Origin of the sequence: Moorena sp. SIO3A2 (genome assembly GCF_010672265.1) — a bacterium.
Taxonomy (GTDB): domain Bacteria; phylum Cyanobacteriota; class Cyanobacteriia; order Cyanobacteriales; family Coleofasciculaceae; genus Moorena; species Moorena producens.
This window is the reverse complement of record NZ_JAAHHC010000011.1, coordinates 429,316-486,986: the sequence shown is the minus strand read 5'-3', so window position 1 is coordinate 486,986 and position 57,671 is coordinate 429,316. Positions and strand designations below refer to the sequence as shown.

Here is a 57,671-nt window from a genome sequence, read left to right as displayed (position 1 = left end):
TAACGGGGGTTCATGGAATATTCTCCTTGTTCCTTTTCGGATAAGAATTCCATAACCACTGCTGGTACCTCTCCTTCGGTGTGAGGGGTATAGCTACGGCGAATCACCCCTGGTAACACAGGAAACACAGAAGGTACATAAAACCAGTCCGGTGCTTTGACTACTGTTTTACCGTCCACATTGGCACAGAGTCCAAAGTTGGACGCAATCAGCATTGAGTTAGTGATAAATCCGGCTAATTCCAGAATCTCTCGCAGGATAGCCGCTAATAAGGGATGATAGAGATTTTCCACTGGGTCATCGGGTAATTGAAATTCGTCGGGGAGTTTTTCCCATCGGATAATGGGTTCGGCTTTCGTTTGAGTCATAGCCATATCGGGTGTCTTTATATCTTTAAGGTAACGAAAAACTTAACTTTGTTTGTTTGAATAGAGTTTTGAAGAGACTGCCGAGTTTTGAGGGTTTAGTTTTGAGTAATAACGACAGATTTTAAAATTTTATTATATTTATAGATTACAATTAATGTTAACTACTAAATTATTAAACACTAACTACTAATGACAAAGAAAACACTTGAAACCGCTACCTATGTCGAAGCAATGGCGCAACTCCTTGATTTAGACCTTAAGCCCCAACACCGTCCTGGTGTTATCAAAAACTTCGCTAAAATTTATGCGATCGCATCTTTAGTGACAGAATTTACCTTACCTGATGATATCGAAGCTGCTCCGGTATTTGAACCTTAGGATGCTGATTTTTTTTCTAGTAAATTAGAAAGCTTATTGGTTTATAACCGTTACTAAATCATCATAATAATAGTTTAAATTGGGATGCTAACCGTGAAACAAATTGATGATGCTATTGGAATTGCCACTGGGATTCGAGAAGGTCAAGTCACCGCAAAAACAGTTATTACTAACTGTCTCGAAAAAATCACTGTCCGTAACCAATCCCTTAACTGTTTCACAACGGTTACCACTGACCAAGCCTTATCCGATGCTGAAGAGATTGATCATGCTATTGCTAAAGGGAACAATCCCGGTCCATTGGCAGGAGTTCCTTTTGCAGTTAAAAACTTATATGATATTGCTGGCTTAATAACATTAGCTGGGTCAAAAATTAATGCTGAAAATCCTCCTGTTTCCCGTGATGCTACTGCTGTAACTAAACTAAAACAAGCGGGTGCTATCCTAGTCGGAGCATTAAATATGGATGAGTATGCCTATGGCTTTGTAACGGAAAATAGCCATTACGGTGCAACTCATAACCCCCATGATCTCACTCGCATTGCTGGTGGTTCCTCTGGCGGCTCGGCAGCAGCAGTGGCAGCGGGATTAGTACCAATTACTCTTGGTTCTGATACCAATGGTTCAATCCGGGTACCAGCTGCGTTGTGTGGTACTTTTGGCTTAAAACCTACCTACGGACGATTGTCTCGCGCAGGGGTTTTCTTGTTTTCTGCTAGTTTGGATCATATCGGTCCGTTTGCTCGTTCTGTACGGGATATTGCTACTACTTTTGATATCCTTCAGGGAGCAGATCCCGCTGATCCAGTTTGTAGCAATCGTCTCCCAGAACTCTGTGTCCCCCACCTTAACGAAGGGATTGAAGGGTTACGGATTGGGGTTGCTGATGGGTATTTTGCTCAAGGGGCAGAACCAGAAGTCTTGGATGCTGTGGCTAAAGTGGCTAGTAGCTTGGATGTAACTGCCTCGGTTACTATCCCAGAAGCCAAGCGAGCCAGAGCAGCAGCTTATATTATTACAGCTAATGAAGGGTCAAACCTCCATTTGGACAATTTGCGTAAACGTCCCGATGATTTTGATCCAGCTACACGCGTACGCTTTTTAGCAGGTGCCCTAATTCCAGGCACTTGGTATATTCAAGCGCAACGGTTTCGACAATGGTTTCGCGATCGCATTCGGGAAGTCTTCCAAAATGTCGATATTATCCTCGCTCCCACTACCCCTTGTGTTGCTCCCCTACTGGGTCAAGAAAAAATGGTCATTGCTGGGGAAGAAGTGTTGGTTCGTCCAAACTTAGGATTATTTACTCAACCCTTATCCTTCATTGGCTTACCGGTCTTATCGGTACCAATTCACCGTCCTGGTCAAATGCCCTTAGGGGTACAAATTATTGCTGCACCCTACCATGAAGCCATGATTCTTAGAGTTGCTGCAGTGCTTGAGGAGCAAGGCATCGTTTCAGCAGCGGTTGTGTCTTAACAAATCGATGATTGAGACAATATTCTTTTACCGCAAATAGTTGTATAATAAAATATTAATTATTGCCACAATTCAAAAAGAAGTATAAAGAGTTAAGTATGAAACAATTTTATCTAGCATTTATCTAGCAGCATGCTCTCCCAGATTAAAGAGTTAGCCCAAGAACTTGCCCCGCGTCTGATCGAAATCCGCCGTCATCTCCACTCTCACCCAGAATTGAGTGGTCAAGAACACCAAACAGCCGCTTACGTAGCTGGGGTCCTATCCTCCTGTGGTCTTCATGTACAAGAAAGGATTGGCAAAACTGGTCTTATCGGTGAACTGATTGGTGGTACCGATGACCGATTAGTCGCACTGCGCACTGATATGGATGCTCTACCCATCACCGAACAAACTTGCCTCGATTTTGCCTCACATCAACCGGGAGTCATGCATGCCTGTGGTCATGATGTCCACACCACCGTAGGCTTAGGCACAGCTATGATTCTATCCCAACTCGGAGAAACTTTTCCTGGTAATACTCGCTTTCTGTTCCAACCAGCTGAGGAAATTGCTCAAGGTGCAAACTGGATTGTTAAAGATGGGGGCATGAAGGATGTCAGTGCTATCTTTGGTCTTCACGTTTTCCCATCAATTCCAGCAGGGTCTATTGGTATCCGCTATGGGGCATTAACAGCAGCAGCGGATGATTTAGAAATCGTAATTATGGGAGAATCCGGTCATGGAGCTCGCCCTCACCAAGCTATTGACGCGATTTGGATTGCTGCCCAGGTGATTACCACCCTCCAACAAGCTATTAGTCGCACCCAGAACCCATTACACCCGATGGTCTTGACAATTGGACAAATTAGTGGTGGGCGAGCTCCGAATATTATTGCTGACCAAGTCCGCCTAGTAGGAACAGTGCGATCGCTTCATCCCCAAACCTATGCTGGCCTACCCGATTGGATTGAAAAGATTGTGGCCAATGTCTGTAATGCTTATGGCGCTCGCTATCACATCAACTATCAGCGGGGAGTACCATCAGTACAAAATGACCTAGCCTTAACTCAGTTGTTGGAAGCAGCAGCTAAGGAAGCTTGGGGAAGCGATCGCGTTTCAATCATACCGGAAGCCTCTATGGGTGCAGAAGATTTCTCGGTTTATCTACAACACGCTCCTGGCAGCATGTTCCGCCTCGGGGTTGGATTCCAAAATAAACTAAACTACCCACTACACCATCCTCTATTTGCCGTGGATGAATCGGCCATTGTTACCGGTGTAGTTACTCTGGCTTATGCGATTTATAAGTACTGGCACCAGGACTGTTAATTATAAAGTTAATTTTACAGTTAATTTTAGCGATTTGCAACAATTTTAAGTACAGATTATGATTTTTTGTTCCCTGTTGCTTCTTTTATGTTCCTTTTTCCTTAATTCATACTCCCTACTCCCTACTCCCTACTCCCTACTCCCTATTCCCTATTCCCTATTCCCTACAATCCAAAATTTACCTCACCCAATTGATAACTGCTATGATATAGTATTTTATGCTAAAGCCCTAAGACTGATTTAGCAATATTGAAATAAATCAGCACACCCAAGACATCAACAACTGTTGTAATAAATGGTGCGGACATCAGAGCTGGGTCTAAGCCTAGGTGACGGAACAGAAACGGTAGGGCTGAACCGGCAACTGATGCTAAAAGTGCGATCGCAATCAGACTCACTCCCACCGAGAGGGCTACTGACAAATCTCCTTGTAACCAGTAAGCCCATCCCGTAGCCATCGTACCCAGAATTACTCCTAGTAATAACCCCGCCAGTGCCTCTCGCCCAATCACTTGACCGGGGCCTAAGTCACGAATTTCATCAGTATTCAAGCCGCGAATCACCACCGTAGAAGACTGAGCTCCCACATTCCCACCAGTGCCAGTGAGTAAAGGGATAAAAGCTGCTAGGGCAACAACCTGCTGCAAAATAGACTCTTGAGACTTTATGATCGTACCCGTAACCGTATTAGTGAGTAACAAGACAAATAACCAAACTACCCGTCGGCGGGCAACTGTGAATAAATTGGTTTGAAAATAATTATCCCCCTCCGATTGGACACCACCACCGACCGCGTACATATCTTCTGTTGCTTCCTGCTCCAAGATATCAATCACATCATCCACAGTGACAATACCCACTAGACGCTGCTCCCGGTCAACCACTGGTACAGCCAGGAAATCATAGCGTTGGATCATCCGTGCTACCTCTTCCTGGTCTGCATAGGTATAGACATATACCACATCACGAGTCATAATTTCACCCATGGTGGTCTCGGTGGCAGAAATCACCAAATCCCGCAGGGAAACAATCCCAGTCAAATGTCGAGAGTTATCAGTTATATAGAGGTAATATACGACTTCCGAGGCTTTGGCTAAGCTACGAATCTGCTCTAAGGTCTCGGTAACTGTCAAGTTTTCCTTAAGGGAAATATATTCAGGGGTCATGATTCGCCCTGCTGTTCCCTCCTCATACCCCAAGAGCAGGGCTGTGGCTCGGCGTTCTTTGGGACTTAACTGTGACTGCAAGCGTCGGACGACCTTAGCTGGTAACTCATCAAACAACCTGGCTCGATCATCTGGCGACATCTTGTCTACGATATCCAGTACCTCCTGATGTTTAAACTTCTCAATTAGAGACTGTTGGACACTGGAGTCAAGATTTTCATACACCTCAATGGCCTCAGATTTAGACAATAAGCGGAAGGCAATCACTTGCATTGCTTCCGGTAATCCTTCAATCGCTTCCGCAATGTCTACTGGTTGTACTGGTACCAGCACTTGCTTAGCACCCTGAAGATTACCTTGCTCCAGCAGTATCTGCAGCTGAGAACGCACCAGCTGTCGCAGTTCACTACGCGAGATTGTCTGGAGGGAAATTTGGTTTTCAGTCAATGCAAACCCTCCTGTTGAGTAGGTTCTACTTGTTTGTCACTGCTGACTCAAGTCTAGATGGTTTTGGACTTGCTCCAAGACTAATTGGTAATTGGTAATTGGTAATTGGTAATTAGTACTTGGTAATTAGTAATTGGTAATTGGTAATTGGTAATTGGTAATTGGTAATTAGTACTTGGTAATTAGTCGAAAATCAATAAATAAATGAAATTATATTAAGAAATGTAAAATACGAACCATCTTTACTGCTGATCAGGTTTGAGTTAACTTAACCAAAGTTAACACAGTTACTCAAAGGTTTGTTTCTTAATTGGTAGCTCACCCAACTATCCTTGATTGAATTCCGATATTCAGCCATGACACTACTTGAGCGATCTTTGTTAAAGAGTATTTTTAACGCAATAGTTATTTGAGAGTGATCCCATCACCCTAGATTTCCCTGTAGGTGATCCAGCCCGGGGGTAATTAATTTGTGAACAAAAATCGTGAAATTCTTTCCCTTCTTACCCCTCTCTCCCTCTTCTGGTGTTTCACCACTCAAATCGGATTGCTATCGATCAGCAGCTTAGTAGTATAATTGTACTATTGAATTAGTTTAGGTTATCAGGAATCAACGATGCTGAAAACCCCGCGTCCTTAGACCGGGGATGAAAGCGAGATAGCTCGCTTTTAGCCGTGAAAAAAATATTTGGAAAGTTCCTAAATTTTATGCTATGTATTGTATACTAAATTAGTAGCAATAGGTCGATACTAATGATAGTTTTAGAGTTCAAAGCATACGGCAAGCAGAGACAATATTCAGCCATAGATGAGGCGATTAGAACGGCTAAGTTTATTCGCAATAGCTGCATTCGCTATTGGATGGACAATAAAGGGGTCAATAAATACGATCTCAACAAATATTGCACTGTCCTAGCAAAACAGTTGACCTTTGCCAATGAGCTGAACTCTATGGCTCGTCAGGCAAGTGCTGAACGAGCCTGGTCATCAATCGTCCGCTTCTACGATAACTGTAAGAAAAAAGTACCCGGCAAGAAAGGGTTTCCACGATTCAAGAAACATTGTCGCTCAGTAGAGTATAAGACTTCAGGATGGAAGCTATGTCCTGATAAAAAGTCAATCATCTTTAGTGACTTGAAGGGAATCGGGAAACTCAAACTCAAGGGTACATGGGACTTGTGGCGCTTCGACAAGAAGCAGATCAAGAGAGTCAGGATAGTCCGTCGAGCTGATGGATACTATGTCCAATTCTGCGTTCAGGTTGACATTAATGAACCTGTTCCAGCTACAGGTAACACCATTGGCTTAGACGTTGGACTAAAGGATTTCTACACAGATTCTAACGGAGATGCTGAACCTAATCCCAGGTTCTACAGAAAAGGTGAAAAGCGCCTAAAATTATATCAACGTCAAGTTTCCCGGAAAAAGAAAGGCTCATCCAATCGCAAGAAAGCGATTAATAGGCTAGGTAAGACACACCTCAAAATAAGTAGGCAACGTCAAGAACATGCCAAGAGACTGGCACGTTGCGTAGTCCGGTCAAACGACCTGGTAGCCTATGAAGACTTGAGGGTTAAGAATATGGTAAAAAATCATTGTCTTGCTAAGTCTATTAATGATGCAGGTTGGTATCAATTCAGGAAATGGATAGAACACTTTGGCGCTAAGTTTGGCAAGATAACTGTTGCAGTCAACCCTGCCTACACAAGCCAAAACTGCTCCAATTGTGGTGAAACAGTCAAGAAATCTCTATCAACTAGAACCCACGTCTGTCAGTGTGGTTGCTCCCTAGACAGAGACCATAACGCTGCAATCAACATCCTTGAACAAGCCTTAGGTACGGTGGGGCACACCGGAACCTGGATCATAGATCCGTTCGCGCAGCGGAGGCCGTAGGCCACGCTACGCGAACGGGTCTCCCGAAACGCTTTGGGAGAATCGGCCTCTACTCTTTCTGGTTCCGGCCTGACTGAGCAAGCTGACTCGTTGAGCAAAGAATCCCCGCGTATGCGCGACCGGGGAGTGTCAAAATGATAAGCACAAGCAATTATTATAAATTGCTATCATTGAAGGTTATTTAAATTAGATTTGCGAGTCTAACTATGGTTGATTGTCTCAATGCGGCTCGCTATTTCATCGTAAAAGCTTACGATGATGGCATGGAAGCTGAAATGACCAACATGAAGCTTCAAAAGCTTCTGTACTATGCACAAAGTTTACATCTAGCCCTTTACGATCAGCCATTGTTTGATGAAGAAATTCAAGCATGGCGATACGGTCCTGTGTGCCCTAGTGCTTACAGGTTTTACAGTGAGTTTGAAGCTAAGCAATTACCTATCCCTAAAAAAGACTTCCTCTCAAATATCCCTGATGAGAAGATAGAGCTTCTAGAAGAAACTTGGGAATATTTTGGTGGCTATCATGCTTTTCGACTTAGTAATATGACCCACTGCGAGTTTCCTTGGCAAAAAGCTCGCAAAGGTTTACGATCTGACGCTAGCTCAACTGAGCCCATTATTCTTGAGGATATGAAAGCATTAGGTAAGCAGAAACTTGATGAAATAGAACGTGAGCACCCCGCATATGAATCGGTGATGTCAAAAGTTTTGGAGGACGCTTTTGCTTCATCATCTTCAAATCTTATTGGTAAAGGAGAAGTGAGTGACTGGATCAAATCCCTTCTCGATTGACACTGAAAACTCACAGAATTTTTATCGTTCTTTGAAAAAACTTGCCAAAGATCACAAAGTTCACAAAAATAGCTTTTTTTTGCTTGTCACGCAAGTCCTAGACAATTTAATAGAGAACCCATATCCTAGAAATTCCCGTCAAGAACCTTTCCCAAAAACGAGTAAGTTACCTGAAGGATGGACATTTCATAAGCTTGAGTTGAAGTTTGGCCAAGGCGCTTCTGGACAAATCAGATTGATGTATTTAGTTAATACAAGTAAATCAGTTATCAAACTTGTTTGGATTTACAGTCATAAACAGTTCACAAAACGCCCTGATGACAAAGATCTTAGGAGTGTAATCCAACAAATTCTAGAGGATTAGCTTTTGCGTTCGCGCAGCGGCTCCAACGTCCCATCGCATTTCCCTAGTTGCTGCTCCTGGGACAGATAATGCTCTGTGCCTCTAAATTGACTCTAACTCCAGCAGCTAACAACCAACTGCTAATCAAGTCTAAACTAGAGTAGAGAGAAAGTAGGCGCAGGTGGTTGCGGATTCGCATTTTTCTGCGAGTCTGAGGAAAGTCCGGGCTCCCGAAAGACCAAACTTGCTGGGTAACGCCCAGTGCGGGTGACCGTGAGGATAGTGCCACAGAAACATACCGCCGATGGGAAGGATAAAGGTAGAAGGCTCCAGGAAGAATAAATTCTTCCGGCCTTTTTCCTGATTCTTTCACAGGTAAGGGTGCAAAGGTGTGGTAAGAGCGCACCAGCAGCATCGAGAGGTGCTGGCTCGGTAAACCCCGGTTGGGAGCAAGGTCGAGAGGAACTACGGTTGGTCTTTTACCAGTTCCGGATATGGAGAACCGCATGAGGCGTCTGGTAACAGCCGTCCTAGATAGATAACCACCCTCTTTAGTAGCTTTTTCATTGTTGCTAGGGAGAACAGAACCCGGCTTATGTCCGACTTTCTCTCAATTTAGCTATTAGTCGTTAGTAATGAGTACTCCCAGCAGACTCTGGTTAGTCACAAAGGACTTTCCGACTCACGACAACAGACACCCATGACCATCAAAGATCCCCGTCGTCAGAAACAATTAGAGAAGTTAGTTCAAAAGTTAGGACTATCTAAAACTACAGCTGTGAATTGGTCGTTGCTAGATTTAGCACTGACTCATTGTAGTATCTCAGCAGAAGACAACTATGAGCAGTTGGAGTTTGTTGGTGATGCTGTAATACGTTTAGCTAGCTCAGAATGGCTATGGGAAAATTATCCCAACTCTTCCGTTGGTGAGTTTGCTGCCATTCGTTCCGTACTGGTAAGCGATCGCATTCTGTCTCAACTCGCTCGCAGCTATGGTCTAGAGCGTTATTTACTCGTTTCCAATAGTGCCGCTGGGGACAAAGTTGGCGAAACATCCCGCTTAGCTGATGCCTTTGAAGCAATATTGGGAGCATTATATTTAAGTACCCATACCCTAGAATTAGTCCGTCCTTGGCTAGACCCTCACTTACAAAAACTCACTACTGAAATTCGTCAAGACCCTGCCCGCCAAAACTACAAAGATGCTCTTCAGGAATGGACTCAAGCTCACTACAAACTGCTCCCAAAGTATCATCTGACCGAAAACCTACAAGTGCATGGGGCAAACAACCGCTTCACTGCCCAAGTCTGGCTACAAAATCGACAATTAGGTGAAGGTACAGGAAGATCGAAAAAAGCTGCGGAACAAGCAGCAGCCAAACAGGCATTTCTGGAATTGAGAGGGCAAAAATGAAACAAACCGGAGTAGCCATATTGGGAGCAGGTCGCTGGGGGAAACACTTGGTCAGGAATTTCTTGGCACACCCTGATGCTTGCTTAGTAGCAGTGGTTGATCCATACCCAGAAACCTTGGCAGCTATTAAAGATAAATATAACCTAGCTCCTGAGGTACGTTTAGCAACAGATTGGGAATCGATACAGTATCTCCCAACAATTGAGGCAGTGGTAATTGCTACTCCAGCAGTTACCCATTACACCCTAATTAAGGATGCTCTACAGCAGGGGAAACACGTCCTAGCAGAAAAACCCTTAACCCTTGATGTGGCTGAGTGTCTAGAATTGTGCCACCTGGCTCAAGAAAACCAGCGACAACTCATGGTTGACCATACCTATCTATTTCACCCAGCGGTCAAGCGTGCTCAAGAGGTTGTCAACTCAGGATGCTTAGGAGACTTACGCTATGGATACGCCGCCCGTACTAACTTAGGACCAGTACGTCAAGATGTAGATTCTCTCTGGGATTTAGCTATTCACGATATTGCTATTTTCAACCATTGCTTAGGACAGCTACCTGTTCAAGTTCAAGCTAATGGTAGGGTGTGGCTACAGTTTCAAAAAGAGTTTCAAGTTAGCAATTCTTCAAGTATAACAAATAACCTACCCTACGGGAACGCCAAATGCGAACAACCTTCAACTCCTCAAGGACTAGCTGACTTAGTTCAGGTCACACTTAGCTATCCCACTGGCTTCCAAGCATTTATTCATCTGTGCTGGCTCAATCCAGATAAACAGCGGCGGCTTGGGATTGTAGGAACACAGGGAACCTTGATTTTTGATGAAATGGTTGCCCAAGCACCCCTAACTATCCAACATGGTTATTTTGAACAGAACGGGGAGTATTTTATCCCTGCTGGTCAACATCGTGAAGTTCTTGATCTCGAATCACTTGAACCACTTTATTCAGTATGCGATCGCTTTATTAACAGTCTCCGCTTGTCCCAACCTTCATCAATATCATCTGGCTGGGTTGGTGCTCAATTGGTACAGATTCTCACTTGTTTAAGCCAATCCCTTCACCAAGGAGGAGTGCCAGTTACTGTTCCCCAGTTGCCGAAATAATTAGCTATTAATTTCCTCTCTAGATGATCACGACAGGTTAATTCCCAGCTTCAATGCTGGATTATTTTCCCAGCGATCCGCTACATGGGCATAAATACAAGTTGTTCTGGGATCAGCATGTCCCAACAAATCTTGCACTTGCCGTAACTCAGCACCAGAACGCAGAGCTAACGTACCTGCCGTATGTCTCAAGCTATGGGCTGATATAGTTCTTCCTGGTGTTTGCTTAAGGTTAGTTTGCTCAAGATAGCTATCTACAACTAGCCGAATCCCCCGCCGGGAAATCCGCTTGCCACCCGCCCTGTTTCCAACAGCTATAAATAGAGGACTGGATGGTTTGACCACTTCCCCATTTTCTGCCCTTGCTTCGAGATAAGCCATCAGTAACTCAGCAAGATCTGGTGTTAATGGCACTATTCTAATATTACGCTTCCCTTCGACCCGAATTCCTAAATTACCCCCCTGCTTAACTACATCAGAGACATTTGCCCGATGTAACTCAATGCTACGGGGACCTTCTAATATCATGATTGCCAGCAGAAGTTTATCCCGCTTTGCCTTAAGGCTACCATCATTCACTATAGCTGCTAACAACTTCTCAACTTCAGGCTTTTCCAAATAGGTAATCCTTGCCGCCGGGTCCAGCTTTTCCCGTGGCGGTTTCACCCCAAGGGCTGGATTGATAGTAATCAGTCCTTTTTCCACAGCAGCTTGATAAAAACGCTTGACAACTGACAACTTGAGTGATACCGTCGCTGGCTTAAATTTTTTAGTGTCTACCATCCAGCGGCGGTAACGCTTAATGTCGTCTTTAGTAACTGCGGCTGGATGAAGATTTATGCGATCGCACCAGTTCACAAATTGCTGAACCTGGCGGCGGTAGGTATTCACGGTATCAGCTGCAGCATCTCCTGCTGCCACATCGATATCCAGGAAATCAGCAAAAGCTTCTAGTAGGTTTGCTGTAGTAATGGTCAGCTGGTCAGGTTGAAGGGTGATGTGGTTTGGGGTATGAGTATCCACGGTTCCATGAACGTGAAGTTGTTAAGCATCTAGTGTTATTATAGCCTATTTAATACTGATAAGCACTGTTACCGGAATTATTTAACCAATTAAAGGCAATTCATCAATCGCTTTTTAGTCGCGGTTGTGCAAAGAAATGCCCAAGATCACAAAAAGGACAACAAGCATGCTCGATCGCGCAACGTGACCTATGGTCAATCATGCTGTGTTGTCCGTGAAAGGTTGAAGGTTTAAGGTTATCCAGTTGTTCGCCTTTGGCCCTGGGTTTAGGGTAGGTGATCTGGTTGTTCTTGCCCAGGTTTCCGGTTAAAAGGGCGCTTATACCAAGCTCGATCGCTTCTCCAGAAAATCCAGTAGAATACGCTGATGAGCAGGACCAAGGGGTCGCACTTGACCAGCCTTGGCAGAATAAGACTCCCCCTGGCGAATCTGCTCAGGAGTCAACAACCCCATATCCCAGCCTTCCCCTAAGACCAATTGTGAGACTTCCACGGTCAGGGGTACTGCAAAAACATGACGTAACACATGGGGTTCAGGATAATGGCCAAACAAAGATGCTGAGGGTAGTGCATAGCTAATTTCTTCCAGCAATTCCCGCCTGAGAGCTTCGATTGGGGTTTCTCCGGGTTCTATGTGCCCCCCAAATAAACCCCACAAACCGGGGTAAAGAATACCAGGAATATTGTCCCGTAGCTGCATCAGAAACTGACCTTGCCGATAGAGAATAGCGATCGCTACTTGAACTTGCTTACTGCTCATCTGTGGGTCTTGGAAGTAAGGGGGACTTGGGTTGATAGACTTGCCGTTGTAGCTGCTCAAGCTCTTGAATAAAGAATTCACCCAAATCTTGTCCAGCAATGGGAATGCTTTGAAATTGAGCCTTACCGTGGATCAAGACTTGATCACCGATATTGGGCAAAGTTCCCTGAGAGACTACCCAAATGGTACTAGTTGCATCTTTGAGTTCATAAGCATTCGCATCTAAAAGTGGTGCTTGATTAGTAACTTTACCCCGAAGGTAGACTGTATCGATAGTATTCTGATTTTGTGGTATTTCACCGATTTTTGTGACCTTTACACCAGGGTAGCTAATATTAAGCTGATGAATGCCATTATGGGCTAAGGGACTACAGCCAACAGTCCCGGCTCCTACAAGTAAAACCCAAAACGGTAAAAGAGTTGACCAATACTTAGTTGGCATATTGAAATCCTATGATGTTTTCAGTTGTCAGTTGCCAATGAACTCTGTTTGGAGGAGTGAAAAAGGAAGTAGGTTGAAACTTGAATGTTCGTTCCCCAGCCTAAGGTAAGTCGCTCCATGCATCTACAATGTTCTAACCCAAGTAGGCAGCATCTGTACACCCGTCTACACTGTTTAACCCAATTGACCAATGACGAACATACTCGATGGTAAGACCATAGCTAAAAAAATTCAGACCCAGCTGCAAGAACAGACACAGAAGCTGATGTTGAAACATGGACGACCTCCTGGATTAGCAGTGTTGATGGTAGGTGACAACCCTGCTAGCGCTGCCTATGTTCGTAATAAGGAACGTGCCTGTGCTAAGGTGGGCATTGCTTCATTTGGTCGTCATTTTCCCAGTAACACCTCCCAAACAGAACTCGAGGAAACCATTAACTCGCTCAATCAAGATCAGCGTGTAGATGGAATTCTGCTCCAGCTGCCCTTACCCGACCACCTAGATGCTGTTTCATTACTGCACCAAATCCATCCGGATAAAGATGCTGATGGATTACACCCTGTTAATCTAGGTCGTCTGCTGCGGGGAGACCCTGGTTTACGTAGCTGTACACCAGCAGGGATAATGCGCCTGTTGCAAGAGTACCAGATTAATTTGTCTGGTCAAAAGACAGTAGTGGTAGGACGTAGTATTTTAGTAGGTAAACCCCTAGCACTGATGCTACTAGAAGCCAACGCTACAGTAACAATTGCTCATTCGCGCACCCAAGATCTGGGGGAGCTGACACGTCGCGCTGATATTTTGGTAGCAGCTGTGGGACGACCTCAACTGATTACCAGTGACATGGTAAAACCAGGTGCTGTCGTAATTGATGTTGGTATCAATCGCGTTAGTGATCAACAAGAAAAATCTCGTCTTCTGGGAGATGTCCACTTTGACTCTGTTCAGGAAATAGCCCGATATATTACCCCTGTCCCTGGTGGCGTCGGACCGATGACAGTGGCTATGCTACTAAATAATACGATCCTTAGTTATACAAAGAGGTATTCTTGAACAGTTTTGCTCTCGTGAAGATTGACAACAATCAATCAAACCGTTGTTTATGATTAAAATAATTTCATGTCACAGCAGGCCTGGTCAACAAAAGAACTAATTAAGAAGACTGAAAGCTATAAAATATAAAACTATTATAAATCTGTGTTGTAAGTTTTACGAACATATTAAATGTTGGGTTTGAGAGGGTTAGACTCTAGTTTAGCGCTACTGATAAATTTCATAAATTTCAAAACTCGACAATCCTAATTAGCATCAGTAAAGAGTTTTGTTCATCAAACGAGAAGTAGGAGAATTAGACAAGGTAGTTTCAAGAAGACCCCCAGCCCCGTAAAATTGTTAGAGGAATCAGATAATCAAGGAATCAAGGCATGGTAGCGACGGAGGGGCGACCTACCCCCAAGAGGGAATCCCCAAGTTTAGACTTACTAACTTACTTAAAAGAGCGAAAGGCTCTAATTGAGTCAGCTTTAGACCAGGCTCTGCCCCGAATGGAGCCGGACAAAATTTACGAGGCAATGCGCTATTCTCTGTTGGCTGGAGGTAAACGCTTGCGCCCGATTCTGTGCCTAGCTACCTGTGAGCTGATGGGTGGCACGGTGGAGATGGCAATGCCAACCTCCTGCGCTCTGGAAATGATCCATACCATGTCATTGATTCATGATGACCTACCAGCAATGGACAATGACGATTACCGTCGGGGTAAACTAACTAACCACAAAGTATTTGGTGAGGACATTGCCATCCTCGCAGGTGATGGTTTATTAGCTTATGCATTTGAATATGCGGCGGCTCAAACTAAAAATGTACCAGCTCCCCAAGTTTTGCAGGTAGTTGCTTGGTTGGCTAAAGCAGTCGGAGCATCGGGATTGGTTGGGGGTCAAGTGCTTGATCTCGAATCAGAAGGTAAGTCGGATATTAAAGAAGAAACCCTCTCCTTTATCCATACTCATAAAACTGGTGCTTTGCTAGAAGCCTGTGTAGTTTGTGGTGGAATATTGGCAGGGGCAACGGCAGCTAACTTACAAAGGCTATCCAAATATGCCCAAAATATTGGTTTAGCATTTCAAATTGTCGATGACATCCTAGATATAACTGCTACCCAGGAGGAACTAGGTAAAACAGCAGGTAAGGATATTAAAGCACAAAAGGCTACTTATCCTAGCCTATGGGGGCTAGAGGCATCAAAAGCCAAAGCCCAGGAGCTGGTGAATGAGGCAAAAGCTCAAATTGAATCCTTTGGGGAAAAGGCTCAACCCCTGATTGCGATCGCTGACTTTATTGTGAATCGCACTCATTAAGGTACTTGGTATTGGGGTAAGGCCAACGAAAGTTAAAGGATGAAGTCTTTAATCCTAGCCTACAGGAACACCAAAAACAAATATACTTCATCCTTAATTATACCCTAGAAGGGACGCTATCGGGGGAACATACTTCATAACTTCATACTTGATCCTTCATCCTTAATCGTTTCCCCAATGCTGAGTTACCGATGACCAATGACCAATTTAAAGTAAATAATTATGCAGGACTTTAGCGACATCCTAAACAACCAGGTGTTGCTGGTTGCGCTCATCGCTTGTCTGGTGGCTCAACTATTTAAATTTTTGGTTGATCTAACCAAAAATCGCAAACTTAATCTTCGGATACTGGTGACTGCTGGTGGAATGCCTAGTTCTCACTCAGCATTCGTCACTGCCTTAGCATTTGGTGTAGGACAAACGGTGGGATGGGCTTCTCCAGAATTTGCGATCGCTTTAGTGTTTGCCATCATAGTCATGTATGATGCTGCTGGTGTCAGGCAAGCTGCCGGTAAGCAAGCTCGAATTCTCAACCAAATTATCGATCAGTTTTTTAGCGAAGACAAAGAGTTGAAAGAAGACCGCCTTAAGGAATTATTAGGTCATACACCCTTTCAGGTGCTTGTTGGTTTGGTGTTAGGTATCGCTATTTCTTGTATAGCAGCAACGGCTTATTAATCATGTTAATTAGTAATTTTAATTAGTAATTTGCCATTAACTAGTTCAAGCGGAACTAGTTAAAAGCGAACCACCTTACGTTTTAGTAGGGTAACTCGGCGACTATCAACAACCATTGCCCAAAACCCCCCTGCGCTCAGTCGCCTTAAGATTGAGTTAGCTTGGGTTTCACTAGTTGTGTGTACTGTCAGTAAGTAAGGTCGCTGAGCATAAGAAACCAAGCCAACATTGACGCCCAGTAGTTGCTCTAGTCGGGATGCCACTTCTGGTTGATTGAAGTAGTCCACCAGAACTGCATAACCATCACCCAATCCCTGAGGAGTATAACCTTGTATAGTAGCAGTCTGTATAGTATTAGGCTGGCTTGACGGTGGAGATTGAACTACAAAAGCTGAGTATCCAACTACCTGATCCAGATAGCGTGCCCAATCTTTAGCATCGTTAATCCCTCTGAAACCCCCAACGCGAGTTACTATGTCTTCCAAATATTGACAAAAATTAGTTTTTGCAGTGTTGGGTAAAATTCGTTGAATTTGTTCGTGATTTTTCCTAGTTCGGCTAAGCACTAACAAAATGTACTCACCGTTTTGTGGTGGTTGGCATTGAGGAGTTATTGGTTGAGCATAAACCGAATCAAAGACACCAGCTAAAGCAGCCAGTGCTATCGATAAAATTTGTAAAATAAACTGTATTGTTTCCCTGGTCATAGATGATTAGAAAGTAGACCCATAGCCACTGTCTTGGAAGCAAAAAACTAACCATCAAACTGATGCCAGAGACGCTAGAGGGTCAGGTATACTATCTGATGGTGCCTGAAATTCACCAGTTTTGACAAATTCTAGGCGCAGCTTTAACCAGGTGATGAACTTAGGATTAGTAGAAATTATCGCCGTTGCTGGTTGCGGACATTCCTGCTTGACCTGGGACATTTGGGAACTTTCCAAGAATGCTGGCTGGTTGACTAACCAAAAGTCTATTTCTTTTTCCTGTTCATGGTAGTGCCTGGTACGTTCCCGAAGTACTTCCTCCAATGGTTCTTCTTCAAGGAATTGTTGACTGGCTAAAACGTAGTAGTAAGTTTGCATAGTTTCAGTTACTGAGGAAAGCTCAAAATTTACCTTGCATCGCTTGTTTCATTTCTCTGACCGCCCGTTCTATACCCACCAGAGATGCCCGAGCAATGATGCTATGACCAATATTGAGTTCTTCCATACCTTCGATACAAGCAACCGGGTAAACATTCCAGTAGGTAAGACCATGACCAGCATTGACTCGTAAGCCAGCAGCAATCGCTTGTTGGCATCCGGAGGCCAAAACTTTTAATTCTTTAGCCTGACTGACTTCATCAGTAGCTTCTGCATAACTCCCCGTGTGGAGCTCAATAAATTTAGCTTTTGTTTTAGCAGAAGCATCGATTTGGGCGGGATCAGCGTCTATAAATAAGCTAACGGGAATGCCAGTGTTCTGTAACTGGGCTACAACCTCAGTAAGGCGAGGCATTTGCCCTGCTACATCTAGCCCTCCCTCGGTAGTCACTTCTTCTCGTTTTTCTGGTACGAGGGTAACGTAATCGGGTTTGACATCTAGAGCGATCGCTACCATTTCATCGGTAGGTGCCATTTCCAAATTCAGATGAGTTCGCACCGTTTGTCTTAACAGAGCAATGTCCCTATTTTGAATGTGACGTCGATCCTCTCTTAGATGTGCGGTGATGCCATCCGCACCAGCAAGCTCTGCCAACACCGCTGCTGCCACTGGGTCAGGTTCTACAGTGCGCCGTGCCTGACGAATTGTGGCAATATGGTCGATATTTACGCCCAGTGTTAGCACGAATGTTTTTCTCCTGGATTTGACATCCTAGCCACGACCATAGCGCAGCTTGGTCTTGAATTCCAAGGCTTTAAAACCTTAGCTTTGAGCAACATAGCCTTTTCTAGTTTAACAGGGGGAGGGAACATCTAGAGAGATTATCTATCAAGTGTCTACAAGACAGTACCCCGTGAATTAGAAAGCCCCTCGCGAGGGGCGTGCGCAGCGAAAGGTAGTTCACCTGAAATTCTTAATCCTGGGATTAGATGTTTCTAGGTTGCAGTTGGTCTGAGGATGGTAATTTGACATTCCAGGCCAGTCCTAAGCGCTGAAGCAGCAGGATGAAGAACCAACCCAGGTCAAGTTGCCACCAATAATGTCCAAATCTTGCTGAGTTGGGAAAAGCATGGTGATTATTGTGCCACCCTTCACCAAGGGTCAAGATGGCGACGATAGGATTGTTCTTGCTCATATCAGAGGTAGTAAACAGCTCGTTTCCCCACAGGTGGCAAACTGAGTTGACACAAAAGGTGATTTGACGAACCAGAAAAATCCGAAATGCTCCGCCCCAGATTAAACCACCTAAGACTCCTGAGACAGAACCAGTCAAGACTCCACCCAGGAAACCAGGAATTAACAGGGACAGCAATACCCAAAAGACGTAGAGGTTGTCTATTCTTCGGATCAGCTTGTCCTTGATTAGGTCAGGAGCATACTTATAGGGAGGCTGCCAATCCACATTCACAATCCAAGCAATATGGGAATGCCAAAACCCTTGGATAAATCCCCAAAATCCTCCCTGGTGAAGATGGGGTGAGTGAGTGTCTCCGTCTTGGTCAGAGTAAATATGATGGCAGCGATGATGGTGAACCCAGCTAGTGACTGGTCCTTGAGCTGCCATACATCCAGCAATGGCTAAGAATGCCCTTATAAAGGGTCCAGTATGAAAGGCACGATGGCTAAAAAGCCTGTGATACCCGACGGTAATCCCGATGAAATTCAGGATGTACATCCCGAGAAAAAGACCAATATCGAGAGGCTGGACGTTCAGTTTCTCAAGGAACATAACTACTATCGCAGCGATTACTCCCACAGGGGACATGGCGATAACGATAGTAACTACAGTTTTCTGAAGTGTGCTGACTTGTGGGGCAGTAGATGAAGAGATTGACACTTGTGTTGTTTCGATAAGATACTAATACACCAAAACTAAGCATATCCGATTGCTTGTCAGTCTGGCTCTGTTTGGACTCTAGCTCCGTGCTTAGCACGAAGGCTATCAACTGGGATTTTTGGATTTTGGATGGTTGTATTTTCGGCTAAATCCTCCAATTCCAGGGATTTAAGTTACATTTGGGCTAATCCTGACGGTATTGGTCATGGGTGACCTATTGCAGCTAGCTAGGCATTGGTGTTGATTTCAATCAATTTATTCCTTGAGGATAAACCTGACTTAATTTGGATACGAGACTTTGGTACTTTAAACCTTTGAGCCAGCAACTCAATTAACTCCTGATTGGCCTTGCCATCTACAGGTGGTGACTTCAAATGCACCTTGAGTGTCCCATCGTCTGAGTCTTCTATCTTTTGATGTTTAGAATTGGGTTTAACTTGAACTCGCCTCTTCATCAATGAAAGTTTCGTCAAAATCTTCTGGCTTCTGGGTATCGGAAGTTTTAATGTAGTCACCGTTTACCAGAGTAGCATACTGATCCGGATCGGCTCTGGTAAGTGTAAAGACTTCTGTTGCGATCGCAACATAACCCTAATTCGAGCCAAACCATTGGAGTCAAACGACTGCGCCAATCGCGGTAAATTTCTTGACTCATCTTGCCCCTAAAAACTTGAGGTTCTTCAGTACCTACTATGCTAAATTTATAGTTTACCCCCCCCGAAAAGCTTACTGTGTAAGGGTTATGAGGCTATTTAACCATAAATTTTTCCCATATAGCTGCCTCTTCCTCCTGCTCCGAAGTCCCTGCTCCGAACGCGCCCCGCGTGGCCTACGGCCTCAGTCCCTTTGGCAAAGTGTTAATTTAGCATAACAAGTACGGAAGAGCCAAACTTGACGCTTCATTTTTTATATTACAAATGTCATATAAAAGTAACTCAAGCAACTCATTTAGCAATCTGGTTTGGGTTTAGCTTGTTCTGTAACGGGTAGCTCAATGGGAGAGCGCCAATTTTGCCCGAAAGGGCCGAAGAATTGAGGGTTATCGTCTTCTAAACGAACCCCACCCTTGATTCACCGGAGGTTGCGGGTTCAAATCCCGCTCCGCTACACCAACAAATAAATGGGGCAGGTAGCTCAATGGTAGAGCGGATGGCAAGATCCTTACATCTTTGATTCACCCCTTGCCTGTAAAGGCTGAAGAATTGAGGGTTATCGACCATCCTTTTCTCATTCATAAGCTGTCGGGCATTTAAACGACATTGTCTTGATCCCAAGCGCGAGTGATGGAAACCCGCGTGGGGCCGACTGCATCGCTTTATTAAATCAAAAAAAAACCTGAAACTCTTTTCCGTATCTTGATGCAAAGCGCGAGTGGGACAAATCCCCCCATGAAGGCGCAGCCGTCGCTTCAGCATAGCTGCCAAAGGCCTAACAGCTTACTACATCAAAGTAGATTCAAACTCCTACTAGAAAAATGATAGGAGTAGAATAGAGGACAGCAGTAAAAACGGGGTTGTGGAGGGAAGAACGTTGGATGAGCTGAGAACTGCGTTAGAGTTAGCAACCGTTGAAGAATTACAACAAGTGACAGACATTCTATTCTGTCGTAGGTTTAATCCTTTAGATTACCTTCAGCTCCCTGACCCAATCGATATCCAAAGCCAAAACCGTGAAGCTTGGTTGGATTCCCTGGAAGACCGATTTCGCTTCTTGGCAGCAGATGGGGTAACAGTACTCAAGGGACGCACGAGTGAAGTAACCTACCGACAAGCCCTGATTCAAGTTTGTCGTTACCTCAAAATTCCTTATTCTCAACGTCTGACTACAACTGACTTGGAAGCAGAAATATTTCTTCACCTAATGGAGAAAACCTGGAAACGCTTACCAACCCAAGAGCAGCAATCCCTAACAGTACAGGTACAGAAATGCTTAGCTAAGTCAAAACTCCCTGAACCCTTACCTGTACAAATCCAGCACAATCCTATCGACTTTTTACTCAAAGGTGGTAGCGCCCTAGCATTGACCTCGATTCTAAAGCCAATAATACTGCAACAGGTGGCACGCCAGTTTGCCCTGCATTTCGCTCGCTATCAGGTGGCTAAACAAGCCCTAGTGAAGGGGGGTTTGGCAGCAGCAGCTCAGTTTCAGAACTACTTGACAGTACAAACAGCACGACAGGGAATGGCACTCAGTGCTGCTCGTTATGGGGTTACTCGGAGTGTTTTTGCCTGCCTAGGTCCGATCATGTGGAGCTATTTCTTCGTTGACTTAGGCTGGAGAGCGATCGCAACCAACTACGGTCGGATTATTCCAACAATCTTAACCTTAGCACAAATTCGCCTGACTCGTGCTGAGTGCTGGGAACCAGTTTAGATTGATAGTAGTGGTTAGTGGTTAATTGGTTCTTGGGAAAGAATAGACATCCAAACAATCACCTACAAATAGGTTGGAAGTGCGCTAAGCTGGGAACTCTTATCTTTCCCCTATTTCCAGCTTTAGGCGCAGTGGGGTTAGTTCTAGCTGTGGGAGATACTTGGCGGCAAAAGTACACCAGTATAATCTCAAAACCCCTAAACTGGGGATTGGCTATTTTGAGTATCTGGCTGCTCATTACTGCTAGCTTAGCATTTAACCCCACAGAAGCGTTCCTAGGTTTAGGGAATTTTATCCCCTTCTTCGCCGTTTTCGCTGGTTTGTCTACCCTAATCAAAACCCCAGCACAGCTGAGGCAATTAGCCTGGATTCTAGTTATTCCTTCCCTAGCAGTAACTATAATGGGTTTTGCTCAGATGGTTTTGGGTTGGACTAGCCCAAAACTATTATCACTAGTCTTTGGTTCAACCTTGGTAGCTAACGGGAATCCTCCAGGTCGGATGGATTCAGTGTTTTTGTATGCCAATATCCTAGCCGCTTATCTACAAATACCATTAATTTTAGGGATAGGGCTGTGGATTGAGAGGTTTCAAGCTAGGCGTTGGAGCTGGCATCGATTCGATTATCCGCTGTTGTTCTTGAGTGTGGTGGTGATCGGTAATGCGATCGCACTAGTTTTGACCAACTCCCGCAATGCTTGGATAATCGCTGTTTTGGCTTGCCTTGCCTTTGCCCTTTACTTAGGTTGGTACTGGCTGGTCACAGCAGTTACTGCTGCTGTTGGTAGTGTTCTGTGGGCATCATTTGGTCCAATGCTAGGGCGTCAATGGCTGCGTAGTATTGTCCCAGCATACTTTTGGATGCGATTGTCTGACCAGTTGTATCCCGACCGGCCCATCGCTACCTTGAGGACAACCCAGTGGCAATTTACTTGGTCAATGATTCAGGAACGTCCCTGGTTGGGTTGGGGGTTACGCAATTTCACTCCTCTTTACCAGTCACAAATGGAAGTCTGGCTTGGTCATCCCCATAATCTACCTCTAATGTTGACTGCTGAAACTGGCATCCCAGGCACACTGATGTTGAGTGGATTAGTTGGCTGGATTATGGTTGAAGGTATCCAACTATTAAGGGTTTGGTCAACCGTTGCGACCCCTACCACTAGACAAGATTGGCATCAAGACAACTTAATTCTGTTCAGTTATCTGGTGGCTTTTGGCAGCTGTACTCTATTCAATCTGCTGGATGTAACTCTGTTTGATTTTCGGGTTAATACCTTGGGATGGCTGTTGTTGTCAGCAATTCGTGGCGTGGCATGTCACATTTAACCTACCTGAGTTCTATATAAGGGAATTGGCTAAACCTTAGTTGAAAAGGAGTCGTCTAAGCACGAGTCAGGATAACCGCTCCCATGCTCCTTAGAATACACGAAGTTAACCTTGGTTTACCGGAATTGTCGGGTTTTGTGTGAGGATTAAAAGCTCAGCATCCTTCCAGATGTCACAATAATCGAAAGCGTTGTCTAACCAGTTAGGATAAAACTGCGGTGGCAAAAGATCGGGTCAGACAAAACATTAGGAATCCCCAAAGCTCAAACCCCACGAGCTATTACGAAATACTGGGATTGCACCCTAGTGCATCACCCATAGCTATCCGACGTGCCTATCGGCAACTCAGTAAGCGCTATCATCCTGATACAACCGACTTACCCACTGAAAGTGCCACGATTAAATTCCAAAAGCTGAACGAAGCCTATGCTACCCTGAGTAATCCAGAGCGACGAGCAATGTATGACCAAAAAATTGGTTATTCCCGCCTCAATGTTATTCAGCCACCCCCTAGTTTAAACAATCCAGTTAATCAAAAGCCACCAAGATCCTCGTCCTCAGCTTACCTTGATCCCACTGACCGCCCCCTTTCAGCTGGGGAGATTTTTGTCCTATTCATTTTAGGACTAACCTTTTTAGGCTGCTTACTACTAGCCATAGCTATTGGATTAACCCAAGGTGAATCTGCTCTGCTAATTTCTAAACCCAGTGGTCATGATTTGCTTACCTTACCCGAGATTAATTCTATTCAACAGGCGAAACCTGATAATTTGGATAGTCAAATACCGGTTAATAACCAATCAGCCCAAAATCTCCAGATAAACCATTCCTAAGAATAACTGATCAAGAATAACTTAGAATATTAATTCTAGTTAATCCCTTATAATTCTAGTTAATCCCTTATAATAGGGTTGATACCATAAATTTTAATTGTGTTAATTGTTAATTTAAAATTGTCAGGTGACCATTGACAATTTTAAATTTTATACTGATGTACCACCAATAATTATAAATAGTTAATCGGACTCGATATGACACTTCCGCCAGGTGATACCCCCTTGTATAACCACCCTCTACCTGAAATAGAGAGGTGGCTGAAAAGACTAGGATGTGAACAAGACAGTAAGGATCTACATTGCTGGCGTGTTGATCGACCTACCTGGAAAGCCGAACTTTGCCTTGAGGTAGAGGAGTTAATCGTGCGCTACCTCAAGTCTGGGGAAGATGGACAAGATATTCAACGATCGTTCAAGTATTCCCTCAGCCGCAAAGATATAGAAGATGCAGTTTTCTGTGGTCCTTAGTCGGTGAAGGGTCTGCTTGAGTTGAAAGTTAGAAGGTTGTTCGCGTAGCGTGGCCGAAAGGCGAAGGTTAGAAGGTTGAAGGTTGAAGGTTGAAGGTTTAATGTTGAAGGTTTAATGTTGAAGGTTAGAAGGTTAGAAGGTTGAAGGTTGAATGTTCCAACTATAGCAGTTTTCAATGGGGTGAGGTACCCCACCCTTTGGGTTTGAGGGAGTAGGGAGTCGGGTCAATGAAAATTGAATGTACCTCATAACTATGAGAAATGCTATAGCTTTTATAAGCTATAACCTTGAACCTGAAACCTACTCTACGGTAACGCCAAAGGCGAACAACTAAAAAACCTTTAACGAAAAAACCTACCCTACAAGGGACGCCAAAGGCGAGCAACTAAAAAACCTTTAACCATCGTTCAACTCCAAGGGGACTCCCGTTATACCCGCGCATGAAGCGCGGGAGACGGGGCGTATAAAGTGCTCCCGCAGGTGACCCAAACAGCCCGGAGACGAAACCTTAAAATAAGGCAGCCTTAATCATGGAGGCGCGCTTTCCATAGGCGAATTAAATTCGCCATGGGTCGCGCCTCAAAGTTTTAACCCTTTTCAGCCAAGCCTCCCAACCATAAAGGCTGCCCCAGCGAGGGATTGCTCGCTGGGGTAACTTCTGACCCTTGGGAATTGGAGACTGGATCTGTTGCGTGTTCTGTAGATTCCCGCTATAATAGTAGTGTCGGGAGCGGGAATACTGAATGCTAACTCAAGTTAATAATCTTCGTTTGGACAAGCAACAGTCTGATGCTCTCAGGCAGATGTGTCACTTGAGCAAAAATATGTTCAATGTGGGACTTTATAATGTCCGTCAATACTTTTTTCAAGAACGGAAACATCTACGATACGAAAGTAATTATCACCACTCAAAAGATAATGAAAACTACAAATTATTGCCGACTGATATTGCTCAACAGACCTTAAAGATTGTTGATAGATCCTTTAAGTCTTTCTTTGGTCTGATCAAACTTAAATCTAAGGTCGGTTACCAGAAAAAAGTCAAGATTCCAAATTACCTTCCCAAAGACGGGTACTTCATTCTTGTTATCCCTATCCTATAAGGAAGCGTGACTGGAGTAAACTGCCGGAAAAAAACTGGGTATTTACTGTCCCTATGTCTCGCCAGTTCAAAAAAGACTATGGAATAGTTCAGTTTACTATTCCAGAAAGGCTTAGATCTAAAACAGTTAAAGAAATCCGAGTTCTTCCTAAGTAGAACGCTAGGTACTTCGATGTTTGCTATTGCTATGAGGATGACCCTGAAACCCAAGTTGAGCAAACTGGTGAGGTCTTAGGAATAGATTTGGGGCTTGATAATTTTGCTACGTGTGTTAGTACTACTCAGAAGTCATTTATTATTGACGGTAAAAGAATCAAGTCTGAGAATCAGTTCTATAACAAACGCAACGCCAAACTTCAGTCTATTAAGGACTTGCAAGGTATTAAAACCTTAACCAATCGACAGGCTAGGCTATTAAGAAAACGTAATCACAAAATCAGAGATTTTACCAAAAAAGCCGCTAGATATGTTGTAAGTTGGTGCAGACAGAACAAAATCAGCAAGATTGTTATCGGGTACAACCCTGACCTAAAACAGAGGGTCAATATGGGCAAGCGAAACAATCAAAAATTCACCCAAATTCCGATTTATATGTTCAAAGACAAGCTGGAAAGCCTCTGTCAACGGTATGGGATTGAGTTGATCGAACAGGAGGAATCTTACACCAGTAAAGCATCTAGCTTGGATAAAGATGAATTGCCTGTATGGAATGCTGATAACCCCAAAAGTTACACATTCAGTGGGAAAAGAATAAAGCGTGGATTATACCGGACTAGTAAAGGTTGGCTGATCAACGCCGATTGCAACGGAGCATTAAACATAATTCGTAAACATACAAGTAAGCCTGATGATTTTATTGGAGGGTTTAGAGGCTGTTTGGCTCAGCCATTAAGAGTTTTATGCTCTTAAGAATCCCTCACTATAATCGCGTGATTTAGTGAGGGAGTGTCAATCTTAGACTTTTCCAAACCGACGTTCGCGCTGCTGATAAGTAGACAAAGCACGGTGAAACTGTCCACGGTCAAAATCCGGCCATAGGGTATCTGTGATGTAAAGTTCCCCATAAGCCATTTGCCAAAGCAGGAAATTGCTCAAGCGCATTTCCCCACTAGTGCGAATTAGCAAGTCTGGGTCACAGACATTGGCAGTGTAGAGATGGCGTGAAAATAGGGCTTCGTCAATGTCATCTGGTTGGATGTGACCAAGCTGTACCTGAGTAGCAATGGCTCGACAGGCTTGTATAATTTCCTGGCGTGCTCCGTAGTTAGTAGCCACAGTAAACTGAATGCCAGTATTATTGAGAGTTTCATTCATAGAGTGCTCAATTTGTGCTTGCAACGATTGCGGTAAGGCGGTCAAATTTCCCACAAACTGAATCCGAACATTCTCCTCCATCATTTCTTGAAGTTCTCTAGCCAAAACCCGCTCAAACAAGGTCATCAGAAACTCCACCTCTTCTAAGGGGCGTCCCCAGTTTTCTGTAGAAAATGCATAGGCGGTCAGGGCTTTGATTCCCCAATCATCACAACAACGAAGTAGTTTTTTGAGAGCCTCCACCCCTTGCCGATGTCCTATAACCCGAGGTAGTCCTCGGCGTTTTGCCCAGCGACCATTGCCATCCATAATCACTGCCACATGCCTAGGCAAACGGTCTGGTGAAAGGTCGCTTGGTAATTTGTTTAGGATAGTTTGCATAGCAGTTATTTTTTCTCTTGAGACGTTGATGATGGAAGACGGAGGAAACGTGAAACTAGCACCCGTCCCTGGGACTTGAATTGGCGACCTAGGTTGCGTAGACCTGGAGCAACTACCTCACGATCCACGACTGGGGAAAATCGTTCCTCTAGCAATTGTTTGAGTTTTGTGCTAGTTAGTGGTCGGTACAATCCTCCTTTTTCCGCCAAAGAAATTGAACCCGTCTCTTCAGATACAACAATACAAAGGCAATTTTCGACACGTTCTGTAATTCCCATCGCAGCCCGATGGCGGGTCCCCAGCTTCCGAGAGGCTGTGCGCTCAGAAAGAGGCAAAATTACCCCCGCAGCTACAACCCGAGAGCCACGAATTAATACCGCTCCATCGTGTAACAACGTAGTTGTTTGGAAAATGGTTTGCAGTAGTTCTTTAGAAATTTCAGCATTTAGCTGAACACCCGGTACAGAAACATCCCGCTCATCAATTGGACCATTAGTTTCTAAAGTTATCAAAGCGCCAACTCGATTTTGAGACAACTCTTTGACCGCGTCTACGATTTCATTGATTACACTGTCAGGCTTAGGAGTGGGACGTCGTTGTCCTTGAAACAACTGCACAATCTCTCCTCTACCTAACTGTTCAAGAAATCGACGAAACTCTGATTGGAAGATGACAGCCATTGCCACAGCTGAGCCAACCACCAACTTTTCTAGCACAAAACTCAATAGCGTCAACCCTAACCTATTACTTACTGCTGCGGCTAACATCAGGACAATTAGCCCTCGAACCATCCATAATGTGCGGCGCTCCCCAATGATGAGGAGCACAAGATAAGTAAGGGCTAGAACCAACCCAACATCGATGCTGTGAAGCAACAATGACTGAGCCCAGCTATGGTCAGTAACAGGACCCGGCAACGGAGGCATTGAACGTTCAGGAAAGAATTAAGGATGGAGATGGAGTCGAACTGGCTTGATTTTAGCGTCAGCCAAGTGATTAGCTCTTAAAAAGTTAATGGTTAATGGTTAATGGTTAATGATTGGCGGTTACCCAAAAGTCAACCACCAACAACCAATAGCTTTTAGCTTTTAGCTTTTAGCTTTTAGCTTTTAGCTAATTTCTGCTCTGGGTCTGAGTCGTTCGGGCAAACGATCTAGGCGAATTAAATCTTGGTAAGTTTCCCGCTGCACAATCACTTGGGCTTCTCCGTCCTTGACTAAAACTGCTGCTGGTCTGGGTAACCGATTGTAATTAGATGCCATGCTGTAATTGTAGGCACCAGTAGCCATTACCACCAAAATATCTCCTGGCTGAGTTTGAGGTAGGGTGGCATCTTTAATCAGAATGTCCCCTGATTCACAATGTTTACCAGCAATTGTGATTTTTTCGGTCAGGGGAGCTGACATCCGGTTGGCAACGACAGAGCGATAAACGGATTGGTAGGTAATGGGACGCGGATTATCTGACATACCTCCATCAACTGTCAAGTAAGTCCGGATTTCGGGGATGACTTTAGAACTACCCAAAGTGTAGGCGGTGACACAGGCTGGACCAACAATGGAACGCCCGGGTTCCGATAGCAGTTTCGGTAGGACGAGTTGCCGAGAAGTGCAAGCAGCAACAACGGAGTCACAGACTCCCTTGACCCAATCATCAATACTAGGGGGGTCATCGGATTCTAGATAACAAATCCCTAAGCCTCCTCCTACATTTATCTCTTGTACTGGCAAATCGTAGTCAGCCGCTTTAACAATACACTCCACTAGCACTTTCGCCAGATCTTGATGGGGTTGCCTCTCAAAAATCTGAGAGCCAATGTGGGCGTGTAAACCAACAAAGTTGAGGGTTGGGTGTTGGCTGATAAAGGTAAAAACTTGATCCCAGGTATCGGGATCAAAGCCAAACTTACTGTCTAGGTGACCAGTGCGGATGTAATCGTGGGTGTGACACTCGATCCCTGGGGTCAAGCGAATCATGATCCGGATATTCTCTTGTGGTAAAGAAGCCAGGGCTTTTAACTCCAGCCAGTTATCCACTACGATGGTGCAGCAAATCTCGGTAGCTAGCTCCAGTTCACTGGTAGATTTATTATTGCCATGGAAATAGAGTTTGTCAGCACTAACACCAGCTTGTAGAGCAGTGTAGAGTTCACCACCAGAAACCACATCGATTCCGAGGCTTTCAGAGTTTGCGATCGCACAAATTGCTAAACAATTCCAAGCTTTAGAAGCGTAGAGAACCAGGGATTCTCCGGGGTAGTAGTTAGCAAAGGCTTCCCGATACTGATGACAAGCAGTTCTAAAGGTTACTTCGTCCACAATGTAAAGGGGGGAGCCAAATTGCTCGACTAGAGTCGTCACATCGCAACCACCAATTTCCAAGCAGTCACGGCTGTTGACTTTGGCGGTTAGAGGTAGCAGTTTCTGATTTGGTGAGGGGTTTGACCCACCATTGTTTGGGTCTGGAGTGATAGATGAATTGAGATACTGAAGCCCTGAATTGTGAACCTCAATGGGTTGAGTCGATAGCATTATGTAATTATTTTCCTGATTTTGCTTTACAGTTGGAACTTGCGTCTCGTTAATCAGTGTACAATTGAAGGCTGTGACTGTCTTAAAACTTAAACCCCTCAAAGCAGAGCACCTAAGTGCCGCAGTGGCACTAGATCAGCTGTGTTTTGGTGGACTTTGGACTCGGTCGGGTTACGAGCGAGAGTTGGATAGCCCCAACAGTCAGTTGTTGGCTTTGGAAGCTCCTCCAAAAGGGGGCAAAAAACCAACTTTGCTTGAAGGCACAGGTGTTCCCATCACCTCATTACCCAATTGGCTGGTAGGCTTAGGTTGTTTTTGGTCAATTTTGGAGGAAGCCCATATTATCATTCTGGCAGTGCATCCTGACTACCAACGTCAAGGTTTGGGTCAATTATTGCTTTATTCATTGCTACAAGATGCTAAACAGCGTAATTTAGAGTGGGCAACCTTAGAGGTGAAACCATCTAATCAAGCAGCACTGGCTCTTTACCAAAAGTTCGGCTTCACTAAAGCTGGACGACGTAGAAATTATTACAAAGACACTGGGGAGGATGCTCTGATTCTATGGCGAGGGGGTCTGAAAACCCCTGAATTTGAGAAAATAATGGCCGATTGTTACGAGGAAATTAAACAGCGCTTGGCTGCGATTGACCTGGAAATTGGTTAATGGCTAATCACTAGAAATGGCTGGGAAGTAAGTAAATAACTGTTTCAATTGCTGCAAGTTGTGTAAAAATCAACGGTGGGCTGATTTACCTGTGCTAGAATCAGCTTACACGGGCATGCAACAGGTGATGGGAATACGCCATGTTTGAACGCTTTACAGAAAAAGCCATTAAGGTGATCATGCTGGCTCAGGAAGAAGCACGTCGCCTAGGTCATAATTTCGTAGGCACAGAGCAAATCCTCCTGGGTTTGATTGGAGAAGGAACTGGCGTAGCTGCCAAGGTCCTCAAATCTATGGGCGTAAATCTCAAAGACGCTCGGATTGAAGTTGAGAAAATTATTGGCAGGGGTTCCGGCTTCGTTGCTGTCGAAATCCCCTTTACCCCCAGAGCAAAGCGGGTTCTGGAGCTATCCCTAGAAGAAGCTCGCCAGCTAGGCCATAACTACATTGGTACAGAACATCTGCTACTTGGGCTAATACGGGAGGGAGAAGGCGTAGCGGCTAGGGTTTTGGAAAACCTAGGAGTAGACCTGTCTAAAGTCAGAACCCAAGTTATCCGAATGTTGGGTGAAACGGCGGAAGTCACAGCAGGAGCATCTCAAGGTCGTACAAAGACTCCTACTCTCGATGAGTTTGGCTCAAACCTAACCCAAATGGCTAGTGAAGGCAAGCTAGATCCAGTAGTAGGACGGGAAAAGGAAATAGAACGGGTAATCCAGATATTGGGACGCCGTACCAAGAATAACCCAGTATTGATCGGAGAACCAGGGGTAGGGAAAACTGCGATCGCAGAAGGCTTAGCCCAACGAATCGCTAACAATGATGTTCCAGACATTTTGGAAGAAAAGCGAGTCGTTACCCTCGATATTGGCTTACTGGTTGCTGGAACCAAATACCGGGGTGAGTTTGAAGAACGCCTGAAAAAAATTATGGATGAAATTCGTCAGGCATCTAACGTAATCCTGGTGATTGACGAGGTTCATACCCTGATTGGTGCAGGTGCAGCTGAAGGGGCAATTGATGCGGCAAATATCCTCAAACCAGCCTTAGCAAGGGGAGAATTGCAGTGCATTGGAGCGACAACTTTGGATGAGTACCGCAAACACATTGAGCGGGATGCAGCCCTAGAACGTCGTTTCCAACCAGTAATGGTCGGTGAACCGTCAGTAGAAGAAACTATTGAGATTCTATACGGCTTGCGGGAGCGCTACGAGCAACACCACAAATTGAAAATTTCCGATGAGGCTCTCGAAGCAGCAGCAAACCTCTCAGACCGTTATATTTCCGACCGTTACCTGCCAGATAAGGCCATTGACCTGATCGATGAAGCAGGAAGCAGAGTGCGTTTGATTAACTCCCAGTTGCCCCCAGCAGCAAAAGAGCTAGATAAAGAACTGCGTCAGGTCCTAAAAGAAAAAGATGATGCGGTACGCTCCCAGGACTTTGATCGAGCTGGGGAACTACGCGATCGCGAAATGGAAATAAAGGCGGAAATTCGCTCAATTGCCCAAAGCAAGAAGAGCGAATCTCGGGGTACTGATGAAAGCCCAGTTGTAGATGAAGAGGACATTGCTCACATCGTTGCCTCTTGGACTGGTGTGCCGGTACAAAAACTGACTGAATCAGAGTCAGAGAAACTACTGCACATGGAAGATACCCTGCATCAGCGCCTGATTGGTCAGGAAGATGCGGTTAAAGCCGTTTCCCGAGCAATTCGTCGAGCAAGGGTAGGCTTAAAGAATCCCAACCGTCCTATTGCCAGTTTTGTCTTCTCTGGACCTACAGGGGTTGGTAAGACAGAATTAGCTAAGTCATTGGCAGCTTACTTCTTCGGGTCTGAAGAAGCCATGGTTCGCCTAGATATGTCCGAATACATGGAGCGCCATACGGTAAGTAAGTTGGTAGGTTCGCCTCCTGGATATGTGGGCTACAACGAAGGTGGTCAACTAACTGAGGCAGTGCGACGTCGTCCTTACACAGTAGTGCTGTTCGATGAAATTGAAAAGGCACACCCAGATGTGTTCAATATGCTACTGCAAATCCTAGAGGATGGCAGGTTGACTGACTCCAAGGGTCGGACGGTAGACTTTAAGAACACCCTGCTGATCATGACCTCGAATATCGGTTCCAAGGTTATTGAAAAGGGTGGCGGACAACTGGGCTTCGAGTTCAGCGATAATCAAGCAGAATCCCAATACAATCGAATTCGGAATCTAGTGAACGAAGAACTTAAACAGTACTTCCGCCCAGAGTTTCTGAATCGTTTAGATGAGATTATCGTCTTCCGTCAGTTGACCAAAGAAGAAGTCAAGGACATTGCCAAGATTCTGTTAAAAGAAGTGTTTGGTCGTCTGTACGAACAAGGCATTACTCTAGAAGTAAGCGATAAATTCAAAGACCGTTTGATCGAAGAGGGTTACAACCCCAGCTACGGTGCCAGACCATTACGCCGAGCAATCATGCGGTTGTTGGAGGATGTGCTGGCAGAAGAAATTCTGTCCAGTCGCATTAAGGAAGGAGATATTGCCTTTGTTGATGTCAATGAAGAAGGTAAGGTGCAAGTCAGTCGTAAGGAAAACCGAGAGCTTTTGCCTCAAGGAGTTGAGTAAGTGATTGTAGGGTAAAGCCCCTAATTATCCTGTGCTAACTCCCCTTAATCCCCCCTTACTAAGAGGGGGGAAATTTTTGGCATTGTTTATTACAAATTACCAGAATAAGTACGGAAGAAGCTAAAAAAGTGCTACCAGTATTAAAGTAAGCTATCAGCCGTCAGCTATCAGCTATCAGCTAGCAAGCGCTTTAACTACACGGGGTCGGATGAGTAAAACGAACAGGGATTTTCAACCAGCGATACCAGCACCCCCCAGCTTGTTTACTACCTCCTGTTGATGAGTCATGATAGCTAAGGGTTGATAGCTGAATGCTTACGTATTAAAAATGGCACGATAATAGTTTATAGGATAATGGAAGACTTTTTTAAAAATGTATCTCGTTACCCACGCTATCTAATCAGTATTACTCTAGGGATATTCTATTCCCTGTTTTTGCTGGTAAAACCACTACTGAACCGCCCCCTAACTGCGATCGCATTAATTGGCATAGTCGTGGGAGTTTCTCTATTCTTGGTTTTCACCCTACGTGGCATGCTCGGCTTCAGTCCGGTTTAGATTAGGTTTAGACTAGGTTTAGACTAGGTTTAGACTAGGTGCGCGCAGCTTTCGATGATGCCCATACTTTAACAAAGGGAACGTCATGACTACAAATCGCCGTGTTTATCGGGTTTCCTCCCTAATTCAACAGGAGGTTAGTCACATGTTGCTTAACGATATCAAAGATGACCGGGTCGGTAGTGGGATGGTTAGCATTACCAACGTTGATGTCTCTGGCGACCTGCAGCACGCTAAGATCTATGTCAGTATCTATGGCACTGATGAGGCAAGATCTAAAACAATGGCTGGATTAAAATCAGCTACAGGTTATGTCCGCCGAGAACTAGGTCGGCGGATTCGCCTGCGCCGCACACCAGAGGTCATGTTTATTGAAGACCGTGGTCTCGAAGGAGGCGATCAGATGCTGAACTTACTGAATCAGCTTTCTCAAGAACGCCAGAGCAAGCAACTCGAAGACGATATTTCTGGAGCACAAGCTTGAATTCTCTCCCAAAGTCACTGCCTGATCTAAATAACCTTTCCCTAGCAGAACAGGTGGCGCAAATGGTAGTGGTTCGAGCATCCGGCTACCTATTTGATCACCAAATTCAGTATCCGATTTGGGAACCCCCAGCCCAGCAATTGCAGCGTTGGTTGCAAGAGTTGGGTATTGGGGGTGTTATTTTACTAGGCGGGAGTGCTGTGGAACTCGCCCTTAGGTCGAAACAACTCCAAGAGTGGGCAAAAATTCCCTTACTGATCGCTGCTGATATTGAAGAAGGTGTGGGTCAAAGGTTTGCCGGTGCCACCTGGTTTCCCCCACCGATGGCACTGGGAGCCATTGCCCAAAACGATCCTGAGCCAGCTTTGCAGTATGTCCGTACTATGGGAGAAATCACCGCTACTGAAGCGTTGGCCATTGGGATTAACTGGATCCTGGCACCAGTTGTTGATGTCAACAACAATTCCCAAAATCCTGTTATCAATGTCCGGTCGTTTGGTGATAACCCTCAAATCGTTAGCCAATTGGCTTCTGCTTTTATCGAAGGAACCCGACCCTATCCAGTCTTAACCACTGCCAAGCATTTTCCCGGTCATGGCGATACCGCGACAGATTCCCATCTGGATTTACCAATCTTGCCCCACTCACCACCGCGACTAGCTACGGTTGAATTGCCTCCCTTTACCAATGCGATCGCTGCTGGGGTAGATGCCATCATGACCGCTCACCTCCTAATTACAGCTTGGGATGACCAACACCCCGCCACCCTCTCTGAGCGAATTTTGACTCAACTGTTGCGCACAGACTTGGGATTTGAAGGACTGATTGTGACTGATGCTCTAGTGATGGGGGCAATTGCTAATCGCTATGGTGCCGATGAAGCCACAGTCATGGCTGTAGAAGCCGGTGCTGATATTCTCTTGATGCCCGTTAATCCCGAAACAGCAATTGAGGCAGTCTGTCAAGCAGTCGAACAAGGACGGATCTCACGGCAGCGGATTCAGGCATCAGTAGAGCGCATAAGTCGTGCAAAACGTAAAGTGGGCTATCACTCTCAAAGAGAGGGTTTAGACGAACACTCCACTGCACAACAAATAGCATCTCTACAAAACCCCCTCTCACAACCTGTCCTGGAGTCGGGCTTAGACGATGATCCAGCTCAACAACCGATAACATTTCAACCCAACCCCAATTGGCTCTCGCAACTAGCTCAACCAACCACAATCACGACTGTAGCCGATATTCTCCAGGCTTCCCAGATAACTAGAGGTTTTCTAGCTTTATCATCAATACCCAGCAGCAGTAATCAACCGTTACGTAATCTAATTTTGGTCGATGATCTCTTAGCTTGTGACTTTTTGGGACAGCATACACCAGCAGTCGCTTTACCAAGAAGGCTGGGTTACAAACTCCAACTGGTTGATAGTCACACGACCCTACCTTCGGAAGTAGTCGATAATCCTGTTGGTGCTAAAACTACTCTGCTACAGCTATTTATCCGAGGTAACCCGTTTCGGGGTAGTGCTGGATTGACAGCAGTAGCTAGGGCATGGCTTAAGATGTTGTTGAAAACTGGGGATTTACAAGCTCTCGTGATTTACGGTAGTCCTTATGTGTTAGAGCAGTTCCTGCCAGAGTTGCCACCGGAAACACCATATGTATTTTCTTACGGGCAGATGCCAGCAGCTCAAGCGATCGCTCTTAAAGCATTGTTACCCGAAAGCTCAACAATAGATACTTTTGTGAGATTTATTTAATTTTTAGGGAGTTTTAAGCTAATTTTTGCCAATTTGCCCCTCTACAGCTTGAGCAGAGGACAAGATGAAGATGAACTACTCCAAAACCTATAGTAATTAGACATTTTAAAATAACCACTAGTATAACAGAAGCATATAGCCCTGGTCAAGTAATAGGAGTTGACAAAATCACCAATCCAATATAGAAAACCACCGATAATTCCAGCTGTACTCCTATCCCCCATCCCCGGATTATTAAGAGACTATTTATAAAGTAAATCTTAAGACAGCTAGAGTAATGAATATGGGTGGGTTAAGGCGGACAGCTCTGTTAAAGCGATGCAGCGAGGTAGCGCGGTCAAAGGAGGCCACCCCATGAGCGACTACCGGTGCGCTCATGGGGGTTTCCCCCACTCGCGCTTTGCATAAAGAGAGACTTGATCAGCTTTCACAGTACTCGCCCCCTATCCCACCCTAAGCAAGGATTTAAGCTTTATTTAACAAACAGCCAATAAAATATATCCCATATTCTGATTACTTAACCAATGGTATCTGGGGGTGGTCAGACGGGTTTGGCAGCCAGGTAGTCCTTAGAGAGACAGGGGGTTTGAGAGAAAGGTAGCTCCTACAGCCAATGACCAATGGCTCAGTCATAACCCAGTAGGCATTTTAGCTGTCCATGGGTTAGACTTTGACAACTTGCCCAAAGTATTGGAAGATCCTTATCAACAAATCTTGGTCAATGGTAACTTCTTATACTGAAATAATTTTATTTCACAGTAAGTAAATTTGGATTAATATAATCGTATCCCCGTTTTTTAGATCAAGCTGATAAGATATCCATGAGTGTTAACACAGTGCCATCTACCCCTTCTATCCGTTATTCAATCGATGTGATCCAAGACGAAGCACGTCGCTTAGTGGATAAAGGATTTGTCAGTCGTCAACAGCCCATTTACGTTCTTTGCCAATATATTCCAGCTCGAGAATGGCTGTGTGTGGAGTGTGAGCTAGAGCAGTGCGAATTCCTGCTAAGAGACCGTATTGCTGACCTGATCGGTTCTCAACAATGGGAAAATGACTAAGCGACCTCAGTCAAACGGCATAGAAGCTGATCCTAAGACAAAAAAGTGCGATCGAGTAGGTAACTAACAAAACCCCATCAATGCCACCGATAAAGGCTATAGTGACTTACTAGATGGGTTGGGCAACCGTCAGCGGTTGAGTATATATCAGCAAACTTCAGGGAATAGTGTTGGGGAGTAACAAAGCTGCCATTTGTAATCAAAAGCCTTGAGTTGATGGTATCTCAGCCCTGAGTGGGTAAATCCATTAGATGGGAACAGAAATGTCAGAGATTGAGCGGAGTTTCTGTTTCCCGTGGTTGATTTCTAGGCTATTAGTCTCCCACTTTAGTCTCCCACTCAGACCTGAGTTTTTTCACGCTCCGTGTCAATCTAACTATTTCAATCTAACTATTACTGTCTGATTTACGCAATTCCTCTAACTCCTTACGAAGATCAGCAAGTTGTGTTGTCAGTTCCTCAATATCATCCTGTGCATTGGACTGAACAGGATTGCTAGATGATGCTGCAGCAGGATCACTGGAGGTACCAGTTGTCGGTGTACCCACGGGATTACCTGGTTGATTCCACATCTGCTCAATAAAACGTCGGGCTTCAAGTTCAGTAGTCTCTCCTTTTTCCGCCCACTCAGTCACCTGTTGATTGAAATCTGACTGAAACTGAGCCAGACTTTCTTCACGCTTTTGAGGGTCTTGCAGGGTTTCAACGAAAGAGGCTGTTGCCCCCAAGGAGGCGCGAAACCCAGTTTGCAGTAATTCCAGGAGATTGTTGGAGTTCATTTATACTAACGATTTACCATAAATTTTTTCTTAAGGACGTCCCACGGACGTGCAGTGCATCTGCTATGGAAGAGCCGAAACGGTTAACAAATTCTTCCCCATCTTCACCATCTCCGTCTGTTGCCCCTATCCCACCTGTTGCCTCTGACCTTAGTTTCTTGAGAGACATTAGGCAGGATGTCACGGGACAACAATTGCTGGAAATGACACCCCAGCCTTCAGCTGACTTGTTCCAAATACAGGTTAACATCTTCTACTACACGAGTCAGTTCAGCTTCCGTACTCAAGCGGATGCGATCATCTCTGAGGGTAATTAAGACTTTAGCAGCAAACGGAGAAGGATAGATATTGGGATTGCAGAAAATCTCAAGAAAGACATCCCCAGTAAATTGGTACTCCATCGGTTGTTGAGGCTTGGGTCTACCACCACTAGATACCTGAGCAGCAGCTTTCAGACTCTGCATCAGTTGGTAAAGCTGACGTTGCAATTTTTTGGCAGCATCGGCGGTGAATGGAAAAGACACCGAACCATCATTAAGATTTAATTTAAGTGGTATAGCGGACATAAGGCAACTTTAAGATGTTATGGATTGTTTGTTAATGGTGGTTGATAAGTTAAGTCGGTAAAAATAAACAAAACATGTGACCCAGCCGATGCAGTTCACGTCAACGGTTAACGGTAAACTTCCAGGGCAAAAACATTAAGCCCTTATTATACTTTCCTGTGGGGACTAACATCGGTCCCCAATGACTATTAATCAAAGCTGATAATCAAAGCTGAGGCTCTGCTTGGGACGTGGTAGCCAAGCTTTTCTCTTTGTCCCGCTTCCGCTTTTTGGCATACAACTGAATTGAGGCAGCCATTGCTATAATCATCGCAAGAATTAACCAAGACGTAATATCTGTAGGCAAACTGTTCTTAAACACTGCCAGTAAAACAATTACCATCAGTAAGACAGTAGGTGCCTCATTGAGAGCACGGAACTGCTGACCAGTCCAACTGCATTGATTGGCAGCCAGCTGTCCCATAATCCTACCGCAATAGAAATGATAGACCAGTAAAAGGGCTACAAAAGCCAGCTTGATATGTAACCAACCTTGCTTGAGCACTTCTGGTTCTGTGACCAGTAAACCAATTGCCATCGCTACCGTTACCACCATACCTGGGGTAGTAATTATGTGATAGAGACGTTTTTCCATAATCTCATACTGATTTTTGAGAATGGTTTGGGCAGGTTCCGGCTCCTGTGAAGCCTCTGCATGATAGACAAACAGACGCACTAGATAAAACAGACCGGCAAACCAAACCACTACACCAATGAAGTGAAACGCCTTGAACCAGAAATAAGCCATAGATTGTGTCCTCCATTATTACAACAGCGTCATGCAGCTCAGCAGTGTCTACCCTCATGACTTCAGCTATAGCGCGTGTCGCGTATCAGCTATCAGCTTCTTGAGGGAAGTCCCAGGAATAATCATGTACTCACTGTCCTCAGCCAAATGCCTAAGTTTTCCTGGCTTCAAAAGCTTAGTAGACCAGAGCTGATCGCTAAATGCTTACGATTATCTCATAAAGATCTAGGTAGCAGGAAAGCCCGTGTCTAATGACCCAGGGCTGTTTCATTATAGAGCAAAAAGGTGTATATTGAAGCAATAGCCGGAAAAACCGGGCTAAATTCCCTTATATCCCATGGATCATCGAAAAAAGCTTAATCGACTATCTCAAACAAATACCTGATCATCGAGATCCTCATGGTCTTCGTCATCCTCTCTGGCTGGTGCTTCTAATCATAATTATGGGAATGATGAGTGGTTATTGGGGTTATCGACAATTAGGTAGATTTGTGGAACGTCATCGAAGGGAATTGATTAATATAGCAATCCTAAATAGGTTGTGGCAAAATTCCATACTTAAAAAGTTTGGGAAAATCAAATATTTGACCATCAGTAAAAAACTTGAATAACCACTTTACTTTTTTAAAAGAACTGCAAATATGATAAAATTTTTTCAAGAAACTTTTTCCTTGTAACCAAATATCTTCTACCGGATTTTGTTCCGGAGCATTAGGAGCAAATTTTGTACAAGTTATTAGCCAGTCTTCTTCTAATAAATCTTGATTAATTTTACTTAAATATTCTCGCCATTCTTGAGAATTATGATAACTGGCACCATCCCAAAATATAGCTAATCTCTTCCCTGGTCTTTGGCGTTGTAAATAGTTGATAAAATTGATAGTGTTTTTTGTGTTTCCCGCCGAATACTCTTTCATTATAAATTCTTGATTTTGATAATCTAATGCTCCGTAATATGTTTGTCTATCTTTTTGATTTTTAATAGGGACTTGTATTCTTTTATCTGTTCTTCCCCCAGGGTAAGCGCAAGAATCAATAAGCTGTAGCTTATTGAGAAAAAACTGGGTTCATTCTCAACTATTAAACTCTATTGAGAATCAAGTTCTACGAGATTATAGGGGTTTCGAGCCACGATCAACCGATATCCAGCCAATGCACATTATGGGCAATTTTTTCTTGCGCTTACCCTGGTTCTTCCCCAAGCATAACCTAACAGGTCTCCCCAGAGAAGATGACATTCATCAATCATAAACACTGCAAGCTTAAGTGCCTTTATGTCCGAGTGCCAGTTTTCTAATTTATTTTCAATTTCTTCTTCTTGATGCAGTCGCTCATGGGGGAAACCCCCAAGACCGCGCTGCATCGCTTTTTTTGCTTCCACTAAATCTTCATTTTTTGCTGGATTCTTTTTTTGAGTCTTTTTCCAACTTATTTTGGCTTCTTTGAATAAAGAATAGTAACTTTGATCAGACTTATACACCACCTGATATTCATGAAGTAAATGATTTTTTCAATCTGATAATATCAGATAGTCTTTTTTTTTAAGCCACTGAATTATTTTAACTTTATCTTCGGGTTTTAAGTAACTTTTTTTTCCTTTATATTTAAGTTTTAAACTGTCTACACCCTCAAAAATTGCTTGATTTTTCCATTTACTAATAAACCCATGAGAAACTTGTAATAATTCTTGAATATCATGATAAGATTTTCCTTGGAGAATCATTTTAACTGCTATGGCTCTTTTAATTTCTTTGGGCTCTATTGTTTGATTAATAAAATTTGATAATTCATCTATAATATTCATATTTTATTTTTTGTATAATAAGAGTAATATTTATATTATATCTGTTACAAGCTATTTAGGGTTGCTATAGACTTCAAATTCATGCATGCTCGTGTTCCTTCTTATTCAGTGCTCAGAAGAGTCATGGTTAATTTAGATTACGAAGAACTCCAACTTGTATTTAATAAATGGAGTCAACACTATGGTGTTATTCCCTCTTCAGAATGGATATCCATAGATGGGAAGAGCCTCAAAAATACTGTTAGTAACTACGATAACGCGAAACAAAACTTGATCAGTTGTGTTTCGGCTTTTGCTCATCAAAGAAGATTAGTCTTAGGGGTAAAAATGATGTCGAACAAACAGGAAAGCGAAATTTACGTCGTTCGAGAATTAATTGACTTATTAGATTTAACAGGTTTTGAAGTTCCCGTAGAACAGTGGAGCCTTTATGGGTGATCGGTTATGCAGAAAAGGGTTAAATCTTTTGTAATAAGGCTCCACTGTTCAAGGTTTCATCTCCGTAGTTTTTAGTTTTGATGCTCTTCATTGTCAAAAAAAACTCTGGCAGCCATCGTCGAGTCAGGGAATGACTATCTAGTTAAAGTCAAAAAAAATCAACCCAAATTATATCAACAAATAGAAACGGAATCAAACCAGCTTACACCACGACAAAAAGTGACCCATTATGAAAAAACTAGAAACCGTAATACTTATCGTCTTATTGAAGTGTTTGATCCACCCGAAAACCTTGACCCCAAATGGATTGGAGCTGGTTGTGTGATTAAAGTCTCTGAGACGAAACCTTAGGTAGTGGAGCCTTTATGGTGGGCAGGCTATGCATAGAAGGGTTAAAACTTGGCAGATTTTGGCTCCACTACCTTACGGTAACTTCAAACGCAGTGGAACTCGTGGAAATGAGACTTATAGAAGCATCAGTTATTATCTTTGTTCAAAACCACCATTATCTCGTGGTTTGGCCAATGGAATTAGAGGACATTGGCTCATTGAAAATTCTCGACCTTGGGTAAAAGACGTCATCTATGAAGAAGATATTAGTCCGCAAACGTCAGGACAAGCTCCTTTAAACTTATCTTTGCTCAAAACATGGGTTTTAACTCTTCTTCGAGCACATGGCTTTGATTCTATCAAGGCAGCAATCAGTGAAGCGATGCAGCGCGGTCTTGGGGAGGCAGCGCGGTCTTGGGGAGGCAGCGCGGTCTTGGGGGTTTCCCCCATGAGCGACTGCCGTGGTCTCCCCCATGAGCGACTGCCGTGGTTTCCCCCACTCGCTATTGCATCAAGACAATGAGCCATAATTTGAGATATATCCTCAGTTTTTGTACTTAAGATTAATTATATCTGATTATCTTCTATTTTCTAGAGAATGAAACAGCCCTGGTGTCTAATGACCGGGGAGGAATGCCACCTAGTGGCTAAAGCCACCAGGGTAAGCGCAAGAAAAAATGGCTCATCATGTGCATTGGTCGGATATCGGTTGCTCGTGGCTCGAAACCCCTATAATCTCGTAGAACTTTACTCGCAATAGAGTTAATTTGTTGAGAATGATCCCGTTTTTTTATCAATAAGCCACAGCTTATTGATTCTTGCGCTTACCCTGCTAAAGCCACCTAGTAAGCTAACCGTGATGAGGATCGTTAATGTACCTTTGAATGGTTTCAGTACTTACTTTCCCCGCTGCCCTTAAAAAAATAACTGTTTGTCCAGAAAGATGGAAGTTTATTAAGATCGGTAAACTCTTTTATTAAGTAGTTAGCACTTCTCCCTTTCAAATCTACCTTTCAAAGCTATGACTACCTGGTGAATCGCATTTTGATGATATATTTATACAGATAAATTTTTAATATTTTTCTACTTACAATTACCATATCTTTCTGTAAATAATTTTGAAAAAATGTGGCTAAATTATCTTTATTTTTGCAGATAAATACTTTATTAAAATTTTTATTTTCTAGGATAAATGGACTAGATAAGTAAATTTTAAGTTTAATTTTTATAGCTTTTTTTAAAAAAACAAGTTTATCGGAATTTAATGTCGCTACCAGTGTAGATTCTAATCGATATAACGAGAATAATTAACGATATATAATGGCTCAAGCTAATAAGAGCATAGGAGTACAGCAAATAATGCTGTACCCGGATAAAGAAACAAAGGCAATCTTGGAATATTTATGTGAACAGTCAGGAAAGCTTTATAATATGGGGGTGTATTTTGCTCGTCAAACATTTTTCAAGACAGGTTTAATATTGACTGGAAAATTTGACTTAATCTATGAACCAAGTGTAGGAAAAACAAAGATATCTAAGTCACTTCCTTCGACTCCAGCCCAACAAACACTATTAAGTGTCACGGAAGCATTTAAGTCTTACAAAAAACTAAGAGACCTATGGTTCAAGGGAAAGTTGCAACATAGACCAAAACCTCCCAGCTACTTAAAAGGCTCAAAGATGTTCAAGGTTACTTATCCAAATTCAGGTGGTCAAAAGCCAAAACTAGTTAATGGACAGGTTAAATTTTATCTTGGTTTGACTGTTAGGCGCTGGTTTGGGATTAAGAATTTTACCTTGCCTTTTCCAAGTAATTTAAAAGGAAGAAAAATAAAGGAATGGACTATACTCCCCAAAAATGGCGTCTTCTATCTAGAAGTGTCTTATGAAATCCCAGTTCAGAACAACCAGAGAAATTTAGCCAGCAATGAAGCATTAGGTATAGATGTTGGAACCGCTGATAATTTAGCAGCGTGTGTTGACACCCTAGGCAATTCGTTTTTGATTGATGCCCGTGCAATGAAGGCTTTTAACCAATACTGGAACAAGCAGGTGTCAAGCAGAAAAGAGGGTAAACCACAAGGCTATTGGGATAGTTGGCTTGATCGAGTAACTCGGAAGCGTAACCACCGCATTAAGGACGGCATCAATAAAGCAGCTAAGCTAATTATCAATCACTGTTTAAAATACGGTATAAATACGATTGTCTTGGGATGGAACGAAGGTTTAAAAAGTAATGCTAATATGGGGCGATTGAATAACCAAAATTTTGTTCAAATACCTCTTGGCAAACTCAAAGACAGATTAAGACAATTGTGTGAAATCCATGGGATTCGATTAGAAGTAACTGAAGAAGCTTACACAAGTAAAGCTAGTTACCTTGATGGAGACTCCCTGCCTAAATTTGGCGAAAAACCAAATGGGTGGAAAGCATCAGGAAAGCGTATTAAGCGTGGTCTTTACCGTAGTGGCGATAATTCAGTTGTAAATGCGGATCTAAATGGTAGTGCAAATATTTTAAGAAAAGTAGCCAGTAAGCTAGGTATAGACTTAAGCCGACTGGGTAGACGGTCTTTGACAACCGTAGCGAGAATTAGGTTGTGGGCGCTACCACAGTCTAATCTGTCAGCAGAATCCCCGCGTCTAATGATCGGGGAGTGTCAAGTCTTCTTAAACTCATACAAAAACCATACAGAGTCAAACAGATAGATGAACCATAGCATAAACCTGGGGTTGAGACAATGGACAAATAAAGACAAATAAAAGCGATGCAGAGGTGCGACCCATGGCGAATTTAATTACGGGTCAAGCGCACCTAAGCGGTCTTGGGGTAAACCCCCACTCGCGCTTTGCATCAAGACAGGCAAACGTTTTACTTAATCAATGTCAAGGGTATGATTAATGCCAGCAGCATGCAAGAAAAAAGAAGATCACCTCGCCAACAGACTTCCATTTCTTATCGATTGGCTGGTCTCTTCTCAGCTCGTCAGCCAGTCGTTAATATTAGTCGAGGAGGTTGCACCATTTACAGTGAAAAAGCTATCCCAGTCGGTCAAGTTATAAAAATACAATTTTTTTGGCCACAAAATTACACAGTGAATGCTACAGTTAAAGTCATGTGGTGCCAAGAATCTAGAGGAAATTCCCTAGCAAACTATAGAGCTGGTTTACAGTTTACAACAGTCTCACCAGAAAGTATAGATTGTCTTTTGGGTCTGCCAGCAACACCTATTTCAACGCCTCAACTTCAGCTGAATAAGTTACTAAAAAATTATCCGGCTAAGACTTCTAACACCTGCTCTACCTAATCCTCATACTAAATTGCGCTTCCAGAAAAGATATTACCATTTGAACAGATGACGGGTGATGGGGTTAATGATTAATAGGGCAAGCAGTTACTACTGATTAATTTTAAGTATTAATTTTAAGTATTAATTTTAATTCAACTTGGTATAAGTTGCAATCAAAGATAGTTGATGTCTTGATGCAGTGGCTGATGGAAGTCCCCCCCCATGAGCCACTGCATCGCTTTGTCAAGTTGCTGATCAGGAGTGAACATCAAGAACAGTCAACCTTCAACTATTATACCATTTTCAGTGATTGAGGCTAAAGATGATTTACTGGTAATTGGGAAGAAGGAAATTGGGAATTGACCAAGGAATTACCGATTAGCTATTACCACGAAACAGTATGTATAGCAATTATCATAGCTATGAGGTACACAATTTAGGTATTTTAGGTAATAGGTAATAGGTAATAGGTAATAGGTAATAGGTAATAGGTAATAGGTAATAGGTAATAGGTAATAGGTAATAGGTAATAGGGATGCGCTGCATCTTCAGGTGCGACCCGTGGCGAATTTAATTCGCCAAGGTCAAGCGCACCTAACAGGGAATCAGCTTCAAAGAATACTGTACCTCATAACTGTGATAAACGCTATATTTATAACAAGCCTACACAGAAATTGGAATTATCTGATTAGTTATTTATACTTATTAACCTAGAGGGGCGCTTGTCGCCCCTCTAGTATCCAATAAGTTAACTGCCATGGACTTTGTCAAGGTTCATGGCAGTTTTAATGGACTTTAAATTTTGTTTTTAATGAGTAATTATAACATTTTTTGGATGCTCATATACCCAAAAAAAAAAGTATACATAAACATACATAAATCCTACTAAATCAAACCTGAACGCAAACCTAAACGCAAACCTATGCTCGAAAGAATAGATTTATACACAGCAGGATCGGTAATCTTACCATCTGCTATCATTTCAGCACTTCACCTAGCACAACTTCCTTAGGAGTTGCTAAAGTGAAGTAAACCCTTTGCTTAGCTGCATCTACCTTTATATAGATAGATTTATGAGTACTGAACAATTAAATCAAGTTATAGAAGCAATTATTTCTGGCAAGTATTCCTGGGCTTGTGTATTGATATTACGGTTTTCTGGCTACAATCCTTTGCAATATATGCCCTATCGAACTTACAATCGGTTAATCAAACAAAACTATAACTTAGGCAACCGGAATAAAACTGCATCCTCTCAACCATCAAAAATTCTCAAAAGGTGTTAATCATCAAGACAACCAAAATAAAAAATTACTAAAAAATCCTAGATCCTAGGCTCTAGACTCTAGGTATTAGGTATTAACCATCAGGCATTAAGTACTAAAACCATTACTCATTAACCATTAACCATTAACCAAACACCAAACACCGGGTGCATCTCAATGCATGCAAAAACACTCAGGACAATAGAAGACTAATATCATGTTATGACAATTACCCTTAATAAAAATCCCCCTATCTCCCCCTCTCCCCACCCTCCCCACACTTCCCGCGCCTGGGTCCCACACTTCCTTTAGTTATAGATTTACAAGTAACAGATGCACCCCAAACACCAAACCCCTAACCCCTAACTCCTAACTCCTAACACCTATCTTTCAGGAGATTAATTTGACTAACACTCATTTACTCAAAGAGCGTAGGAAATTTCCGCGTCATATCACCTTACTAAATTATCAGATAGAAGGACTGATTTCAGATCAAAATGATTTAGTAGTTAATCTGAGTCAAGGCGGTGGCAAAATTTACATTAACAAACCATTAAAAACTGGGGAGCATAAAAAAATTCAGTTCTGCTTACCAGGAATAAGTTACACAGCTACTTCTATGGTGAAAATTGCCTGGCAAAGGAAAATTGGTTTAGATTCACCAGCTAAATATGAAGCAGGAGTGAAGTTTTTAGATATCTCACCAGTCAAGCTTAATACACTATTAGAACGGAAACAACTTATCTTCAGCAATCACTTTCAGTTCAAAGTATTACTGAAAACGTTTGCTGCTGCTGCCTGTATAGTTTCTGCACTTGCTCAGTCAGCTAGTAGTCAAACCGTTGCACCAGGCTCTATTCTCAGTATTTTGCTGGAGGGTCTTAATGATCGTATCTCTTGGGTAGCAAGTCAAAATCCCACTGATGAAGCTAGCTTCAGCTGGGAGCAATCTCCTAGGCAGCATCCGATTGGATTTAAGTTTAATCAATCTTTAGTGAGTGTTGATGATTTAGAGTCTGCTCCTGAGCCAATAACAATGGCTAGTTTGGTCTTATTAGGTGCTACATTTCTGATCCCATGTCGTCACCTAGAGTAATAATACCAAGTTAGATTAATTATCTATTTTGGCAGGATTATATTAAGGGTTAAGGTTATGAACTTAAGCTTTCTGTTTTTATTTGCCCTATTTTCACAAAAAATTCCTGATAAACCAATGGGGGTTGTTAAAAATTAATCATTTTAGTTATAGCAATTAATTTAGTTTAAAATTATTAATTTTAGTGAGGATGTGCCATTATTTAGCTACAATATAGATATGAGCACTTAGGTTAAATCCCCTGCCTGAAGGCAGGGGATTTCTTAATGGTATTAATTAGTTTAGAAAGTAAATACAAAATAATCAGTTAACTATTGACCCATACTCGAACATGAACACACCAGGTAGAAATTCCAGGTTGAAGCTTGTTTGCTTGTTCGCGTAGCGTGGCCGAAAGGCCAAGGTTCAGAAGATAACCTTTAACCTAGCAACCTATAGCAATCCTATCTGATTCGTGAAAGAAATGGGCTGCTTTAAGGCAGAAGGCAGAAGGCAGAAGGCAGAAGGAACAGGGTGCATCTCAATGCATGCAATTAGGCAAAAATTATAATAAAATCTCCGCGCCCCCGCCCCACACTTCCCGCGCCCCCGCCCCACACTTCCCGCGCCCCCGCCCCACACTTCCCACACTTTCCTTATTTTTTACAAATATGAGATGCACCCGAAGGAACAGGAGTTGGAGCTAGTTTTTAAAAAGTCCAGTGATTTTACAAATGATTTAGGATTGCTATAGTAACCTGGTAATAGCTTTTCCGTTTACATCTGAATTGTAAACATTGATGGAGGCATGGGGGGATGGGAAGAAAGTTAATTGAGGCAAATGCAAGTTGTAAACAATTCCGATGCTAAGCTGTTCGGCATTTAAATTGGTATAATAAAAATTAATAAATAACCCAATAATAGGAAATATGCCAGCAAAAAATTATCTGACAGCAAAAAACAATACTTCAAAAAGCCTTAAAAATAGAAGAAAATGGAAATATTAGAGAACGTATTTCGCGACCCAAGGCCGGGGAACCCGGCCTTGGGTCGCGCACTACCATGGGAATTTAATTCGACGACTGTAAGCGCACCGGGAGAGTTGATCGAGTATGGTTTTCCGGGACTGGTAGGGGGAATAAAAAAAACTGTGTACCTCATGATTCTGATAATTACTATATCCACCTGGGTTTTAGCAGTGGTCTCCACGGGGCAAGAAAAATTAACAATACATGCACTAATGGAAGATCCTGGTACTCTAAAGGGAAAAACTATATTAAGTAAAGTCAAACACACTAATCCAATGTCATAGCTAAAAAAAATGTCTGGTACCATGGAAGATATTGCTAGACAAGCCCACCAGGGTAGCGTGGTGGCAATTATTCAAACACTGAATGAACGATTAGCCGATTTTGGGGTGAGAACTAGAGCCATTCTGGCTGATGGCGTATTGCAAGTTTTGTGTGAAGCAGCAAAACCGGAACAGCTGGAACAATCGATTCTAGTCAGTCAAATCCAGGAAATTCTGGAAGAAATTTCACCGCGTAACATTCGTCGTGTCAGGATCAACAGCCGCATCGTGCGAGAGGAACAATTACTCTGGTTAGAAGAAATTAGCCGTGACCCAGACAATCAGCTGTTGTGGTACGAAGACATAACCCTTACTAGGCCAAATTTCTTCAAGCAACTGGCTCAAACCTTCAACAATCGCCAAAACCTACCGAGCCAGCAACTGGCTCTAACACCAGGATTTTCCCGTCAACTGAGCCAAAAAAAACTACCGAGTCAGCAACTGGTCTTACCGCCAGCTTCTTACAGTCAACTACGTAAAAAAGGTCGATTGCGGCAAGGTGTTGTGATTGGGTTAGGTTTGGGTTTATTCCTGATCCTAGTAGGTTGGTTACTGAATGATTGGTTTGGGAGGGAAATCGAATCCCTAAACCCAACTCAAGCCGACCATTCGGCAAAAGACCCAGCCAATTCTTCTTCATCGGGATCTTCTAGTAATCCAGACCCCCCCTTTACTCGGGACCCCTTTACTGAAGCAATGCGCCTAGCTCAAGAAGCAGCGGCAGCAGGTGAAAGTGTCGAAACCTCAGCTCAATGGTTAGATGTGGCAGCTAAGTGGGAACGGGCATCAAATCTAATGGAGACGGTAAAACCTGATGACCAACGCTACCAGATAGCTCGTTATCGGGTTATACTTTATCGAAAAAACAGTGAGGAAGCTCAAAAACAAGCTAGAAAGAAGCGCTCCTAGTAGTGTTGAATTGAAGTTTTAAATCAGTTTTGTTTAAAAAACGGTATAAAAAGGTGCTCAAGGTGTTTAAGGTGTTCAAAGTGAATCTATTTCAATCCCAGGGGAGATATCTGGAGTTTCTCAATTCTCTCCTGGGTTTCCAGGTACTACTAGTCTACCCAACTCAGAGGCACGCGCCTTTTGGGATTTTTACGCTCTGTGCCTTAGGTCGAAACTCCAACAAGCCCTCATCCAATCTACCGATCAGAATTAATTGGGTAGACGAATTTCGAGCAGTAACCATTGTTGATATCGTGGTGCGCGCCCGTTCGCGCCCCGCGTCGGCTTTGCCGATAGGCGCGCCTCCTAGGCCGGGGAACCCGGCCTAGGAGGCGCGCACCTAAAGCGAATTTAATTACGGGTCAAGCTCACCGGGGACGAGTTTAACTCAACTGTGACGATTACATGATGCAAGTTGTGCCACCGACCCACAGCTTCTCCTCTAACCAGCAGTGATGATTGAACGGGTGTGTAGGTCGGTTGTCGTAAAAAACTCCAATCTCTTGATCAAAAGCACTCTGATGCCGGGAACACTAATCCTAGCGAGATTACTGTTTTAACAGTTGCTCTAGTCAAGACCAGTATTCACAAGTTGTGCAACTAGCATAATGGATGCAGAAAGCGCGATTTTTGCCCCAAGAGTAAATTCCATCAAGTCCCGTCTCTCAGGTACATTTGAACCAACCTTTAGCCAGGAACATCAGGGTTCACTCATGCCTTACCCGACAGAGTTAGCTCAGATCGGGCAACAAATTGCTAAGACTATACTAAATACCTCAGAAACGCAAACTCTGTTGGCCATGCTGGCCAAGGCTATAGGAGAGAGTTTTCAGGTGGATAGCTGTTTAATTGGGGGGCTGGCTAACCCTAGCACTACACCCCAACTAGCCTGGTGGCGTGCTGATCAACACCTCGACCCAGAACACCGATACTACAAAAATCCAGTGCAACTGCTGGAACTCTTAACCACAGAGGATGACTTAGGCAGTGACTCAGTACTGGCAATTTCAGATTGGCAAAAATCCGATGCTTGGTCTAACTTAGATTTGGGTGAAGAAGTGCTATCTGCCAGGGCAATACTGAAGACCTCCACAAAGTTTCAGTCTGTAGTCAACGGGGTAATTGTTTTAGGAAAAGCCCAGCCTTACCAATGGACAAAGACAGAGCAAGAACAGTTAATTGTTGTATCCCAATGGGTATCAGTAGCAATTTCTCAAGTTCAGCTAACCCACCAAGTGAAGGCGGCTACTCGAGACCAAACTCTGCTCAACCAATTGAGTCAAGTGATGCATAGCTCTCTCAATCTCCTGGAGATTTTCCAGATAGCTACCACGGCTGTTGCTGAAGCACTTCAGGTGTCACGGGCACTACTGCTACTCTTAGATGAAACGAATCCCCTTGGTTGCACTGTACCAGGACAGCATTCACCAAAACATGATCTGACAGTCGTTTGTGAATGGTTACAGGAAACCTCTACTACTGATCTATTTTCAAAAGGCGACGCACTGTTAAATAAATCCTTCCCAGTTTCTGAGTGTTCTTGGTACCAACAGGCTCTCAAGCAAGCCCCTGAACCGATAGTCATTACCCATAGACCAGATCACCCGATTGGTAAAGCTGACCACCAGAGCATCTCACTCCTAGATCAGGTCCTATTGCCAGGGTTACTGATCTGTCCTCTGGTTGGGGCAGATAATCATGGCTTGCTATCCGTTAAGGTTTTGGGGTTCTTGGTCTTGCAAAATAGTCAACCTCGCCCTTGGCTAGAAAATCAAATCAACTTGGTCAAGTGGGTCAGTACACAAGTTAGTAGCACTATTATCCAAAATCAGACTCTCCAGCAAGTACAATCCCTTGTTGAAGAACGCACGGCTCAGTTACAACATAGTCTGAAAGTTCAGGCAGAGTTATACGAAAGAACTCGCCAGCAAATGGGTCAGTTAAAAGAATTAAATCGGCTCAAAGACGAATTTCTCAGTAGCATGAATCATGAGTTGCGGACACCTTTGACTGCCATGAGTCTAGCGATTCGGATGTTACGTCAACCCAAACTTGATCTTGAGCGTCGTGCCAAATATCTAGAAATCCTTGAGCAACAGTGTAATCAAGAAATTGAGCTAATTAACGACCTGTTGAGTCTACAGCAGCTGGAATCTGACCAGTCCCAACTGCAGCTGCAAAGAATTGACCTGATGCCGATGATTAAGCACTTGGCTAAATCCTTTGAGTACAAATGGGCGCAGAAAGGCTTAACCTTAACAATCAATAGTTCACTACCATCGCTCTTGATCAACACCGACGCTGAGAGCCTTAACCGTATCTTGCTGGAACTTTTAACCAATGCTGGCAAGTATTCTCACCCAAATACTACAGTGGTGATCGAGGTAACTGAGCAAATCCAGCAATCGGTGAAGCAGATTGTGATGAGTTTGAGCAATATTGGTCAGGGCATCTCTCCAGAAGACCTCAGACATATTTTTGATAAATTCCATCGCGGTCAGGGGATGACCCAAAGAGCAGTTCAGGGTACTGGTTTGGGTCTAGCGCTAGTAAAATGCTTAGTGCAGCATCTCAATGGCACAGTAGATGTCTCCACTGGCCCGTCTGACACTCCTCGCACCTCTCGGGTATCTTTCACAATTACTCTGCCCCAGGTTCAATCTTTTATGTAAAACTTAGTCATTAGTAAGTAAGAAGGCAAAACTAATCACTAATGACTAATAGCTCGGAAGACTAACTGGGAAGAATAGGTATTAAAGTGGATATGATCTGATTTATACTCCCGGATTGAATAGGAGTAACTATGAATAGCTGAGTATGCTCACAACTGATGCGCCCAAGCCACCACGTTGGCAACAACCTAACTATTCTCCCCTGGCTCGCCAGATCGATATTTTTACTGCGGCAGCGCAGTTTATGGTTTATTTATGGTGGGACAAGGTATCGGCTAATAATTCCCCCAAGCAAAGAAATCGTCGAGCCCAGTGGTTAGTTAGAAAGCTCTTAGACTTAGGTCCAACGTTCATCAAGATTGGGCAGGCACTATCCACACGCCCTGATTTACTTAGCTTAGAATATGTGAATGCCTTGGCGCAATTACAAGATCGGATCCCAGAATTTAGTGTAACCGATGCTATAACTCTAATTGAATCAGAACTGGGTCACGACATTCATGGTTTGTATCGGGATTTTGAGCATTTTCCTCTAGCCGCTGCGAGTTTGGGACAAGTTCATAAAGCCCGATTGCACACCGGGGAAGATGTAGTCGTTAAGGTTCAGCGTCCTGGCTTAGAAAAGCTATTTAACCTAGATTTTGAGATTATCCATCGATTGATTCGTTTTGTCAATCGATTTGTTCCGGGAACCAGAAAATATGATTTGGATTCCATCACCCATGAGTTTTTTAACCTGCTCTATCAAGAAATTGACTACATCCATGAAGGGAAGAATGCTGAGAGTTTTCGTCAAAATTTCAGCAATTATGCTCGTATTAGTGTCCCGAAAGTCTACTGGCGATATACAACTAAAAAAGTTTTGACTATGGAGTATATGCCGGGGATTAAAATTGATGACCGTCAGAGCCTGGAATCCCTAGGCATAAATCCTAAAGAAATTATTCAGCTGGGAATTTGTTGCTACCTCAAGCAGTTATTACAAGATGGCTTTTTTCAGTCTGACCCTCATCCTGGAAATATGGCAGTCTCTGCAGAGGGCAGTCTGATTTTCTATGACTTTGGCACAATGCTGGAGGTCAAGTCCATGACTAAAGACCAAATGCTCCAGACTTTTTTTGCTGTACTGCGTAAGGACACTGATCAGGTCGTTAATAGTTTAACTTACATGGGGTTAATTGAACCCATGTCAGATCTCAAGCCAGTCAAGCGATTAGTTGCTTTCCTACTGGAAAAATTTACCGAAAAGCCCATAGAATTACAAGCTTTTGAGGAAATCAGTAGCGAACTTTACTTAATGTTTGAGCAGCAACCTTTTCGCCTACCAGCACAACTGACATTTATATTAAAGTCACTAACAACTCTTGATGGGATCGCTCGTTCCCTAGATCCCCAGTATAATTTGTTAGCTGCTACAGAGCCTTTTGTTAAAAGCCTGGCTGTTTTTCAAGGGCGGGGGAATATAGTGGGGGAACTAGCTAAACAAGCTAGGGATTTTGTGAAATATAACTTACGTAAGGCTAGCGCTACCGAACTAGCAATTCGACGCTTAGAAGAGCGGCTCGAGCTGGGAGAGTTACAATTGCGGGTGCGTTCTGTAGAAAGCGATCGCACTCTCAAGCAGATCACCCTTGCTCTAAAAAGCCTAATTTATGCTTGTTTAACTGGATTTACTCTGGTAGCCGGTACTATTTTCCTATCAGGTCCTTATAGTGGATGGGCGATAGCCGCCTTTGCCTTTTCCGCATTCTGGTTTTTGATTTTGCTGCGTTCTCTGATTAACTTAGCCATTAGAGAAAGACTGGATAGGTTAGCCCAAAGGTAGGCAATCATATCTTAAATCGCCTACCTTTAATTCTTGTATGTAAGCATTCAGCCGTCAGCCGTCAGTGCTCAGCCGTCAGCGGTCAGCCGTCAGCAGACTTAACTCAGATTAAACCAATGCTTACCTCTTTTATTAAAAAGCTGTTCGCGTAGCGTGCGCGTAGCGCTTAAGCTGATAGCTGATAGCTGAGTGCTTACTCTTGTATTTTTTTCTTGCTTATATACCCCCAAGGGAATTCGAATCCCTGTCGCCTCCGTGAAAGGGAGGTGTCCTAGGCCTCTAGACGATGGGGGCTTATTGATTTCACTTTTATAATAATAGTGGATATTTTGGTTTGTGTCAAGTGTTTGATCAGGAAATTTTTTTCCACTCCCCTTACTTGATACTATTTCGCAACTGTTCTAGGCGCTGCTGAGCCTTGGCATCCAAGGAATTGACTAAAAAACGACCACGAGAGGATTTCTGTGGTCGGTATTTGCGGCGGGTTCGACGAGCTGTGAATTCAACATCGCTGAGCAACTGCTGGCAAGACATGCATTGAGCACCATACCCGACAACAGTCAATTGCTGTGCCCGATCTGAGGTAGCGACGATCAGACGTTTAGTTGGTTGAACAAGGTTGGTTCTATAGGAGGCGCAAAATTTTTCGATGTAAGTGTCTGCTGTCTCCCCGAAATCGGTGTAGTAAACGGATAAATTATTAGTTATCACCTCACGACTGTTAGGGGTATTGAGTGAGTGAGCATCAAAGACAATCTCAGTGTCATAGCCAACAAAGGCACTGTAATTGGCTAGGGTCTCAATTAACTCTTGGCGAGAACTCAGCAGACCATCACGATCACGGGTATTTTTCAGGAAAGACCAAGAGCCAATGACGTTATAGCCATCAACTAGTAAAATAGCCAGCGGTGAAGAACAAGACATTTTCCATGGGATTATACTATTTACAGTCCCTATGGACTGCTCATATTGGCCAGAATAAATTTAACATTTCTTTATATTAGTATAAATTGCACTTGAGAAAAAGGCAAAAGGATTGAGCAAAAATAACACTCAACCTTTAACTATTAAAACATATCATATTACAATAACAACAATAAGTGTTATTTATAACACTTATTGTTGTTAACAGTTAGCCGATTACAAATCCTACCACTTTCCGGAAACTTCCCGAGAATCAGTGATTAGGACTTACCAGTCTTTGCTTCAGGCGTTCCGGTTGACCTTGGTCAATGACCCGACCCTGGTCTAACAAAAATGCTCCATCACAATAATCCAACTCATCCAAACGGTGCGTAACCCAAATGGCTGTCAATCCTCTACTTTTGACTAAATTTCGCACTTGTGATACTAAATCCATCTGGGTATCTGGATCGAGTAGGGCAGTGGGTTCATCTAACAATAAAATCTCGCACTGTCTTGCGATCGCACCAGCGATCGCAATTCGCTGCTTCTGACCACCGCTGAGGGCATAGATCGGGCGTCGTTCTAGGTCTAGTAAATTGACCGCAGCTAGAGCTTCTTTTACCCGGGCTTGAACTTGAGCTAGGTCGAGCTTTTCTGCTACCAGTCCAAAGGCTACATCGGCACCTACGGTAGGCATCACTAGCTGATGATCAGGATTCTGGAAAACAAAACCTGCTGAACCCGCTAGGTAAATTTCACCGGATTGGGGGGACAATAAACCAGCCAGTAATCTAAGTAAGGTTGATTTACCACTGCCATTGGTTCCTAAGAGCATCCAAAACTCCCCCTTAGGGACTTCCAGGGAGCAAGATTGCAAAACTGTCCCCCCTTTAGGCCAGTTGAAGCCAACCTCTCTTACTTGAATTGCTGGTTGAGTCATTATATATCTTGCTGTTCCATGAATTTATTCAGCCATGGCAAAGAAGCCGGGAGTACGTCCTGAGCCTGTGGCTCCAGATTTTTGAGAAATCATTGCTGCACTGATCTGATCGCTGAGAACGCCAATTTTCTTCTCTGGCTGGTGATCGCAGCTGAGTTCTAACAACTGAGGATGCCCAGAGCGCATGGCTGTCAAAATTTCCTGGTAGGTCGCTTGCGCCTCTTCTTCTGACTTACGTTGCACAGACAGTGGCATGGGTGTATTCCTTAGAATCAAGTCAATGGTGAACATGGAGTATCAAGCCGTAGCGCGTTCTATAAATGTACTTCTTTTTCTTATCTTAGACCCCAGCCCAAACCGGGGTAAGAGCGGTATCTTGGGTGCAGTTATTACCTAATTTTTTTTTAAGGGGGTAGCAAAATTAAGAATTATGACATATTATGATAGTTATATTAGACGAACTTTACTTTTCTTTACTTAGACGCCCTTTAGTAAGGTAGCAAAGTTGGCAAGAAAGTAAATCGGCTTACCGTACTTATATATATCTGGAGATCCTTGCTATGACAGTAGCAGTAGGACGCGCCCCCAGCACCAGAGGATGGTTTGACATCCTCGACGACTGGCTCAAGCGCGACCGCTTTGTATTCGTTGGCTGGTCAGGCATTCTGTTGTTCCCCTGTGCCTACATGGCTTTGGGGGGCTGGCTAACTGGTACCACCTTTGTTACTTCTTGGTACACCCACGGCTTAGCCTCTTCCTACCTCGAAGGCTGCAACTTCCTGACCGTAGCAGTATCCTCTCCTCCCAACAGCCTGGGACACTCCCTGCTGCTGTTGTGGGGACCAGAAGCTCAAGGAGACTTGACCCGCTGGTTCCAACTAGGAGGGTTGTGGAGCTTCGTGGCATTCCACGGAGCGTTTGGTCTAATTGGCTTCATGCTGCGGCAATTTGAAATTGCTCGTCTAGTAGGCATTAGACCCTACAACGCGATCGCATTCAGTGCGCCGATTGCAGTATTTGTCAGCGTGTTCCTGATGTACCCGTTGGGACAGTCCAGCTGGTTCTTTGCACCTAGCTTCGGAGTAGCGGGTATTTTCCGTTTCATCCTGTTCCTGCAAGGCTTCCACAACTGGACACTGAATCCCTTCCATATGATGGGCGTAGCTGGAGTACTCGGTGGTGCTCTGCTGTGTGCCATTCATGGGGCAACGGTAGAAAATACCCTGTTCCAGGATGGGGACAAAGCCAACACCTTCCGGGCGTTCAACCCGACCCAAGCGGAAGAGACCTACTCAATGGTCACCGCCAACCGCTTCTGGTCTCAAATCTTCGGAATTGCTTTCTCTAACAAGCGCTGGTTACACTTCTTCATGTTGTTTGTGCCAGTAACTGGCTTGTGGATGAGTGCAGTGGGAATTGTAGGTTTAGCATTGAACCTACGAGCCTATGACTTCGTGTCCCAGGAAATCCGGGCAGCAGAAGATCCAGAGTTTGAAACCTTCTACACTAAGAACATTTTGCTGAACGAGGGTCTGCGGGCTTGGATGGCTCCAGCAGACCAACCTCACCAAAACTTTGAGTTCCCTGAGGAAGTACTGCCTCGCGGTAACGCTCTGTAAGACTCCAAGGCTGATCCCGAATTAAGGTTAGCGCTTGGATTTGCTCAAAGCCCCACCTGGAGGTGGGGCTTTGAGCAGTTCTAGAAACAGAAAACTGGAACGTTCTGAGCAATCTTCGCTGAACTTATAATTATGCTAGTTTCCAGAGGTTGCCATTTGAGGGATACTCTGTTATTGTAAGAAAAGGTAATAATCCTGGAAAGGTACAAAAAACCGCTTAGGGATTAAAGGAGGTGATGCCCATGGAAGATAGTAGTAAACTCATGGGTCATCTGGTTGGAGTTAGCCGGCTGTGCGCCGGGGCTGTTCTCTAGGAGTTAGCTGGATTCTCTACGGAGAATCTATATGACTGCTTAGGCAGGGCTACCTAAGAGTTCCTCTCGGCAGCCTGGTTTCAATCAGAAGACCCGCTAGACCGCTCTCACACCAGGTGTTATGGATTAACCAAAACACTAGCCGTGAGAGCGGATAGTCTTTTTTTGGGATTGTTGAAGGAGTGGATCTAACCATCATGGCTCAACTACTCAGCGATGCAGAAATTCAAGCCAAGGCGAGTCAGCTAGAAGACTGGAGTGTGGAAGGGAAAACCCTGCGTAGTAAAAAGACATTCAAGGGTTTTGTAGAAGCGATCGCTTTTGTGAATAAACTTGTTGAACCATCTG

The 57,671-nt window shown here is 43.7% G+C and carries 56 protein-coding genes, 2 tRNA genes, 1 other RNA gene and 5 pseudogenes (2 of these 64 only partly in view); 39 read left to right on the top strand and 25 right to left on the bottom strand.

Going from position 1 to position 57,671, the window contains the following annotated elements; all coding sequences use genetic code 11:
- Positions 1-374, bottom strand: the start of a protein-coding gene (locus F6K64_RS16115; protein WP_009149431.1) for a DUF4351 domain-containing protein. The gene continues 499 nt to the left of window position 1, outside the view; only the first 374 of its 873 coding nucleotides appear in the window; it begins with the start codon at positions 372-374; its stop codon lies beyond the left edge, outside the window.
- 183 nt (positions 375-557) lie between these two features.
- Between F6K64_RS16115 and F6K64_RS16110 the strand changes: the two genes are divergently transcribed.
- From F6K64_RS16110 to F6K64_RS16095, 4 genes are all read left to right on the top strand, one after another.
- Positions 558-746, top strand: a complete 189-nt coding sequence (locus F6K64_RS16110; RefSeq protein ID WP_009149434.1) for a DUF4089 domain-containing protein — start codon at positions 558-560, stop codon at positions 744-746.
- An 84-nt stretch (positions 747-830) separates the two neighbouring features.
- Entirely contained in the window at positions 831-2,225 is a 1,395-nt protein-coding gene (locus F6K64_RS16105) for an AtzE family amidohydrolase (RefSeq protein ID WP_009149438.1), read from the top strand.
- Between the two features lie 132 nt (positions 2,226-2,357).
- Positions 2,358-3,536 carry a M20 family metallopeptidase gene (locus F6K64_RS16100; protein WP_009149442.1) on the top strand — a complete coding sequence of 393 codons (1,179 nt, stop codon included), beginning with the start codon at positions 2,358-2,360 and terminating at the stop codon, positions 3,534-3,536.
- Positions 3,537-3,594: 58 nt separating this feature from the next.
- Positions 3,595-3,780 (top strand): hypothetical protein, encoded by a 186-nt coding sequence (locus tag F6K64_RS16095; protein ID WP_287262847.1) that lies wholly within the window; start codon positions 3,595-3,597, stop codon positions 3,778-3,780.
- Here F6K64_RS16095 and mgtE read toward each other — a convergent pair.
- Complete coding sequence (mgtE, locus tag F6K64_RS16090) at positions 3,758-5,149, bottom strand: magnesium transporter (protein ID WP_044492795.1); 1,392 nt, start codon at positions 5,147-5,149, stop codon at positions 3,758-3,760. The genes F6K64_RS16095 and mgtE overlap by 23 nt on opposite strands.
- 753 nt (positions 5,150-5,902) lie before the next feature.
- On the opposite strand from mgtE, the pseudogene F6K64_RS16085 reads away from it, so the two are divergent.
- From F6K64_RS16085 to F6K64_RS16060, 6 genes and pseudogenes are all read left to right on the top strand, one after another.
- Positions 5,903-7,183, top strand: a pseudogene (locus F6K64_RS16085) (RNA-guided endonuclease InsQ/TnpB family protein).
- A 68-nt stretch (positions 7,184-7,251) separates the two neighbouring features.
- Positions 7,252-7,839, top strand: a complete 588-nt coding sequence (locus F6K64_RS16080; RefSeq protein ID WP_287247558.1) for a Panacea domain-containing protein — start codon at positions 7,252-7,254, stop codon at positions 7,837-7,839.
- Positions 7,811-8,203, top strand: coding sequence for a hypothetical protein (locus tag F6K64_RS16075; RefSeq protein WP_044492303.1), 393 nt, complete (start codon positions 7,811-7,813; stop codon positions 8,201-8,203). The genes F6K64_RS16080 and F6K64_RS16075 overlap by 29 nt, the downstream gene beginning before the upstream one ends.
- 147 nt (positions 8,204-8,350) lie before the next feature.
- An RNA gene (rnpB, locus tag F6K64_RS16070) (RNase P RNA component class A) lies at positions 8,351-8,793 on the top strand.
- Between the two features lie 89 nt (positions 8,794-8,882).
- Positions 8,883-9,596: a ribonuclease III gene (gene rnc / locus F6K64_RS16065; RefSeq protein WP_287265804.1), complete on the top strand. Its 714-nt coding sequence runs from the start codon at positions 8,883-8,885 to the stop codon at positions 9,594-9,596.
- On the top strand, positions 9,593-10,702 hold the full coding sequence (locus tag F6K64_RS16060; protein ID WP_287265803.1) for a Gfo/Idh/MocA family protein: 1,110 nt from the start codon (positions 9,593-9,595) through the stop codon (positions 10,700-10,702). The genes rnc and F6K64_RS16060 overlap by 4 nt, the downstream gene beginning before the upstream one ends.
- Before the next feature lie 27 nt (positions 10,703-10,729).
- On the opposite strand, the gene F6K64_RS16055 is transcribed toward F6K64_RS16060, so the two are convergent.
- The 3 genes from F6K64_RS16055 to F6K64_RS16045 all read right to left on the bottom strand — a co-directional run bounded on the left by F6K64_RS16055 (position 10,730) and on the right by F6K64_RS16045 (position 12,926).
- Positions 10,730-11,725 carry a tyrosine-type recombinase/integrase gene (locus F6K64_RS16055; protein ID WP_287265801.1) on the bottom strand — a complete coding sequence of 332 codons (996 nt, stop codon included), beginning with the start codon at positions 11,723-11,725 and terminating at the stop codon, positions 10,730-10,732.
- A 318-nt stretch (positions 11,726-12,043) separates the two neighbouring features.
- On the bottom strand, positions 12,044-12,484 hold the full coding sequence (locus F6K64_RS16050) for an NUDIX hydrolase (RefSeq protein WP_008179972.1): 441 nt from the start codon (positions 12,482-12,484) through the stop codon (positions 12,044-12,046).
- A complete protein-coding gene (locus tag F6K64_RS16045; RefSeq protein ID WP_008179970.1) occupies positions 12,474-12,926 on the bottom strand; it encodes a hypothetical protein in 453 nt (150 codons plus the stop codon). Before F6K64_RS16045 ends, F6K64_RS16050 begins: the two co-directional genes overlap by 11 nt.
- A 190-nt stretch (positions 12,927-13,116) precedes the next feature.
- Here F6K64_RS16045 and folD point away from each other — a divergent pair, with 190 nt between their 5' ends.
- The 3 genes from folD (at position 13,117) to F6K64_RS16030 (ending at position 15,959) form a co-directional block, all read left to right on the top strand.
- The gene (gene folD / locus F6K64_RS16040) at positions 13,117-13,980 is read left to right on the top strand and encodes a bifunctional methylenetetrahydrofolate dehydrogenase/methenyltetrahydrofolate cyclohydrolase FolD (protein WP_008179967.1); all 864 of its coding nucleotides are present in this window, start codon (positions 13,117-13,119) and stop codon (positions 13,978-13,980) included.
- 371 nt (positions 13,981-14,351) lie between these two features.
- Complete coding sequence (gene crtE / locus F6K64_RS16035) at positions 14,352-15,281, top strand: geranylgeranyl diphosphate synthase CrtE (RefSeq protein WP_008179964.1); 930 nt, start codon at positions 14,352-14,354, stop codon at positions 15,279-15,281.
- A 222-nt stretch (positions 15,282-15,503) separates the two neighbouring features.
- Complete coding sequence (locus F6K64_RS16030) at positions 15,504-15,959, top strand: divergent PAP2 family protein (RefSeq protein WP_008179962.1); 456 nt, start codon at positions 15,504-15,506, stop codon at positions 15,957-15,959.
- A 59-nt stretch (positions 15,960-16,018) separates the two neighbouring features.
- On the opposite strand, the gene F6K64_RS16025 is transcribed toward F6K64_RS16030, so the two are convergent.
- The 5 genes from F6K64_RS16025 to F6K64_RS16005 all read right to left on the bottom strand — a co-directional run bounded on the left by F6K64_RS16025 (position 16,019) and on the right by F6K64_RS16005 (position 19,397).
- Positions 16,019-16,666 (bottom strand): hypothetical protein, encoded by a 648-nt coding sequence (locus F6K64_RS16025; protein ID WP_008179960.1) that lies wholly within the window; start codon positions 16,664-16,666, stop codon positions 16,019-16,021.
- Positions 16,667-16,720: 54 nt separating this feature from the next.
- Positions 16,721-17,044 (bottom strand): MgPME-cyclase complex family protein, encoded by a 324-nt coding sequence (locus F6K64_RS16020; RefSeq protein ID WP_008179959.1) that lies wholly within the window; start codon positions 17,042-17,044, stop codon positions 16,721-16,723.
- 22 nt (positions 17,045-17,066) lie between these two features.
- Entirely contained in the window at positions 17,067-17,789 is a 723-nt protein-coding gene (locus F6K64_RS16015) for a pyridoxine 5'-phosphate synthase (RefSeq protein WP_008179955.1), read from the bottom strand.
- Between the two features lie 241 nt (positions 17,790-18,030).
- Positions 18,031-18,942, bottom strand: a complete 912-nt coding sequence (locus F6K64_RS16010; protein WP_131827221.1) for an acyl-CoA desaturase — start codon at positions 18,940-18,942, stop codon at positions 18,031-18,033.
- A 227-nt stretch (positions 18,943-19,169) separates the two neighbouring features.
- Complete coding sequence (locus F6K64_RS16005; protein ID WP_008179952.1) at positions 19,170-19,397, bottom strand: DUF167 domain-containing protein; 228 nt, start codon at positions 19,395-19,397, stop codon at positions 19,170-19,172.
- A gap of 524 nt (positions 19,398-19,921) precedes the next feature.
- On the opposite strand from F6K64_RS16005, the gene F6K64_RS16000 reads away from it, so the two are divergent.
- The 5 genes from F6K64_RS16000 to F6K64_RS15980 all read left to right on the top strand — a co-directional run bounded on the left by F6K64_RS16000 (position 19,922) and on the right by F6K64_RS15980 (position 23,947).
- Positions 19,922-20,054: transfer RNA gene (locus F6K64_RS16000), tRNA-OTHER, on the top strand.
- A 418-nt stretch (positions 20,055-20,472) separates the two neighbouring features.
- Complete coding sequence (locus F6K64_RS15995; RefSeq protein WP_008179951.1) at positions 20,473-21,315, top strand: YaaW family protein; 843 nt, start codon at positions 20,473-20,475, stop codon at positions 21,313-21,315.
- Between the two features lie 131 nt (positions 21,316-21,446).
- Positions 21,447-22,643, top strand: coding sequence for an O-antigen ligase family protein (locus tag F6K64_RS15990; protein WP_229414315.1), 1,197 nt, complete (start codon positions 21,447-21,449; stop codon positions 22,641-22,643).
- 218 nt (positions 22,644-22,861) lie between these two features.
- Complete coding sequence (locus F6K64_RS15985; RefSeq protein WP_008179949.1) at positions 22,862-23,476, top strand: J domain-containing protein; 615 nt, start codon at positions 22,862-22,864, stop codon at positions 23,474-23,476.
- Positions 23,477-23,674: 198 nt separating this feature from the next.
- Positions 23,675-23,947, top strand: coding sequence for a DUF3143 domain-containing protein (locus F6K64_RS15980; protein WP_008179948.1), 273 nt, complete (start codon positions 23,675-23,677; stop codon positions 23,945-23,947).
- On the opposite strand, the gene F6K64_RS15975 is transcribed toward F6K64_RS15980, so the two are convergent.
- Positions 23,944-24,141 (bottom strand): hypothetical protein, encoded by a 198-nt coding sequence (locus F6K64_RS15975; RefSeq protein WP_131827220.1) that lies wholly within the window; start codon positions 24,139-24,141, stop codon positions 23,944-23,946. The two genes, F6K64_RS15980 and F6K64_RS15975, sit on opposite strands and share 4 nt — an antisense overlap.
- Before the next feature lie 549 nt (positions 24,142-24,690).
- Here F6K64_RS15975 and F6K64_RS38915 point away from each other — a divergent pair.
- A pseudogene (locus F6K64_RS38915) lies at positions 24,691-25,958 on the top strand (RNA-guided endonuclease InsQ/TnpB family protein).
- A 45-nt stretch (positions 25,959-26,003) separates the two neighbouring features.
- Here F6K64_RS38915 and uppS read toward each other — a convergent pair.
- The 3 genes from uppS to lysA all read right to left on the bottom strand — a co-directional run bounded on the left by uppS (position 26,004) and on the right by lysA (position 29,275).
- Complete coding sequence (uppS, locus tag F6K64_RS15960; RefSeq protein ID WP_044492301.1) at positions 26,004-26,753, bottom strand: undecaprenyl pyrophosphate synthase; 750 nt, start codon at positions 26,751-26,753, stop codon at positions 26,004-26,006.
- Positions 26,750-27,670 (bottom strand): diadenylate cyclase CdaA, encoded by a 921-nt coding sequence (cdaA, locus tag F6K64_RS15955; RefSeq protein ID WP_008179944.1) that lies wholly within the window; start codon positions 27,668-27,670, stop codon positions 26,750-26,752. Before cdaA ends, uppS begins: the two co-directional genes overlap by 4 nt.
- Positions 27,671-27,853: 183 nt before the next feature.
- On the bottom strand, positions 27,854-29,275 hold the full coding sequence (lysA, locus tag F6K64_RS15950) for a diaminopimelate decarboxylase (RefSeq protein WP_008179941.1): 1,422 nt from the start codon (positions 29,273-29,275) through the stop codon (positions 27,854-27,856).
- Positions 29,276-29,348: 73 nt separating this feature from the next.
- Here lysA and rimI point away from each other — a divergent pair, with 73 nt between their 5' ends.
- The 6 genes from rimI to F6K64_RS15920 all read left to right on the top strand — a co-directional run bounded on the left by rimI (position 29,349) and on the right by F6K64_RS15920 (position 36,414).
- Entirely contained in the window at positions 29,349-29,942 is a 594-nt protein-coding gene (gene rimI, locus F6K64_RS15945; protein ID WP_287265799.1) for a ribosomal protein S18-alanine N-acetyltransferase, read from the top strand.
- 140 nt (positions 29,943-30,082) lie between these two features.
- Positions 30,083-32,551 carry an ATP-dependent Clp protease ATP-binding subunit gene (locus F6K64_RS15940; RefSeq protein WP_287265798.1) on the top strand — a complete coding sequence of 823 codons (2,469 nt, stop codon included), beginning with the start codon at positions 30,083-30,085 and terminating at the stop codon, positions 32,549-32,551.
- Positions 32,552-32,905: 354 nt separating this feature from the next.
- Positions 32,906-33,109, top strand: coding sequence for a DUF751 family protein (locus F6K64_RS15935; protein WP_071106700.1), 204 nt, complete (start codon positions 32,906-32,908; stop codon positions 33,107-33,109).
- 85 nt (positions 33,110-33,194) lie between these two features.
- Positions 33,195-33,593: a 30S ribosome-binding factor RbfA gene (rbfA, locus tag F6K64_RS15930; protein WP_071106699.1), complete on the top strand. Its 399-nt coding sequence runs from the start codon at positions 33,195-33,197 to the stop codon at positions 33,591-33,593.
- A complete protein-coding gene (locus F6K64_RS15925; protein WP_008179932.1) occupies positions 33,590-35,350 on the top strand; it encodes a glycoside hydrolase family 3 N-terminal domain-containing protein in 1,761 nt (586 codons plus the stop codon). The genes rbfA and F6K64_RS15925 overlap by 4 nt, the downstream gene beginning before the upstream one ends.
- Before the next feature lie 821 nt (positions 35,351-36,171).
- Positions 36,172-36,414, top strand: a complete 243-nt coding sequence (locus tag F6K64_RS15920) for a DUF4327 family protein (protein WP_070395448.1) — start codon at positions 36,172-36,174, stop codon at positions 36,412-36,414.
- A gap of 386 nt (positions 36,415-36,800) precedes the next feature.
- On the opposite strand, the gene F6K64_RS15915 is transcribed toward F6K64_RS15920, so the two are convergent.
- The 4 genes from F6K64_RS15915 to hemJ all read right to left on the bottom strand — a co-directional run bounded on the left by F6K64_RS15915 (position 36,801) and on the right by hemJ (position 38,546).
- Positions 36,801-37,193 carry a hypothetical protein gene (locus F6K64_RS15915; RefSeq protein WP_008179929.1) on the bottom strand — a complete coding sequence of 131 codons (393 nt, stop codon included), beginning with the start codon at positions 37,191-37,193 and terminating at the stop codon, positions 36,801-36,803.
- A gap of 13 nt (positions 37,194-37,206) precedes the next feature.
- Positions 37,207-37,377, bottom strand: coding sequence for a hypothetical protein (locus tag F6K64_RS15910; RefSeq protein WP_154659683.1), 171 nt, complete (start codon positions 37,375-37,377; stop codon positions 37,207-37,209).
- Positions 37,378-37,411: 34 nt separating this feature from the next.
- The gene (locus F6K64_RS15905; protein WP_008179925.1) at positions 37,412-37,759 is read right to left on the bottom strand and encodes a hypothetical protein; all 348 of its coding nucleotides are present in this window, start codon (positions 37,757-37,759) and stop codon (positions 37,412-37,414) included.
- A 205-nt stretch (positions 37,760-37,964) separates the two neighbouring features.
- Complete coding sequence (gene hemJ, locus F6K64_RS15900; RefSeq protein ID WP_008179923.1) at positions 37,965-38,546, bottom strand: protoporphyrinogen oxidase HemJ; 582 nt, start codon at positions 38,544-38,546, stop codon at positions 37,965-37,967.
- Positions 38,547-38,878: 332 nt separating this feature from the next.
- Here hemJ and F6K64_RS15895 point away from each other — a divergent pair, with 332 nt between their 5' ends.
- Positions 38,879-39,157, top strand: coding sequence for a transposase family protein (locus F6K64_RS15895; protein WP_502708040.1), 279 nt, complete (start codon positions 38,879-38,881; stop codon positions 39,155-39,157).
- Here the strand turns inward: F6K64_RS15895 and F6K64_RS15890 are convergent.
- A pseudogene (locus F6K64_RS15890) lies at positions 39,077-39,559 on the bottom strand (transposase); the annotation flags it as partial. The gene F6K64_RS15895 and the pseudogene F6K64_RS15890 overlap by 81 nt on opposite strands.
- A 185-nt stretch (positions 39,560-39,744) precedes the next feature.
- A pseudogene (locus F6K64_RS15885) lies at positions 39,745-40,350 on the bottom strand (helix-turn-helix domain-containing protein); the annotation flags it as partial.
- An 81-nt stretch (positions 40,351-40,431) separates the two neighbouring features.
- Between F6K64_RS15885 and F6K64_RS15880 the strand changes: the two are divergent.
- From F6K64_RS15880 to F6K64_RS15870, 3 genes are all read left to right on the top strand, one after another.
- Entirely contained in the window at positions 40,432-40,788 is a 357-nt protein-coding gene (locus tag F6K64_RS15880; RefSeq protein WP_287257237.1) for an ISAs1 family transposase, read from the top strand.
- 90 nt (positions 40,789-40,878) lie between these two features.
- The gene (locus tag F6K64_RS15875) at positions 40,879-41,139 is read left to right on the top strand and encodes a hypothetical protein (protein WP_287257238.1); all 261 of its coding nucleotides are present in this window, start codon (positions 40,879-40,881) and stop codon (positions 41,137-41,139) included.
- Between the two features lie 28 nt (positions 41,140-41,167).
- Positions 41,168-41,641, top strand: a complete 474-nt coding sequence (locus tag F6K64_RS15870) for a hypothetical protein (RefSeq protein ID WP_008179916.1) — start codon at positions 41,168-41,170, stop codon at positions 41,639-41,641.
- A 327-nt stretch (positions 41,642-41,968) separates the two neighbouring features.
- Here the strand turns inward: F6K64_RS15870 and F6K64_RS15865 are convergent.
- A pseudogene (locus F6K64_RS15865) lies at positions 41,969-42,119 on the bottom strand (transposase); the annotation flags it as partial.
- Between the two features lie 319 nt (positions 42,120-42,438).
- Between F6K64_RS15865 and F6K64_RS15860 the strand changes: the two are divergent.
- The 8 genes from F6K64_RS15860 to F6K64_RS15825 all read left to right on the top strand — a co-directional run bounded on the left by F6K64_RS15860 (position 42,439) and on the right by F6K64_RS15825 (position 53,544).
- Positions 42,439-43,827 (top strand): RNA-guided endonuclease InsQ/TnpB family protein, encoded by a 1,389-nt coding sequence (locus F6K64_RS15860; protein WP_008179915.1) that lies wholly within the window; start codon positions 42,439-42,441, stop codon positions 43,825-43,827.
- 185 nt (positions 43,828-44,012) lie between these two features.
- A complete protein-coding gene (locus F6K64_RS15855) occupies positions 44,013-44,426 on the top strand; it encodes a PilZ domain-containing protein (RefSeq protein ID WP_044492299.1) in 414 nt (137 codons plus the stop codon).
- A gap of 149 nt (positions 44,427-44,575) precedes the next feature.
- The gene (locus F6K64_RS15850) at positions 44,576-44,722 is read left to right on the top strand and encodes a hypothetical protein (protein WP_154659682.1); all 147 of its coding nucleotides are present in this window, start codon (positions 44,576-44,578) and stop codon (positions 44,720-44,722) included.
- A 759-nt stretch (positions 44,723-45,481) separates the two neighbouring features.
- Complete coding sequence (locus F6K64_RS15845; protein WP_008179910.1) at positions 45,482-45,694, top strand: HetP family heterocyst commitment protein; 213 nt, start codon at positions 45,482-45,484, stop codon at positions 45,692-45,694.
- Positions 45,695-46,076: 382 nt separating this feature from the next.
- Complete coding sequence (locus F6K64_RS15840) at positions 46,077-46,769, top strand: PilZ domain-containing protein (RefSeq protein ID WP_008179908.1); 693 nt, start codon at positions 46,077-46,079, stop codon at positions 46,767-46,769.
- Between the two features lie 1,300 nt (positions 46,770-48,069).
- Positions 48,070-49,008 carry a hypothetical protein gene (locus F6K64_RS15835; RefSeq protein ID WP_287257103.1) on the top strand — a complete coding sequence of 313 codons (939 nt, stop codon included), beginning with the start codon at positions 48,070-48,072 and terminating at the stop codon, positions 49,006-49,008.
- 647 nt (positions 49,009-49,655) lie between these two features.
- Positions 49,656-51,719 carry a GAF domain-containing sensor histidine kinase gene (locus F6K64_RS15830; RefSeq protein WP_008188387.1) on the top strand — a complete coding sequence of 688 codons (2,064 nt, stop codon included), beginning with the start codon at positions 49,656-49,658 and terminating at the stop codon, positions 51,717-51,719.
- 145 nt (positions 51,720-51,864) lie between these two features.
- Positions 51,865-53,544, top strand: a complete 1,680-nt coding sequence (locus F6K64_RS15825) for an ABC1 kinase family protein (protein ID WP_287247537.1) — start codon at positions 51,865-51,867, stop codon at positions 53,542-53,544.
- Between the two features lie 221 nt (positions 53,545-53,765).
- Here the strand turns inward: F6K64_RS15825 and F6K64_RS15820 are convergent.
- The 4 genes from F6K64_RS15820 to F6K64_RS15805 all read right to left on the bottom strand — a co-directional run bounded on the left by F6K64_RS15820 (position 53,766) and on the right by F6K64_RS15805 (position 55,681).
- A tRNA-Glu gene (locus F6K64_RS15820) sits at positions 53,766-53,838 on the bottom strand.
- 81 nt (positions 53,839-53,919) lie between these two features.
- Positions 53,920-54,468 carry an NYN domain-containing protein gene (locus F6K64_RS15815; RefSeq protein WP_008188389.1) on the bottom strand — a complete coding sequence of 183 codons (549 nt, stop codon included), beginning with the start codon at positions 54,466-54,468 and terminating at the stop codon, positions 53,920-53,922.
- A gap of 253 nt (positions 54,469-54,721) precedes the next feature.
- A complete protein-coding gene (locus tag F6K64_RS15810; protein WP_008177882.1) occupies positions 54,722-55,390 on the bottom strand; it encodes an energy-coupling factor ABC transporter ATP-binding protein in 669 nt (222 codons plus the stop codon).
- Between the two features lie 24 nt (positions 55,391-55,414).
- Complete coding sequence (locus F6K64_RS15805) at positions 55,415-55,681, bottom strand: UPF0367 protein family (protein ID WP_008177880.1); 267 nt, start codon at positions 55,679-55,681, stop codon at positions 55,415-55,417.
- Positions 55,682-55,950: 269 nt separating this feature from the next.
- On the opposite strand from F6K64_RS15805, the gene psbD reads away from it, so the two are divergent.
- Positions 55,951-57,009, top strand: coding sequence for a photosystem II D2 protein (photosystem q(a) protein) (gene psbD, locus F6K64_RS15800; RefSeq protein WP_008183309.1), 1,059 nt, complete (start codon positions 55,951-55,953; stop codon positions 57,007-57,009).
- A gap of 511 nt (positions 57,010-57,520) precedes the next feature.
- Positions 57,521-57,671: the 5' portion of a 4a-hydroxytetrahydrobiopterin dehydratase gene (locus F6K64_RS15795; protein WP_009149074.1), read on the top strand. 131 nt of this gene lie beyond the right edge of the window; the window shows 151 of its 282 coding nt (coding positions 1-151); the start codon lies at positions 57,521-57,523; its stop codon lies beyond the right edge, outside the window.

Coding starts and splice junctions, on each gene's coding strand:
- F6K64_RS16110 (WP_009149434.1), top strand. CDS start 558: ATGACAAAGAAAACACTTGAAACCGCTACCTATGTCGAAGCAATGGCG.
- F6K64_RS16105 (WP_009149438.1), top strand. CDS start 831: ATGCTAACCGTGAAACAAATTGATGATGCTATTGGAATTGCCACTGGG.
- F6K64_RS16100 (WP_009149442.1), top strand. CDS start 2,358: ATGCTCTCCCAGATTAAAGAGTTAGCCCAAGAACTTGCCCCGCGTCTG.
- F6K64_RS16095 (WP_287262847.1), top strand. CDS start 3,595: ATGATTTTTTGTTCCCTGTTGCTTCTTTTATGTTCCTTTTTCCTTAAT.
- F6K64_RS16080 (WP_287247558.1), top strand. CDS start 7,252: ATGGTTGATTGTCTCAATGCGGCTCGCTATTTCATCGTAAAAGCTTAC.
- rnc (WP_287265804.1), top strand. CDS start 8,883: ATGACCATCAAAGATCCCCGTCGTCAGAAACAATTAGAGAAGTTAGTT.
- F6K64_RS16060 (WP_287265803.1), top strand. CDS start 9,593: ATGAAACAAACCGGAGTAGCCATATTGGGAGCAGGTCGCTGGGGGAAA.
- F6K64_RS16050 (WP_008179972.1), bottom strand. CDS start 12,484: ATGAGCAGTAAGCAAGTTCAAGTAGCGATCGCTATTCTCTATCGGCAA.
- F6K64_RS16045 (WP_008179970.1), bottom strand. CDS start 12,926: ATGCCAACTAAGTATTGGTCAACTCTTTTACCGTTTTGGGTTTTACTT.
- folD (WP_008179967.1), top strand. CDS start 13,117: ATGACGAACATACTCGATGGTAAGACCATAGCTAAAAAAATTCAGACC.
- crtE (WP_008179964.1), top strand. CDS start 14,352: ATGGTAGCGACGGAGGGGCGACCTACCCCCAAGAGGGAATCCCCAAGT.
- F6K64_RS16030 (WP_008179962.1), top strand. CDS start 15,504: ATGCAGGACTTTAGCGACATCCTAAACAACCAGGTGTTGCTGGTTGCG.
- F6K64_RS16025 (WP_008179960.1), bottom strand. CDS start 16,666: ATGACCAGGGAAACAATACAGTTTATTTTACAAATTTTATCGATAGCA.
- F6K64_RS16020 (WP_008179959.1), bottom strand. CDS start 17,044: ATGCAAACTTACTACTACGTTTTAGCCAGTCAACAATTCCTTGAAGAA.
- F6K64_RS16005 (WP_008179952.1), bottom strand. CDS start 19,397: ATGAAGAGGCGAGTTCAAGTTAAACCCAATTCTAAACATCAAAAGATA.
- F6K64_RS15980 (WP_008179948.1), top strand. CDS start 23,675: ATGACACTTCCGCCAGGTGATACCCCCTTGTATAACCACCCTCTACCT.
- cdaA (WP_008179944.1), bottom strand. CDS start 27,670: ATGCCTCCGTTGCCGGGTCCTGTTACTGACCATAGCTGGGCTCAGTCA.
- lysA (WP_008179941.1), bottom strand. CDS start 29,275: ATGCTATCGACTCAACCCATTGAGGTTCACAATTCAGGGCTTCAGTAT.
- F6K64_RS15940 (WP_287265798.1), top strand. CDS start 30,083: ATGTTTGAACGCTTTACAGAAAAAGCCATTAAGGTGATCATGCTGGCT.
- F6K64_RS15935 (WP_071106700.1), top strand. CDS start 32,906: ATGGAAGACTTTTTTAAAAATGTATCTCGTTACCCACGCTATCTAATC.
- rbfA (WP_071106699.1), top strand. CDS start 33,195: ATGACTACAAATCGCCGTGTTTATCGGGTTTCCTCCCTAATTCAACAG.
- F6K64_RS15920 (WP_070395448.1), top strand. CDS start 36,172: ATGAGTGTTAACACAGTGCCATCTACCCCTTCTATCCGTTATTCAATC.
- F6K64_RS15915 (WP_008179929.1), bottom strand. CDS start 37,193: ATGAACTCCAACAATCTCCTGGAATTACTGCAAACTGGGTTTCGCGCC.
- F6K64_RS15905 (WP_008179925.1), bottom strand. CDS start 37,759: ATGTCCGCTATACCACTTAAATTAAATCTTAATGATGGTTCGGTGTCT.
- hemJ (WP_008179923.1), bottom strand. CDS start 38,546: ATGGCTTATTTCTGGTTCAAGGCGTTTCACTTCATTGGTGTAGTGGTT.
- F6K64_RS15880 (WP_287257237.1), top strand. CDS start 40,432: ATGCATGCTCGTGTTCCTTCTTATTCAGTGCTCAGAAGAGTCATGGTT.
- F6K64_RS15870 (WP_008179916.1), top strand. CDS start 41,168: ATGCATAGAAGGGTTAAAACTTGGCAGATTTTGGCTCCACTACCTTAC.
- F6K64_RS15860 (WP_008179915.1), top strand. CDS start 42,439: ATGGCTCAAGCTAATAAGAGCATAGGAGTACAGCAAATAATGCTGTAC.
- F6K64_RS15855 (WP_044492299.1), top strand. CDS start 44,013: ATGATTAATGCCAGCAGCATGCAAGAAAAAAGAAGATCACCTCGCCAA.
- F6K64_RS15845 (WP_008179910.1), top strand. CDS start 45,482: ATGAGTACTGAACAATTAAATCAAGTTATAGAAGCAATTATTTCTGGC.
- F6K64_RS15835 (WP_287257103.1), top strand. CDS start 48,070: ATGTCTGGTACCATGGAAGATATTGCTAGACAAGCCCACCAGGGTAGC.
- F6K64_RS15830 (WP_008188387.1), top strand. CDS start 49,656: ATGGATGCAGAAAGCGCGATTTTTGCCCCAAGAGTAAATTCCATCAAG.
- F6K64_RS15825 (WP_287247537.1), top strand. CDS start 51,865: ATGCTCACAACTGATGCGCCCAAGCCACCACGTTGGCAACAACCTAAC.
- F6K64_RS15815 (WP_008188389.1), bottom strand. CDS start 54,468: ATGTCTTGTTCTTCACCGCTGGCTATTTTACTAGTTGATGGCTATAAC.
- F6K64_RS15810 (WP_008177882.1), bottom strand. CDS start 55,390: ATGACTCAACCAGCAATTCAAGTAAGAGAGGTTGGCTTCAACTGGCCT.
- F6K64_RS15805 (WP_008177880.1), bottom strand. CDS start 55,681: ATGTTCACCATTGACTTGATTCTAAGGAATACACCCATGCCACTGTCT.
- psbD (WP_008183309.1), top strand. CDS start 55,951: ATGACAGTAGCAGTAGGACGCGCCCCCAGCACCAGAGGATGGTTTGAC.